The sequence below is a fragment of the Oryzomonas rubra genome (genome assembly GCF_008369015.1).
Lineage (GTDB): Bacteria > Desulfobacterota > Desulfuromonadia > Geobacterales > Pseudopelobacteraceae > Oryzomonas > Oryzomonas japonica.
The window spans coordinates 115,344-173,014 of sequence record NZ_SRSD01000006.1 but is presented as its reverse complement, the minus strand read 5'-3'; the positions used below and the strand labels follow the sequence as shown (position 1 = coordinate 173,014).

General features: G+C 59.9%; 45 protein-coding genes and 1 tRNA gene (2 of these 46 cut by a window edge). 40 read left to right on the top strand and 6 right to left on the bottom strand.

Features of this window, described 5'->3' with window-relative positions:
* The 20 genes from ET418_RS11305 to ET418_RS11210 form a co-directional block, all read left to right on the top strand.
* Positions 1-925, top strand: partial view of a GAF domain-containing sensor histidine kinase gene (locus ET418_RS11305; protein ID WP_149307727.1) — the 3' portion only. 449 nt of this gene lie to the left of the window's left edge; the window shows 925 of its 1,374 coding nt (coding positions 450-1,374); the start codon falls outside the window, past its left edge; the stop codon is at positions 923-925.
* A gap of 13 nt (positions 926-938) precedes the next feature.
* Positions 939-1,014 (top strand) — tRNA-Ala (locus ET418_RS11300).
* A gap of 250 nt (positions 1,015-1,264) precedes the next feature.
* Entirely contained in the window at positions 1,265-3,037 is a 1,773-nt protein-coding gene (locus ET418_RS11295) for a transporter substrate-binding domain-containing protein (RefSeq protein ID WP_149307726.1), read from the top strand.
* Complete coding sequence (locus ET418_RS11290) at positions 3,034-4,449, top strand: sigma-54-dependent transcriptional regulator (RefSeq protein ID WP_149307725.1); 1,416 nt, start codon at positions 3,034-3,036, stop codon at positions 4,447-4,449. Before ET418_RS11295 ends, ET418_RS11290 begins: the two co-directional genes overlap by 4 nt.
* 304 nt (positions 4,450-4,753) lie before the next feature.
* Positions 4,754-6,178: an FAD-dependent oxidoreductase gene (locus ET418_RS11285; protein WP_149307724.1), complete on the top strand. Its 1,425-nt coding sequence runs from the start codon at positions 4,754-4,756 to the stop codon at positions 6,176-6,178.
* 160 nt (positions 6,179-6,338) lie between these two features.
* Entirely contained in the window at positions 6,339-6,671 is a 333-nt protein-coding gene (locus ET418_RS11280; protein WP_149307723.1) for a cytochrome c3 family protein, read from the top strand.
* Positions 6,672-6,734: 63 nt separating this feature from the next.
* On the top strand, positions 6,735-8,225 hold the full coding sequence (locus ET418_RS11275; RefSeq protein WP_149307722.1) for a hypothetical protein: 1,491 nt from the start codon (positions 6,735-6,737) through the stop codon (positions 8,223-8,225).
* A gap of 132 nt (positions 8,226-8,357) precedes the next feature.
* Complete coding sequence (locus tag ET418_RS11270) at positions 8,358-8,786, top strand: hemerythrin domain-containing protein (RefSeq protein ID WP_149307721.1); 429 nt, start codon at positions 8,358-8,360, stop codon at positions 8,784-8,786.
* 10 nt (positions 8,787-8,796) lie between these two features.
* Positions 8,797-9,990 (top strand): MFS transporter, encoded by a 1,194-nt coding sequence (locus tag ET418_RS11265; protein ID WP_149307720.1) that lies wholly within the window; start codon positions 8,797-8,799, stop codon positions 9,988-9,990.
* Positions 9,991-10,632: 642 nt separating this feature from the next.
* Positions 10,633-11,793, top strand: coding sequence for an acetoin utilization protein AcuC (locus ET418_RS11260; protein WP_149307719.1), 1,161 nt, complete (start codon positions 10,633-10,635; stop codon positions 11,791-11,793).
* A complete protein-coding gene (locus ET418_RS11255; protein ID WP_149307718.1) occupies positions 11,771-12,613 on the top strand; it encodes a hypothetical protein in 843 nt (280 codons plus the stop codon). The genes ET418_RS11260 and ET418_RS11255 overlap by 23 nt, the downstream gene beginning before the upstream one ends.
* Positions 12,610-13,518, top strand: coding sequence for a tetratricopeptide repeat protein (locus ET418_RS11250; protein WP_149307717.1), 909 nt, complete (start codon positions 12,610-12,612; stop codon positions 13,516-13,518). Before ET418_RS11255 ends, ET418_RS11250 begins: the two co-directional genes overlap by 4 nt.
* Positions 13,519-13,657: 139 nt before the next feature.
* Entirely contained in the window at positions 13,658-14,104 is a 447-nt protein-coding gene (locus ET418_RS11245) for a hypothetical protein (protein WP_149307716.1), read from the top strand.
* 46 nt (positions 14,105-14,150) lie between these two features.
* Entirely contained in the window at positions 14,151-14,906 is a 756-nt protein-coding gene (locus tag ET418_RS11240; RefSeq protein WP_149307715.1) for an ABC transporter ATP-binding protein, read from the top strand.
* A gap of 30 nt (positions 14,907-14,936) precedes the next feature.
* Positions 14,937-15,953, top strand: a complete 1,017-nt coding sequence (locus tag ET418_RS11235) for a DmsE family decaheme c-type cytochrome (RefSeq protein ID WP_149307714.1) — start codon at positions 14,937-14,939, stop codon at positions 15,951-15,953.
* Between the two features lie 3 nt (positions 15,954-15,956).
* Positions 15,957-18,011, top strand: a complete 2,055-nt coding sequence (locus ET418_RS11230; protein ID WP_149307713.1) for a porin family protein — start codon at positions 15,957-15,959, stop codon at positions 18,009-18,011.
* A gap of 8 nt (positions 18,012-18,019) precedes the next feature.
* On the top strand, positions 18,020-18,970 hold the full coding sequence (locus ET418_RS11225) for an ABC transporter substrate-binding protein (protein ID WP_149307712.1): 951 nt from the start codon (positions 18,020-18,022) through the stop codon (positions 18,968-18,970).
* A 64-nt stretch (positions 18,971-19,034) separates the two neighbouring features.
* Positions 19,035-19,421 (top strand): response regulator, encoded by a 387-nt coding sequence (locus tag ET418_RS11220; protein ID WP_149307711.1) that lies wholly within the window; start codon positions 19,035-19,037, stop codon positions 19,419-19,421.
* A gap of 142 nt (positions 19,422-19,563) precedes the next feature.
* Positions 19,564-20,415 carry an OmpA/MotB family protein gene (locus tag ET418_RS11215; protein WP_149307710.1) on the top strand — a complete coding sequence of 284 codons (852 nt, stop codon included), beginning with the start codon at positions 19,564-19,566 and terminating at the stop codon, positions 20,413-20,415.
* On the top strand, positions 20,415-21,275 hold the full coding sequence (locus tag ET418_RS11210; RefSeq protein ID WP_246153030.1) for a Smr/MutS family protein: 861 nt from the start codon (positions 20,415-20,417) through the stop codon (positions 21,273-21,275). The genes ET418_RS11215 and ET418_RS11210 overlap by 1 nt, the downstream gene beginning before the upstream one ends.
* A 123-nt stretch (positions 21,276-21,398) precedes the next feature.
* On the opposite strand, the gene ET418_RS11205 is transcribed toward ET418_RS11210, so the two are convergent.
* Positions 21,399-22,100, bottom strand: coding sequence for a cytidylate kinase-like family protein (locus tag ET418_RS11205; protein ID WP_149307709.1), 702 nt, complete (start codon positions 22,098-22,100; stop codon positions 21,399-21,401).
* 179 nt (positions 22,101-22,279) lie between these two features.
* Between ET418_RS11205 and ET418_RS11200 the strand changes: the two genes are divergently transcribed.
* From ET418_RS11200 to ET418_RS11185, 4 genes are all read left to right on the top strand, one after another.
* A complete protein-coding gene (locus tag ET418_RS11200) occupies positions 22,280-22,570 on the top strand; it encodes a Dabb family protein (protein WP_149307708.1) in 291 nt (96 codons plus the stop codon).
* 261 nt (positions 22,571-22,831) lie between these two features.
* Complete coding sequence (locus ET418_RS11195) at positions 22,832-24,427, top strand: acetyl-CoA hydrolase/transferase C-terminal domain-containing protein (RefSeq protein WP_149307707.1); 1,596 nt, start codon at positions 22,832-22,834, stop codon at positions 24,425-24,427.
* A 164-nt stretch (positions 24,428-24,591) separates the two neighbouring features.
* On the top strand, positions 24,592-25,296 hold the full coding sequence (locus tag ET418_RS11190; RefSeq protein WP_149307706.1) for a DUF4388 domain-containing protein: 705 nt from the start codon (positions 24,592-24,594) through the stop codon (positions 25,294-25,296).
* Positions 25,297-25,308: 12 nt separating this feature from the next.
* Entirely contained in the window at positions 25,309-26,004 is a 696-nt protein-coding gene (locus tag ET418_RS11185) for a roadblock/LC7 domain-containing protein (protein ID WP_149307705.1), read from the top strand.
* A gap of 154 nt (positions 26,005-26,158) precedes the next feature.
* Here the strand turns inward: ET418_RS11185 and xerC are convergent, their stop codons facing one another.
* From xerC to ET418_RS11170, 3 genes are read right to left on the bottom strand one after another with little or no spacing between them, the layout of a single operon-like run.
* The gene (xerC, locus tag ET418_RS11180) at positions 26,159-27,058 is read right to left on the bottom strand and encodes a tyrosine recombinase XerC (protein ID WP_149307704.1); all 900 of its coding nucleotides are present in this window, start codon (positions 27,056-27,058) and stop codon (positions 26,159-26,161) included.
* A 33-nt stretch (positions 27,059-27,091) separates the two neighbouring features.
* Entirely contained in the window at positions 27,092-27,514 is a 423-nt protein-coding gene (locus ET418_RS11175; RefSeq protein WP_149307703.1) for a hypothetical protein, read from the bottom strand.
* Entirely contained in the window at positions 27,511-29,343 is a 1,833-nt protein-coding gene (locus ET418_RS11170) for a bifunctional homocysteine S-methyltransferase/methylenetetrahydrofolate reductase (protein ID WP_149307702.1), read from the bottom strand. The genes ET418_RS11175 and ET418_RS11170 overlap by 4 nt, the downstream gene beginning before the upstream one ends.
* A gap of 106 nt (positions 29,344-29,449) precedes the next feature.
* Between ET418_RS11170 and ET418_RS11165 the strand changes: the two genes are divergently transcribed.
* The 16 genes from ET418_RS11165 (at position 29,450) to ET418_RS11090 (ending at position 55,923) form a co-directional block, all read left to right on the top strand.
* A complete protein-coding gene (locus ET418_RS11165; protein ID WP_149307701.1) occupies positions 29,450-30,058 on the top strand; it encodes a DedA family protein in 609 nt (202 codons plus the stop codon).
* A 100-nt stretch (positions 30,059-30,158) separates the two neighbouring features.
* Entirely contained in the window at positions 30,159-30,959 is an 801-nt protein-coding gene (gene pgeF / locus ET418_RS11160) for a peptidoglycan editing factor PgeF (RefSeq protein WP_149307700.1), read from the top strand.
* Positions 30,960-31,123: 164 nt separating this feature from the next.
* Positions 31,124-32,653, top strand: coding sequence for a YifB family Mg chelatase-like AAA ATPase (locus tag ET418_RS11155; RefSeq protein WP_149307699.1), 1,530 nt, complete (start codon positions 31,124-31,126; stop codon positions 32,651-32,653).
* Between the two features lie 322 nt (positions 32,654-32,975).
* Complete coding sequence (locus ET418_RS11150) at positions 32,976-34,193, top strand: cytochrome c3 family protein (RefSeq protein WP_246153029.1); 1,218 nt, start codon at positions 32,976-32,978, stop codon at positions 34,191-34,193.
* Positions 34,194-34,326: 133 nt separating this feature from the next.
* Positions 34,327-36,030 (top strand): Lcl C-terminal domain-containing protein, encoded by a 1,704-nt coding sequence (locus ET418_RS11145; protein WP_149307697.1) that lies wholly within the window; start codon positions 34,327-34,329, stop codon positions 36,028-36,030.
* Positions 36,031-36,090: 60 nt separating this feature from the next.
* On the top strand, positions 36,091-38,151 hold the full coding sequence (locus ET418_RS11140) for a beta strand repeat-containing protein (protein ID WP_149307696.1): 2,061 nt from the start codon (positions 36,091-36,093) through the stop codon (positions 38,149-38,151).
* 138 nt (positions 38,152-38,289) lie between these two features.
* Positions 38,290-39,441: an NHL repeat-containing protein gene (locus tag ET418_RS11135; RefSeq protein ID WP_149307695.1), complete on the top strand. Its 1,152-nt coding sequence runs from the start codon at positions 38,290-38,292 to the stop codon at positions 39,439-39,441.
* Between the two features lie 63 nt (positions 39,442-39,504).
* The gene (locus ET418_RS11130; protein ID WP_149307694.1) at positions 39,505-40,077 is read left to right on the top strand and encodes a cytochrome c3 family protein; all 573 of its coding nucleotides are present in this window, start codon (positions 39,505-39,507) and stop codon (positions 40,075-40,077) included.
* 40 nt (positions 40,078-40,117) lie between these two features.
* Positions 40,118-42,091: a hypothetical protein gene (locus ET418_RS11125; RefSeq protein WP_149307693.1), complete on the top strand. Its 1,974-nt coding sequence runs from the start codon at positions 40,118-40,120 to the stop codon at positions 42,089-42,091.
* 1 nt (position 42,092) lies between these two features.
* Positions 42,093-43,226, top strand: coding sequence for an NHL repeat-containing protein (locus ET418_RS11120; RefSeq protein ID WP_149307692.1), 1,134 nt, complete (start codon positions 42,093-42,095; stop codon positions 43,224-43,226).
* Positions 43,227-43,268: 42 nt separating this feature from the next.
* On the top strand, positions 43,269-45,032 hold the full coding sequence (locus tag ET418_RS11115; RefSeq protein WP_188055488.1) for a cytochrome c3 family protein: 1,764 nt from the start codon (positions 43,269-43,271) through the stop codon (positions 45,030-45,032).
* A 674-nt stretch (positions 45,033-45,706) separates the two neighbouring features.
* On the top strand, positions 45,707-46,489 hold the full coding sequence (locus ET418_RS11110; protein ID WP_149307690.1) for a cytochrome C: 783 nt from the start codon (positions 45,707-45,709) through the stop codon (positions 46,487-46,489).
* Positions 46,490-46,514: 25 nt separating this feature from the next.
* A complete protein-coding gene (locus tag ET418_RS11105) occupies positions 46,515-51,251 on the top strand; it encodes a PKD domain-containing protein (protein ID WP_149307689.1) in 4,737 nt (1,578 codons plus the stop codon).
* Between the two features lie 207 nt (positions 51,252-51,458).
* On the top strand, positions 51,459-53,552 hold the full coding sequence (locus ET418_RS11100; RefSeq protein WP_149307688.1) for a fused MFS/spermidine synthase: 2,094 nt from the start codon (positions 51,459-51,461) through the stop codon (positions 53,550-53,552).
* A 91-nt stretch (positions 53,553-53,643) separates the two neighbouring features.
* Positions 53,644-53,952 (top strand): hypothetical protein, encoded by a 309-nt coding sequence (locus ET418_RS11095; RefSeq protein WP_149307687.1) that lies wholly within the window; start codon positions 53,644-53,646, stop codon positions 53,950-53,952.
* A 36-nt stretch (positions 53,953-53,988) separates the two neighbouring features.
* Positions 53,989-55,923, top strand: coding sequence for a tetratricopeptide repeat protein (locus tag ET418_RS11090; protein ID WP_149307686.1), 1,935 nt, complete (start codon positions 53,989-53,991; stop codon positions 55,921-55,923).
* 17 nt (positions 55,924-55,940) lie between these two features.
* On the opposite strand, the gene ET418_RS11085 is transcribed toward ET418_RS11090, so the two are convergent.
* Both ET418_RS11085 and ET418_RS11080 read right to left on the bottom strand, forming a co-directional pair.
* Positions 55,941-56,687: a glycosyltransferase family 2 protein gene (locus ET418_RS11085; protein WP_149307685.1), complete on the bottom strand. Its 747-nt coding sequence runs from the start codon at positions 56,685-56,687 to the stop codon at positions 55,941-55,943.
* Positions 56,688-56,798: 111 nt separating this feature from the next.
* A protein-coding gene (locus ET418_RS11080; RefSeq protein WP_149307684.1) for a hypothetical protein crosses the window boundary here: on the bottom strand, positions 56,799-57,671 show its 3' portion. The gene runs 390 nt beyond the window's last position; the window shows 873 of its 1,263 coding nt (coding positions 391-1,263); its start codon lies off the right edge, out of view; its stop codon occupies positions 56,799-56,801.

The following is a 57,671-nucleotide window of genomic DNA, read 5'->3' as shown; positions in this document are numbered from 1 at the left end:
AAGCTGCGATTTCGTCCGCCGTCTCGGCATCGCGGCCTTTGCCGTCGCCCCCCTCATTGCCCGGGACAAAGCCCTGGGGATCATCGTCGTGGACAACCCCTCTTCGAACAAGGAGATCGGCCGCGACGACCTGCATTTTCTGCAACTCATCGCCAACCAGGCCGGCATGGCGGTTGAGAATTCCATGCTCTATAACCGCATCGAGGAGGCCCACTCCAACCTGCGTGATGCCCGGGAACGGCTCGTCCACGGCGAACGCCTGGCAGCCATCGGCGAGATGGCGGCCAACCTGGCCCACGAACTCAAAAATCCGCTCATAACCATCGGCGGCTTTGCCGGGCGGCTGGTCAAGGGGCTTCCCGGCACTTCCCGCGAACATCACTACGCCGACACCATCGTGAAGGAGATCGGCCGGCTGGAGCGGATGCTGGCCGACATCCTGGCTTTCTCCCGCAAACCGACCATCTGCTACAGCGCCTGCGATGCGGGCGATATCCTGAGGGATTGTTTTGCCAGCTGCACTACGACCCTTGAGGACCATTGCGTCTCGCTCGCCACCTCCTTTGAAGACGGCCCCTGGCCGATCCTTGGTGATGCGCATCAACTCAAGCAGGTTTTTCTGAATCTCATGCTGAACGCCTGCGAAGCGATGCCTGACGGAGGCTCGCTCCATGTGACGCTCAAAAAAGTATCCCTTGACAAAAAATGCATATTGGTTAGCATACAGGACTCGGGTGGAGGCATGCCGGCCGACATGCTGCCGAAGATTTTCACTCCGTTTTTTACCACCAAACCCCATGGCACGGGCTTGGGACTTGCCATCGTCAACCGCATCCTGCAGAATCACGGCGGTAGTATCAAAGCGAGAAACGAAGGCAGGGGCGCGGTGTTCACCGTCACCCTGCCACAGGTGGAAGCACAATAAATTCATGCAATCTGGGGCTGTAGCTCAGTTGGGAGAGCGATGCGTTCGCAACGCATAGGTCGACGGTTCGATCCCGTTCAGCTCCACCAGATATACCGAGGGCATACGATATGGTTCGTAGGCCCTCGCGTTTTTCAGGCCGTTTCCCCATTCACGCCCGAGACAAATCATCCTGCTCCTCAAAGCTGCCCACTCCACATATCGACTGCTCATTACCGATGCAATGAGAGCGCTTGCCTTTTAGAGACGATTATTCCAAAATAATTGGATGCTGTTGATTGCCGGGCTATGTCGTTACCGGTCGGGCGCAGTCCAAATCTCTCGTTGAGAAAACCCTCTATGATGCGACATTCCGAAGGACATCATGAACGCCGCAACCGCCGTATGCCGACCCTGATCCGGTTGTGGGCGCTCTTTGCCATTGCGGGGGCGATCCTTGCCATCGGTGTTCCCTTTTCCGCCGGTGCCGATACCGGTAAACGGATGGCCTCCGTCATTATCGTCGGCGGCGGGTGGGACCTGCCCCCGTACGAATTCATCGATAAGGACGGCAAGCCGGCGGGCTATAACGTGGAACTCACGAAGGCGGTGGCCGAGGTCATGGGGCTCAAGGTCGAGTTCCGCATGGGCAACTGGCCGGAGATGCGGGACAAGCTGCAAACCGGGGAGATCGACCTGCTCCAGGGGATGTTCTATACCGATGACCGGGCGAAATCCGTCGATTTTTCAAACCCGCACAATAACGTCAACCACGCCATCTTCGCCCGGCGCGGGATGCCTTCCCTGCAATCGCTGGACGGCCTGCGCGGCAAGGAGGTCATTGTCGCCCGCGGCAGCCTGATGCACGATTTTCTGGCCCGGCAAGGGATTGTCGGCAAGCTCATCCTCACCGACACCCCGGCCGACGCATTGCGGCTTTTGGCCTCCGGCGAGCATGACTACGCCGGGGTAGGGCTTTTGGGGGGAATCTACCTGACCCGGGAACTGAAGCTCACGAATATTGTCCCCGTGGTGCGGAGCGTGGTCTCGTACAAGTACTGTTTCGCGGTGAAAAAGGGCAACACGGAACTGCTGGCCGACCTCAACGAAGGCCTGGCCATCCTTAAGAAAACCGGGCAGTATCAGGCAATTCACGAAAAGTGGCTCGGTATCCAGGAATCGCCGCGCATCACCTGGAAAGAGATCGCCAAATACGTGGTGATCGCCGTCATCCCGCTCCACCTTGTTCTGCTGGGCATTATGCTCTGGTCACGCTCCCTGAAGCGGCTGGTTGCCCAGAGGACCGAATCCCTCACCACGGCGCTGCACGAATTGCAGATCAACCAGAAACAGCTTGTCCAGGCCGACAAGATGGCCGCCCTCGGCACCCTGGTGTCGGGCGTCGCCCATGAAATCAACAACCCCAACGGCCTGATCCTACTCAGTATCCCGACCCTCGTGAAGGCGCACAAGGACACGGCCTCTATCCTCGAGGAGTATTACCGCGACCATGGTGACTTTACCGTGGCAGGGCTGCCCTACTCCCGCATGAAGGCCGAAATCCCCCGCATACTTGCGGAGATGCAGGATGGCGCCCAGCGTATCAAGCGGATCGTCTATGATCTGAAGGATTTTGCCCGGCGCGACGATGCCGCCGGCAAAGAGCTCATTGATTTCAATACGACGGTGCAGACGGCGGTGCGTCTTGCCGACCCTTCGATACGAAAGGCAACGAACTCCTTCTCGGCCGATTACGGGGAGGGGCTTCCGAAGGTGTGGGGCAATGCCCAGCGGATCGAGCAGGTCATCATCAATCTGATCCTCAACGCCTGCCAGGCCCTGCCTGACACCGGCCGGGGCATTCGTCTCTCCACCGCGTACCGGAGGGCGACAACCGCCGTGGTACTCACCCTGCGGGACGAGGGGGTAGGGATCAGCCCCGAGTATATGTCCCGGTTGACGGATCCCTTCTTTACCACCAAGCGGGAGAGCGGGGGGACCGGCCTCGGATTGTCGGTTTCCGCCAAGATCGTCAGGGACCATGACGGCACCCTGACGTTCGACTCGCTGCCCGGCGAGGGGACGACCGTGACCCTTTCGTTCCCCGTTGCCCAAGAGGAGCAGACCACATGAACCAAAATCCGTATCCCAGCTTCGGGATTCTGCTGGTGGACGACGAACCGGCCTGGCTCAACATGCTTTCGATCACCCTGGAGGGGTGTGCCGGCATCACCAACATCGTTACCTGCTCGGACAGCCGGGAAGTCCTGCCGCTTCTCGACAAGGGGGGGATCGGCCTGGTGCTCCTCGACCTGACCATGCCCCACCTGACCGGCGAAGAACTCCTCAAGAGGATCGGCGAGAGCCATCCCGAGATCACCGCCATCGTGGTGAGCGGCATGAACCAGATTGCGACCGCGGTGCGCTGCATAAAGCTGGGCGCTTTCGACTATTTCATCAAGACCGACGAAGAGGACCGGATTGTGGGCGGGGTGCTCCGGGCGGTCCGCATGCTGGAGATGCAGCGGGAATACGATGAGATGTCGAGCCGGGTCGTGTCCGGGGAGTTGCGTCATCCCGAGGCGTTCACCCCTATCGTGACCGGCGACCGCTCCATGCTGGCGCTGTTCACCTATGTGGAGGCGGTGGCCAAGAGCCCCCAGCCGTTGCTCATCACCGGTGAGAGCGGCACCGGCAAGGAGTTGCTCGCCCAGGCCGCCCACAGCCTCAGCGGTTGCCGGGGGAGGCTGGTCACGGTCAATGTGGCGGGCCTCGATGACGCCGTCTTTTCCGATACGCTCTTCGGGCATGTGCGCGGCGCATTTACCGGCGCCGATTCCGTGAGGCGCGGCATGATCGAGGAAGCCGAAAACGGGACCCTCTTCCTTGACGAGATCGGCGATCTCAGCATCGCCTCCCAAGTCAAGCTGCTGCGCCTTCTCCAGGAGGGGGAGTACTTTCCCCTCGGCAGTGACCGGCCCAAGCGCCTCAAGGCGCGCATTATCGTCGCCACCCACCAGAACCTTCCGGCAAAGGAGGCCGAAGGCTCTTTCCGCCGGGACCTGTACTACCGCCTCCGTACCCACCAGGTCCGTATCCCGCCGCTCCGGGAGCGCAAGGGCGATATCCCCCTTCTGTTGAACCACTTTCTGACCGAAGCGGCCAGCGCCCTGGGCAAGAAAAGGCCAACCCCGACCCAGGGCTTGGCCCAGTACCTCACCACCTACGGATTCCCCGGAAATATCCGCGAACTCAAGGCCATGGTCTATGATGCCGTCAGCGTACACAACGACCGGATGCTCACCATGGAACCGTTCGTCAGTGCCATTGAGCGCGCCCAGGAAGACACCGGGCCGGCCGGCGTCACTGCGGCCAAACAGAACCCCTTTGCCGGGTTCGAAGAACTTCCCACCTTTGGCGATGCCGCCGGATTCCTCGTGATGGAGGCCATGAACCGCGCCGGCGGCAACCAGACCCTGGCGGCGCGCCTTCTCGGCATCTCCCAGCCGGCCCTCAACAAACGCCTCAAGCTGCTGCGCGGCTGAAGCGGCTATAACCCCAGGTTATTTTTATAACCATTGCTCATGCCCATGCCCGGGGGTTATGGGCGCCTCTTCAGCTTTTCCCATGTTAATATCCTGAAATTACTCGAATTAATTACGTATCCACCCCATCCGCCATAGCCTCAGGTTATGCCCCTGAATCGTGCGTCAGACGCACTATCCTTAAAAAATTATTTAATTTCATATAGTTGCAACTAGTGGGCTATCTGGCATCCTCCGTGCTCTTACTCGTGCAGATAGATATCGGCATACCCGGTACCACACAACACGAGACAGGAGGAAGCAAATGAAGCTCAACAGCATGTGGAGGATTGTAGTCGCGGTCGCCGTGATCTGCGCCAGCGGCACAACGGCATTCGCCGCGGGGCGGGTGTTCACGAGCGATGTGGTCATCATCGGAGCCGGCGGGGCCGGCATGGCCGCGGCGGTCAGCGCGGCACAGTCCGGCGCCAAGGTCACGGTGCTGGAAAAACTGCCGGTCATCGGCGGTCACACCATCATCTCCGGCGGTTCCGTCAACGCCCCCGACCCGGAGCGGCAGGCCAAGGCCGGCATCAAGGACTCCCCCGATCTGTTTTTCGAGCAGACCCTGAAAGCCGGCGATTACCGCAACGACCCCGCCGTGGTACGGGTACTGGCGGATAACGCCACCAACATGCTCAAGTGGTTCGAATCCCTCGGCCTCAAATGGGATGACCGGGTATTCGAGGCGTGGGGCGGCCTTTATCCGCGCAGCCACAACTCCGGCGCAGCCGCGGCCGGCAAGGACTACATCAGGGTGCTCAACGACAACGCCAAGAAATTGGGCGTCACCATCAAAACCAATACGAAGGTTGTCGATCTGCTCAGGGACGGCAACGAAGGTCGCGTGTACGGCGTAAAGGCGCAGAACAAGTCCGGCGGCACCGATACCTACCTGGCAAAGGCCGTCATCATCGCCAGCGGCGGGTTTACGGCAAATATCCCCATGCGCATGAAATACAACCCCCGCCTCAATGAAAAATTCCGCACCACCGCCAACCCCCAAGGCAAGGCCCTGGACGGCAGCACCGGCGACGGCATCATCATGGCCAAAAAGATCGGTGCCGACGATGTGGGCATGGATTACATCCAGTTGATCCCCTTCTCCGGCGGCCGGGTTATCGATTACGTGGGCGGTGACATCTTCGTGAACTTCGACGGCAAGCGTTTTGTCAACGAAGGGGGCCGGCGTGACGCCATTGCCGATGCGATCCTGAGCCAGCGTGGCCAGAAGATGTGGGTCATCACCGACGACCAATCCATCAAGGGTGCCAGCCTCAAGACGAAACTGGAAAAGGGGATCGTTTTCAAGGCAGACACCGTAGAAGAGATGGCCCGGAAGATGGAGGTGAATCCTGCGGTCCTGCAACAGACGCTCGACCGTTACAACCAGTACGCCAAGGACAAAAAGGACCCCGACTTCGGCAAGACCACGTTCACCCAGACCGTCGACAAGGCCCCCTACTATTTCGGCATTGAAACCGCCGACGTCCACTTTACCTGCGGCGGCCTGCGCATCAGCCCGAAAACGGAAGTGATCGACCTGGACGGCAAGGCCATCCCGGGCCTCTTTGCAGCCGGCGAGGTCACCGGCGGCATTCATGGCACCAACCGGGCCGGCGGCAACTCCCTGGCCGCCATCTTCGTCTTCGGCCGTATCGCAGGTGTGAATGCGGCTCAACTGAAGTAATTACGCTCTTCCCTGCACGAAAACTCTTGCAGGCAACGAGTAAAGCGGCAACCGGCAAAGGTTCCCTCGGCGTGTATGCCGAGGGAACCGTCAATAGCCCCTGATCTTACGATAGTGCATCGGATGGCCCCGTTCTGCACGAAGCAAAAGGAGAAACGATATGAAAAGCAAAACCATAATGATACTTGCCGCGGTCTGTGCGGTGTGCTTTGCGGGTATTCCGGCATTTTCCGGGGACTTCCTGGCCGACAAGCACAAGGCGGCAGGGCTTGACTGCAAGGACTGCCACGGCGACAAGGACAAAAGTGATGGCGTCGATATGGACAAATGCCTGAGCTGCCACGACTCGTACGCAAAGCTCAAGTTGTCCCCCAGGACGATGAAACTGCATCCCAACCCGCATGACGGACATTATCCTGACCTAGACTGCAACAACTGCCACCATGGCCATAAAGCCTTAGAGATTTACTGCGATCAGTGCCACAAAAAATAATCACGGCAAAACGTCGCAAATCAACAATCTAATCGCTTCTGAATGGTGAAAGGAGACCGGCACGTGAGACGTAAAAATAAGATCATGGCGGCGTTATTGGCCTGTGCCCTGACGGCTGCGGGCACCACCTCGGCGCTGGCGCTGGAAAACGAGTTCCACGGCATGTATCGCCTGGCCGCCGTCGATAGCAACTACCTGGGGTCCCAAGCGGCCAGTTACTATACCTACAACGGCTCCAACATGTTCGCCCAGGACCCGAAGACCGCAAATATCAGGGAACAGCACCCGGCAACGGCAAATTTTCTCGATCAGCGTCTCCGCCTCATGTATATCGCGCGGGTCGATGAAGAGTTGAAGCTGGTAACGAATTTTGAGATCAACTCCCGCTGGGGCGACAACAACTACGGCGCCGGCATTTCCGGCGGTGGGGCCGTGGGGGCCGATTACGTCAATCTCCGCACCAAGTCGGCCTACCTCGACTACACCTTCAACCTCGTCGGCGTGCCGGTCAACAGTAGGCTCGGTATCCAGCCGGTGGCCGACAGCTACAAAGGGATCATCCTCGATAACGATGCCGCCGCAGCCATCCTCTCCTCCAAAATCGGCGCAACGACCCTGACCGTGGGCTTCTCCCGCTTTGCCGACAACGGCAACCTGAACAGCTATTCCGCCACCACCGACTATACCGGCAACGGGGAGCCCACGCCGAACACCAACGGCAATCTGTTCGGCGGAGGACTGGCGGTAACAAATACCAATGGGGCAAACGGCGCTGCCTACGGCGATGTGTCCGCCGATTTCTGGACACTGGATGCCAAATACGACATCAATAACAACGTCACGGTGGGTGCCAGCTATTACCTGCTGTACAGCGACATTGCCAAAAAACTCTCCAGCACCAACGCCACGGCCAAATATCGTGAAAATGTGCACATGCTGGGGGTAAATGCAAAAGGCAAGTTCGGCCCTGCCCAGATCGACGGTTTCTTCGTCTATCAGATCGGCAGGACCACCGACCGGGATATCTATGCCTTTGCCGGCAACCTGGGGGCCAAGGTCAAGGCGGGCCCCGGCACCGTCAAGTCGGAATTTCTCTACATGAGTGGCGACAGCGGCACTTCTTCGGGCCGGACCAGTTCCTTTGCCGTCATCGGCGGCGAAGCCGGCTACACCTGCAGCGGCTTGCAGATTCTGAGCCGCGATTCTCTGGTCATGAGCAGGAACAATGCCTTCTTCTATGACAATAATGCCGGTATGGGGGTCGTTTTGGGCGTCATCGGCTACGAACTGCCCTTGACCAGTCGGCTGACGGCGAACGTCAACGCCGGTTTCGGGGCCGTGGAAAGCGTCAACTCGAAGATTGTTGCCGCATCGGGCGAGTATCTGGGCACGGAAGCCAATGTGTCCCTGCCGTTCAGGGCCAAGGAAAATCTGACGATCACACCGCGCTTTGCCTACGTGTTCCTCGGGGATTTTTACAAGAACCTGGCGGCCAACGGCAAAACGCCGGACAACCCGTACTTGGCGAGCCTGCTGGTGAATTTCAAGTTCTAGCGAGAGTCAATACTGTGTTTCAAGCCCGGGTCGGGGCCGCCGAACCCCGGCCGGGGTAGCGGGAGCCCGTGGAGTTCTCCCTCCTTCCTCCACGGGCCTTCTTTCTACCCTTGCAACAAAAGGATACGAAGTATGGAACTGCATACCTACGGACAATGCACCACCCTTGGGCACGACATGTTGATCGTCCCGCACGAGTTTACCGAGAGAAGACTCGCCTGCGACAGCCGCTACCGGAGCATCATCGGCCAGCTGGACGCCATGATCGCGCTGGTTCGGGAGAAACCGGGCGTCGACCTCACCCGGGCGTTGGACCGGCTCCAGGAGGTCATGATGGAGCACATCGGCTCGGAGAACAGCTACATGGAACTGGTGGGCTTCCCCCAGACCACCCGGCATCGCCTGCACCACCAGTTTCTCTGTGGCAACACCGCCGAGTTGGCCCGCCGCTACGGCAAGGGCCTGGAGGTGCTGCCCGGCGAGTTGGCGGATATCCGTCTGCTCTGGCTGGAGCATATCCATGTCCATGACCGGGCCTTCGAGGCATACCTGGCTGCCTAAGGGAGAAACCATGGAGACCCGCACCCTGTTCCGGGGGCTGTTCCTGATCAACTTCGCCATCACCCTGGGCTTCGGCATCGCCGACGCCTTCTTCTCCCTCTACGTCTTCAGCCTGGGGGCCAGGGGGCTGCTCCTGGGCCTGCCGCTCATCTTCTACTCCCTCTCCAAGATCATCCTCAGCCCCTTCATGGGCGCCTGGGCCGACCGCATCGGCCGCAGGAGGATCGCCGCCATTAGTCTCGGCCTCTACCTGTTCGTCTCGGTCTGCTACCTCTTCACCACCAGCCTTACCCTCATCATCCTCCTGCGCCTGCTCCAGGGGATCGGCTGCGCCATGTTCCGCCCGGTGGTGGTCTCCCTGGTGAGCGAATGCACCACGGACCACAAGCGGGCCACGGTCATGGGTACCTTCGACATCTCCTTCTACGGCGCCCTGAGCGCTGGCCCCATCGTGGGGGGCATGCTCAAGGACCTGTGGGGCTTCCGGGGGATCTTCGCCACCCTCACCCTCCTGTGCATCATCGCCCTTGTCGTGGCCCTCGTCTCCATCCCCGGCAACAAGAGCACTCCCCGGCAAACGGAACAACACGAAGGCGAACGCCTCAGGGACATCCTGAACGTCACCCGCCACAGCTCCCTGCGGGGGCTTCTGGCCTTCATCTTCGGTCGTGCCTGCAGCATCTCCCTCCTGGGCGCCTTCCTGCCGATCATGCTCACGGGCAAACTTGGACTGAACGGCAGCCGTGCCGGACTGGTCATGGCCTCCTCCACCCTGGTGATGACCCTGCTGCTGCGTCCCATGGGGATGCTCTCGGATCGTGCGCCGCGCAGATCCCTGGTGGTTGCCGGGGGCACCATCGTTTCGCTCCTCTACTTCCTGATCCCCGTGGCGGTGGGGTTCTCCCAGATCATGGCCCTGGGTTTGGGTATCGGCCTGTTCAGCGTCCTATCCCAGCCGGCCAGTACGGCGCTCTTGGTGGAGGAGGGGAGCCGCCACGGCATGGGGGTAACGGTGGGCACCTTCAACGCGGTGCTGAACCTGGGCTTCATCTCCGGGCCGCTGCTGGGCGCGGGGTTGCAGACCACCCTGGGGCTGACGGCGGTGTTCTACGCCGCCGGGGCCATGGGGCTGGGGGCGGTGGGGCTGTTTATGGTCAACGTACGGACATGGTCCGGCGGTACGGTGGACAGCACTGCCGGATAACAACGCCCCTGTTCTCATAAGCACCAGACCCGCTGAAGGCCTCCTTTCATGGCCGATATGGCTCGATATGCGAAGTTTCTGGATGAAGGCACAGTAAAATTAGTGCTATTTTTTACTATATTACGTGCTTGACACACGGTTTTGATTGGTGACATAATTTAAGCCACCATGGCGTTCACAGAGGAACACTGCAGCCATTGCGGAAGTACCGTCAAAGCGGACGGCAATGGCATTTATTCCGTCAGGGTAGACAGCAAAGGCTATCTGATGGAGATAATGGACGGAGAAATCCTCCCCGATGCACTCCTCTATTGCTCTCCAACCTGCATGTTCAAGCGCGAGCGCGGCGTGGTCCCCAAAACCAAGATCACATTTCACTTCTAGGCGTCCGGCAGCGCAACCCGCCGGGTTGCCGGCAGCGCACAATCTCTACAGCCATTACGAGCCGCCATTCTTGTGCGGCTTTTTTTGTGATTCCTTCGCCGCTAGGTGCGCGAGGCTTTTGGGCTGACGCGCGTCAACGGGGCCGCGTTGCAGAGGTATCCAGATTGAGCCGGATTTATTCGGCTTTCCCCATAGACGAATGCTAAAAAATAGGGCATTATACCGGGGTCTTGCGTGTCATGTCGCAGAGGAGACGCCGTGTCGGCCACCCGCACCGCCCTGATATACTCGCCGCTGTTCGGAAACTTCAGCTACGGGGATGACCATCCGTTCAAGTTGCAGCGCTATCGTGTCGTACGGGACCTGATGGAATCTTACGGTCTGCTGAAACTGCCGGGCATGGAAATTCGCGGCTGCGGGCCGATCGACGATGAACTGGCGTTGAGCTTCCACACCCCCGAATACCTGGCGCGGCTCAAGGAGTTCAGCACCTCCGACGAACCGCGGGCCGATTTCCGCTTCGGCCTGGGCGATGCCGACTGTCCTGTCTTCAAGGGGCTGTACGATTGCGCGGCATTGGGGGCCGGTGCGACCTTCGAGGCGGCCCGCCTGGTGGAGGAAGAGGGGTTCGACATCGCCTTCAACCTGGCCGGCGGCTGGCACCACGCCCATCGGGCCAAGGCCTCGGGCTTCTCCTACGTAAACGATGCCGTGCTCGCCATCAACTGGCTGGTGGCCCGGGGGCGGCGGGTTGTCTATCTGGATATCGACGCCCACCACGGCGACGGGGTGCAGGAAGGGTTCTACGACAGCGACCGGGTCCTTACCATCTCGCTGCACGAGAGCGGCATCTATTTCTTTCCCGGGACCGGCTTCGAGAATGAAACCGGTACCGGCCGGGGGCGGGGCTATTCGGTGAACGTACCGTTGCTTGCCCACACCGACGATGCCCTCTACATGAAGGCCTTCGATGAAGTGGCCTATCCGCTGATGGCCGCCTATGACCCGGATGTCATCGTCACCCAGATCGGCGCCGACGCGTTTCGCACCGATCCGCTGACCCAGCTTGAGATCACGACCCACAGCTACGGCTATATCATGCGCAAGCTCAAGGCGCTCAGGATCCCCTGGGTTGCACTGGGCGGAGGCGGCTACGACCTGATGAACACGGCCCGGGCCTGGACCATCGCCTGGGCGGTTATGAACGGCGTCGAGCTCAACCCCCGCCTGCCGGCGGCCTTTGTGCGAAAGATCGAGCCGCTGGGGTATCCCCACCGGGCCCTGCTGGACGCCATGCACTGGTCCGAGGAGTATGAGCGCAACTTGGCCCTGGATGCGGTGGAAAAGAGTATTGCGCGGATCAGGGCGGCCATCTTTCCTGGTATAATTGGAACCTATGGCAAAACTTCCGGGAAATAGCCAGTTACTGGATACAGCCGGTCGGCCGTTGCGGTCGCTGCTGGCCATCAACCGGCTGGATGACCCGGAAAAAGAGCTGTTGTACGCTTCGCTGTTGCCGCTGCGCCTGCGCGGGCTGTTGGGCTTGGCCGCCGATGGGCTCCATACCACGGCAGGGGAGCGCCTGACCAGCATCATTGCGCCCGCTGGGCTTGCGCTCATGCGTATCGAGGTCCGCGCCCGGCCGGATGATGCGGATACGACATTTTTCCTCGAACTGGCCGATACCCAGTACCACCAGATGGAGCTTTCCTTCTGCATCATCTGCGATCCGGCAGCGCCCCGATACGATGTGGATGTGGACGAAAGCGGCAGGAGGAACTGGTTTGCCTCCCGCGGGCGGAATCTGCCCGAAGAGTTACGCGCCATGGAGGACGGGCTGTTTCCCAACCAGACCCGCCGCGGGCTGCGCCTGTTCGCCGAATTCTTTCCGCTCCTGGAGCGGTTCACCGATGCCCTGGGGATGGAGATGATCGTGGCCGAGCCGCTGAGCTACGACAATGCCATCCGCTATGAAAAATACGGTTTCGACTATCTGCGGGGCACACGCCTGATGTTGGAGATCGACCGGGAGTTTCAGCCCGGCGGCCGCTATCATGCCCGGATGGACGGTTCCACCCCCTTCCGCATGCCGGGCATGGAGCGCACGGTGCGGGGGCGGAGCTGGGCCATCCACGACGGCGTTCTGGACGAGCCGTGGGATGAGGTGCAGATCTACAAGGTGATCGGCGTCGATGCCGGCATAGATACCTTTCCCGGGAGGGAGCGAGGAGTCAGATGAACAGCGCGGAAGTTTCAACAACCACACCCCTCTCGGGCATCAGCTACGTCACACCGCCGGCCGGTTATACGCTCAGGGGACGCGACGGCCGGGTGGCCATTCCTTGGGACGACAAACCCCCTATTCCGCTTCTGGACGAGGATCTTGCATCGGTACAGGAACGGGCGCCCGACTATGACACGGTGGGCCGGGGCATCTACCAGGCGCTGCGACTCGACCCGGAATGCGCCCATGCGGCCGAGTATGCCGCCGTACTGAAGGAGGCTTATCCCCATATCGTTTCCGAGTTGGGGGGGCAGATCGTCATGCTGGACGCCAAGGAGGTCGATACCCCCTATCTGGATCGCAAGATCACGTCCCTCAAGATTCTTGCCCTGCTCGACTCCACCAATGCCGGCCTGCAGGCGGAGATCGCCCGGACCTACGCCGACAAGGGGTCGCGCCTCGCCGCGCTGCGTCAGGCCGTGGATAGTTGGTACGGGGCGGAAAAACATCTGAAGAAGGCCATGGCGCTGGACCCCTCCGACGGCCATATCGCTTATGAATACGGCGAGGCGCTCTACATCCTCGGACGCTACGATCAGGCGGCCGAAGTCTGGGGCGAGGCGCTGGCCGGGTTGGCGGCGACTGAACGGGCGCGGCTTGAGGCGCGTATCGCCGGGATTCTGGCCGGCAAGCTCCCGCTGGTCCCTCCCCTGGATTATCTGACGGCCCTGTCGGCGGCATTGGAGGAGCGCCAAGCCGGGCGCACTGAGGAGGCGGCCGCCATTATTGAAGATGTGCTGGCAGACCCCTCTTTTGTCGAGCAGTTCCCCATGGGCGAGGTCTATTACCTGCTGGGAACCTGTTACCAGGAGATGGGCATGGTGAACGAGGCGGCAGAGGCATTCAGGAGGAGCGCGTAATGTTATTCGGATTCAGTATCGCCGATTGGATTTTCATAGGATTTATCCTGATTGTCATCTTCGTCTGCGTGGTCTTGAGCGACATGCGGCGGAGCAATAAAAAGGACTAGGCGCATAGCGGCAGTTTGCCGAGGTAGTCATGGAAGAGATCGACAACGATAGCGAAGAACGGCGGCCCCTGGGTATTGTCCTCCTGGGGGGGCTGTATCTGTTCTTCTTCATGTTGACCGTATCCACCTTCGGGCAGCCCTTTCCGCTGCTGGGGGCGATCTATCGGGGGCGTGCGGCGGAAGTGCTGGTATTCGCGGACAGCCTGATCTGTCTCTATCTTTTCCTCGGTTTGATGAAGCGGCAGACCCTGACCTGGTACCTGCTGATCGGATACAACACTTTCGAAGTGGTGAATACGCTGATCAATCTGATGGGTATTTCCGCGGGAGAACTGGAAAAGGCGCTCGGCCAACCGGTCGATACACGTGGAGTGGCGGTTGACAACCTGTCGGTCATGGTGGCCATACTACTGCTGACAGCCTTTATTTATAAGCATCGAGGGTATTTTACCAACAGGTCGAAGTACCTGTTCTGATCCGGTGGGCACGTATACTGCATTTAAATTTTTTTGAGAGTCCTCCATGTCCATACACGGCATCGCCGTTCGAATTGAAAAGCTGAATAAGTCCTTTGGCAGCAATCATGTCCTTAAAGATATCGATCTCGATATCGCGCCGGGAGAGACCTTTTCGATTATCGGCCCCTCCGGCACCGGAAAGAGCATCCTGCTGAGGCACATTATACGCCTGGAAACGCCCGACAGCGGCCAAATCTACTTTAACGATCAGCCGGTGTTCGACAATGGCCGGCCGCTGCCCCAGACGTTTCGCAGCAGCATGGTGTTCCAGTCGTCGGCCCTGTTCAACTCGCTGACCGTTGCCGAGAATGTGGGGCTCTGGCTGCGGGAGCACCGTATCTGCCCCGAGGCCCGTATCCGTGAGCTTATTACCGAAAAGCTCGCCATTGTGGGGCTGGAAGGCACGGAAGGGCTGAATACCTCGGAGTTGTCGGGCGGCATGCGGAAGAGGGTCGCCATCGCCCGTTCTCTGGCAATGGAGCCGGATCTGGTCCTCTACGATGAACCGACCGCCGAGCTGGACCCGGTGACGACCGACGAGTTGGCGGAGACGATCCGCTCCCTGAGAAAAAAGACCGGCAATACGACGATTATCGTCACCCATGACCTGAATTTCGCCTTGTACCTGTCCGACCGCATCGCCATGATGCACCGGGGCGAGATCATTGAAATCGGCGTGCCGGACCAGATACGGAACAGCGCTAATCCGATCGTACAGCGTTTCATCCGTACCACCACCAAGGGTATTCAGGGGGGGTGATCGCTGTCCGGAAGTGCGAAGGAGATCATGATGAATAAACGTAGTGGCAGAGCCGTTGTGCGTGCGGGCATTGTCCCGGCTGCCCTGATCCTCGTTGCGTTGCTGGGTGCCGGATGCGCCGAGATGAAGCAGTCACATCCGCTCCTGCCGGTCGCCGAGTATGAGAAGATGATCGTCGGCCGCCTGGATGCCGACTACGTGGGGACGGATAACTGCGTCGCCAAGTGCCACAAGCATGACAAGATTGCCAGCGATTTCAAGCGGAGCGTGCACGGCGAGCAGATCAAGCCTGAAACCGGATTGCCCCTGGTCAACTGCGAGTCGTGTCACGGGCCGGGGAGCCTAGCCATCGCGAATATTGAGGAAACCAAGCGACTCCACGGCGAAAATGGCGACAAATGCGACGTTTCCACCCTGCTCGACCTGAAAAAACTCCCCCCCCAAGCCCAGTCCCTGATCTGCCTGAAATGCCACTCCGCCGCCTCGACCCCGGCCTTGGCCCACTGGCATTCCAGCACCCATGCCCTGAACGATTTGAGTTGTTTCTCCTGCCATCAGTTGCATGAGGGGCCGCAGCAGAAGGTCAGCCACGATAAGATGGCCGAACTCTGCTACGGCTGCCATCCCGACGTGAAGGCCCAATTCAGCCTGTTTTCGCACCACCCGGTGCGGGAAAAGAAGATGGGCTGCTTCGACTGCCACGACCCCCACGGTTCAAGCCAGCCCAAGTTGTTGAAGGGGAGCACGCAGCGCGACCTCTGCACCCGCTGCCACATGGAGAAGAGCGGCCCGTTCGTCTACGAACATGGGGATGTCACCGAGACCTGCACCAACTGCCACGTGCCCCACGGTTCGGTCAATCGCCGGCTGCTCTCGGCGGCCATGCCGTTTCTCTGCATTCAGTGTCACAATCCGGGCCACCGCAGCGTCATGAACGGCGACTCATCCATGAAGTCGCTCTTTTCCAACCGGTGCACCGACTGTCATTCAGCTGTCCACGGCTCCGATACCCCCGACAACCGCGGGTACGGAACATTGAGGAAGTAAGCCATGTCGAGCCGCTCTCGCCAAACGATGCTGTTTGCACCGCTGATTGTCTGTTCGAGCCTGATGTTTCTGACGCTGCCGGCCCTTGCCTCCGATGGCGCCACCCCCGATGCCGGGGGGGGAAATCATGAAACCCTGTCGGAGCAGGAAGCCGAAGCCTATCGTTTCGCCCACCTCCAGGCGGGATACCAGTTTATCACCCCCGACGGCGCAAGCGCCGCGGCGGCCCCCTACACGCGCCTGAAATCGGGGGCAATGGGTGGGTTCTCCGCCGGCACGCTCGGCTCCAGCCTCAAGTTGTCGGGGGAGGGCCTCATGCTCCACGAGGACGATTATCACGCCAACCTGTTTTTCGACTATGGCGGCTATTATCGCCTGCACCTGGAAACCGAGGCCTTCTGGCATAACCTGCTGACGGAACAGCTTCCCCGGTCTGCCACCGGCCAATACGCGACAACCCAGTCGGCACCCCCCGCCGACGGCTATGGTATGCGCACCGGGATCTCCCAGGTGGAAAACCGCATCAAGCTGGGCAACAACCCCATCCACATCAACCTCGGGTACTGGGAGTTGAGCCGCCGGGGGACCGATCAGCTCCGTTTTGCCGACTACTATTTCAGCGATCCGCAGAACAGGATCGTCTCCCTCAATCGGCAGGTCAACCAGGTCACGCGGGAGGGGAGCGTCGGCGCCGACGCCCATCTGGGGTTCTTCGACATAGCCTACGGATTCCGTATCCGGGACTTTTCAAACCAGGCCCCGGACATCCGCTATCCCTTTGCCGTAACCGGCAACGGGACGCTCACGCCGGGCACCCAGGCGACCAACGTTGCCTCCGACAGCCGGGTGACGTCCCATACGGTCAGGGTTTACACCGACATGAGCGGCGGCCTGGTGGGGACGGCCGCCTATGTCCTGACCCAGAGGGAAAGCGATGCCGACCGGGGGGATGCGCGCCCCTCGTCCAAACCGTCCCAAACACTGCATTCGGTGGCGGGAGACCTGACCTATACGCCATTAAAGGAGTTGTCGTTCGCTCTTAAATACCGGCGGCTGCAAAACGACCGGGAATCGCCCTCGACGGTTTCCTACCCCTATTCGACCGCATCGGGGGCGCTGGCGGTGCGCCCCGGCATCGACTCGGTCAAGGATACCGTTACCCTGTCCGGCACATTCCGGCCCAACCAGCAGGTGACGTACCGCCTGGAGTACCGCGCCGTCCTGGAATCACGCGACAACGTGCCCAACAGCGACCTCTCGCCCAGCGACCCGACGGCAATCCACAACGAATACCACCGGACCCATACCGCCCTGGCCACGGCCTCCTGGAGGCCGCTCCCCGGGTTCAGGATGAATGCCACCTATACCTACCGCACGGCGGATAACCCGGAATGGAAGGTCTCTGCGTCGGAAAGCCACAAGGGCGAGTTGTTTGCCACCTATACGAAGAACGGCGCCTGGGGGGCCACCGCCAGCTTCATCACCACGTATGAGCAGAGCGAAAACTCTGCCTCCACCGTCACGCCGGCACCGGTCGCCAGCTATACCCTGCCCCGGGAGAACCGCTCCTATTCGGCGAATACGAGTCTGTGGTTCACCCCTGTGGAGCGCCTGACCATCACCGCCAACTATTCATACTTGGAAGCCGTGACGGACCAGTCCCTGCTGTTTTCCAATATCATTGTGGACCCGGACCCGCTCGTGGCGACCACCTACCGGTCAACGGCACATGTGTACGGCATCGACGCCGTGTATGCCGTGGCGGAGCCGCTGGACCTCTCTGTCGGTGTTCAGCAGGTACGATCGGCGTCCCGATTCGATGTCCCGGTCAGGACATTCACCCTCGCAAACGTGACGGGCAGCTACAATACCGCGAGCATCGGCACCCTGACCCGGCTGGATACGGTTGAAACAGGCGTGACGGCCCGGGCCGACTGGCGTATCAGCAAACATGTCGGCTGCTCGATGAACTACAGTTACCGGAATTACAACTCCGGCGATGCTCTCTACGACGGCTCGGTCCATACGACCATGGTGTCGTTAACTTCACGGTGGTAGCGGACGGTATGCGTCAACGAATTCTCTCCATAACGCTGATGATCCTCTTTCTGTCGTGCTGGTGCTGGCTTCCGGATTGCCACGCCGCCGGCAAGGTCATCGCCGCTATCATGAGCAGCGACCAACCCCGTTATCGCGAGGCGCACCAGGCGTTTATCAAATCCCTGGCCGCTTTGGGCTATACCTCGGCCAACGTGGAGATCATCCTGCAGGTGCCGAACCCCGATCCGCTCTCCTGGTCCAATACGATCAGGAAATTCAATGCCTACCGTCCCGATTTGATCGTAGCGTACGGGGCGCCGGCGGCATTCGTGGCCATGAGGGAATCTGACGGTATTCCGGTGGTTTCCGTCGATATATTCGTCTCCGACGGACCGCATCGGGGGATGTGCGGCGTCAGTTCGCGGGTGCCGCTGGTCACGCTGATAAAGACCCTCAAGGACAGCCGGGAACACATCAAGCCGTACCGGCGGGTAGGCGTCGTCTACAACTCTCGTGAGAACGGTTCGCAAAGGCAGCTTGAGGAAATCAGGAAAATTGCGCCCCAGTACGACATGGTCGTGGCAGAGGCAAACGTTGGCTCATCCGCTGCCTTGGAATCGGCCCTTCCTTCCCTGCTCGAGCATTCCGATGTCATCTTCGCCACGGAAAGCGGCATCGTTTCCCGCCAGTTCAGCAAGATCGTCGCCCGTGCCAGGGCACGCAACATCCCGGTGCTCTCCACCATGCCCGGCGCCGCCGAGAGGGGCGCACTCATCTCCCTGGAAATCCATCCGGAAGAGCAGGGACACTTGGCGGCCGATATCGTCACCCGTATTCTGGAGGGTGCCCGGCAGAGCCATCTTTCCCTGATCTCGCCCCGTCGTATCGAGCTGCTCATCAACATGCGCGCTGCTCAGGATTTGGGGATCAATCTCCCCTTCACGGTCTTGAGCAATGCCACGCGCGTCATCAAGTAGCGTCCTGCGAACCCCGCGTTTTTTTACTTCATGGGCACGGTAAAATCGACTATATTGTAAAACTATGGGTAGAATATTACTGATCGATGACGACCAGGCCTTCACCGAGTTCCTGGCCGGGTACATACATGGCGCCTATCCTCTTTTGCGGGTGGATATCTGCAACAGTCCGGTGACGGCCCTGAACTCCATCAGGGCCGGCGGGTATGACCTGTTGCTGATCGACCTGGAAATGCCGGCCATGGACGGCTTGAAACTGCTTTCGTTCGCCACCCAGGCGGGGATGGACAAAAATCGGGTGGTGATCCTCTCCGGGCGTGATGCCGACTTTCTTCATGATCTCTGCCCCATGGGCACCTGCCTGGCGGTGCTCAACAAGTTCGAGGCCCGGCAGAAAACGGTGCTGGACATGATCTTCAGCTCACTCAGCAAAAAAACCGCCGGCCGGTAGCGCCGATAATCCCTGCATACTCCCGCTCCCTGTGGATCCTCCCCGCAAAATCATAATTGCAAAACCTGCCGAGAAGTATAAAATCGAGAAAAGCGTCGCCCAAAAGATGGGGCGGCGCAGAGACACCCCAAGGAGGTCGCGTGTGCTGAGACGAATCATCTATCTGGCGGTGGCAGGTCTGATGGCCCTGGTGTTGAATGGCTGTGTTTCGCAAGGCACGTATCAACTGAAGGAAAACGAGGCCAAGGGGCTGGCGGGCGAGCTTGGCGACCTGAAACAAAAATACGGGCAGCTCAGTTCGGACAACAGCACGTTGAAGGCCGAGTTCGACAAACTGAAGGCCGAGGCTGCCGGGCTTGCGCAGGAGCGGCAGGCGCTCACCAAAGACAAGCATGAGCTGGAACAGGTGCTCAAAGCCAAATCCGACACCCTTTCCAGGAATATCAGCGACCTGCGCCAGAAAATAGCCGATCTGGAAGGGGAGAACGGGCGGCTCAAGGGCGAGATCGCCACCCTCCAGAAGGCCAAGGAAGAGAAGGTCAAGGAGGTCAGCAGCACCTACGAGCATCTGCTGGAGAACATGAAGAGCGAGATCGCCCAGGGGCAGGTGACCATCTCGGAATTGAAGGGGAAATTGACCGTCAACATGGAGGCCGCCATCCTGTTCGATTCCGGCAGGGCCGATGTCAAGCCGGACGGCATCACCATCCTGCTCAAGATGATCCCGACCCTGAAAGAGGTCAAGGACAAGTCGATCCGCATCGAGGGGCACACCGACAACGTGCCGATCCGGTCGGCCCAGTTTCCCTCGAACTGGGAACTTTCCGCGGCCCGCGCCATCAACGTCGCCAAATACCTGCAGCAGCAGGGCCTCGACCCGGCCAGTCTCTCCGCTGCAGCCTTTTCCGAGTATAAGCCGGTGGCCGACAACGCGACCAGGGAAGGGCGCGCCAAGAACCGTCGCATAGAAATCACCCTGGTGGCGAGGGACTGATGGGTAAGAAGCAGCGCCACGAAAAACCGGCAGCGGCCGCCCAGTTCCGCGCCACCCCGTTCGCTGCCCTGAAAGAGGTGGCTCTCTCCCCGAAGGAGGAGCCGGCCCCTGCTGTGGTGCCTCCTCCCCAGCCGCCCCATCATGAAGCGCAGTCGGCCGAAGAGGCGGACGACCTGTTCCTGCGGGCCATGGCCGATGTGAAGGTTGTGCGCACCCGGGGAGGCGCTCCCGCCAAAGCCGGGGCGGCCCGCGAACGCCCGGTCTCCGCCGGCCCTGCCGACGATGGGGAGGCTGAGTTGTTCCGGCGTGCCATGGCCGGCGTGAAGACGCTGGCCGCGCCGCCGGTGGACGCGGCAAAGGCCACAACGGCCCGGACCGGTGCCCGCACGCAGGTCCCGCCGTCACCACCCCCCACCTCCGGCGCCGACCGGGAAGCAGCCGAACTGTTTTTGCAAGAGATCGGCCGTTTGAAGCTGGAAACGAAGTTTGCCGATTCACTGCCCGCCGATGAAGAGTTGAAGCCGTTATCGGGCAATCGTCTGCGCCAGGTGAAACAAGGGGTTATTGCCGTAACCCATCAACTCGACCTGCACGGGCTGACCCGCGAAGAGGCCCTGGCGGCGCTGCCCCGTTTTTTGAACACGGCGCGCCGCAAGGGGCAGAAGGCCGCCCTGGTCATTACCGGCAAGGGGATCAATTCACCGGGCGAACCGGTGCTTCAGCAGGCGGTCGCATCCTGGCTGCGGGACGCCGGGCGCGAGACGGTTCTTGAATTTGCGCCGGCCCCGCGCGAGATGGGCGGAAGCGGCGCCTTTGTGGTCTTTCTCCGCCCCCTGCCGGAAACTCCCGCCGCGGCGTGACCCGTCCCCCTGGATCGTTCTCCCCGAGGTGGCGTTACTCACAACAACCCGCACATGCGAAGAGGGGTGCTTTCCGGCACCCCTCTTCATTTCTTGCGCCACCCCTCCTCCGCCTTGGTGCCGCTACCGGGCCGCCAGATACTCCGCAATGGTGCGGGCCATGGTTTCCACGTTGTTCTTGTCGTTATTGAACACCAGGTGGTAAAAGCCCAGGTCGTGGGCATCCCGGTCCAGAAAATCGCGGATGAAGTTATCCCGCTGTCTCTGCTGTTTGGCGATGATCTTTTCGGCCTCTTCGGCCTCAACCCCCATCCGGCGCGTTATGGAGCGCACCTTGAACCCCGGGGAGGCGAACAGGCGGAAATGGAAACAGTTCTTCAGCGGCTGGGTAACAATCGAACTGCCCCGGCCGACGATAATCATGTTGCCCTGTTCCGCCAGGGAAAGGACATGGCGGCACAGCACCCGGAAATGGTCCTTCTCGCTTTTCCAGCGTGAAGAGAACGTGGCCAGGATTTCGTCCAGGAAACGGCTCTTCTCTCCCAGGCTGCCCAACACGCTGGCGGACAGGTTATGGTCCCGGGCAACCTCGTCAAGCAGGCCTTTGTCCAGCAACACCCACGGTTCACCCTGTTTCTTTTCCATGATCTCCCGCAGGCGCTCCGCCATGGGGTATGCCTCGCAGCCGAATTCCCGTGAGATGGTAATGGTCTGCCGCACCTTATGCCTGGCGGGGGATGATGCCTCCATGTCACGCTTGCGGTTGAACTCAAGCAAAGAGCCGAGCCTCATTTCCACGGATGGTATCAAGAGTTTTTCCGGCATGGCGACCTCCGTAGCCTCGAAATGGTCTGTCTGGCATCAACTGTAGCACAGCACCGGCGATCCGCAAGTGCGGCACGGATGCGTGCGATGGCGCCATTGACACGGGAAGCGCGGCGCGGTATACGGATAAACATTCCTTCGAGGCCACCACCAGCCATCAGCCAAGGAGCTGCCGAACCATGATCACCCATATCATTTTTTTCAAGCTGTCCGATGCGAGTCCCGAGAATCTTGCCGTTACCCAGGGGAAACTGCTCAGTATGCAGGGCAAAATCCCCCAATTGCGCCATCTGGAGGCCGGCATCGATATCATTCGTTCGGAACGCTCCTATGATATCGCCCTGGTGACGAAGTTTGATTCCCTGGACGACATGCAGGCCTACCAGATCCACCCCTACCATGCCGGAGAAGTGCTCCCCCATATGAGATCGGTGTGCTCCTCCATCGTCGCCGTCGATTACCAGGATTGACCGGTCGCACAACCTCTCGATCTGCGTGCCGTGCCGGGATTGCGCGGCCATTGCGCGGTGGCGTCGGGAAAGCTGTATACATTTTAACTTGACTAAACATTCTTGCAATAGTAAAATCCAGTTCTACTCAGACTAACACCGCTGTTTTTGCTGCAATTGCCTATAATCATTATTTTAATAAGATTACCGCATGACGTTGGTAGTGGTATTTTTTCAGAACGCTATGGGGCTGTAGACACTAAATGCAAACAGGAGGTAAAAATGTCCGAGTACGGTACTTTACAAGATCGCGTGCGTCACAAGTCGCTTCTGAGCAAGGTCATGACGGCCGAAGAGACCATTCAGTTCTTCAAGCCGGGCATGAATCTGGGGTGGTCCGGTTTTACTCCCGCAGGCTACCCGAAGGTGGTCCCCATTGCCGTGGCCGACCATGTGGAAAAGAACAATCTTCAGGGAAAATGGAAATTCAACCTGTTCATCGGCGCCTCGGTAGGGGCTGAAACCGAGGACCGCTGGGCCTCCCTCGACATGATCGATCGCCGCTGGCCGTATCAGACCGGCAAGAACATCGCCGCCGGCATCAACGAGGGGCGCATCCGCATGGGGGACAAACACCTCTCCCTGTTCGCCCAGGACTTGGGGTATGGCTTCTACACCAAGGACACCGAAAGCGGCAGACTCGACCTGGCCATCATCGAGGTCTCGGCCATCACCGAGGACGGCAGCCTGGTTCCCACCTCCTCCTGTGGCGTCATCCCGGAGATCCTGATGATCTGCGACAAGATCATCATCGAGGTCAACACCGGCGAGCCGTCATTCGAAGGGATCCACGACCTGGTTTCCTGCGGCACCCCCCCGAACCGCCAAGTGCTGAACATCACCAAGGCCGGCTCCCGTATCGGCTCCACCTCGATCCCCTGCGATCCGAAGAAGGTCGTGGCCGTGGTGGAATCAAAGCTCCGCGACCAGGGGCGCGCCTTTGCCGAGCAGGACGATACCTCCGAGGCCATCGCCAACCACATCATCGATTTCTTCACCCAAGAGGTCAAGATGGGGCGCCTGCCGGACAACCTGTTGCCGATCCAGTCGGGTGTCGGCTCCATCGCCAACGCCGTAATCGGCGGCTTGGCCAAGGGGCCCTTCTATAACCTGTCCGTCTATACCGAGGTACTCCAGGACACCATGCTCGACCTGTTCGATTCGGGCAAGCTGGACCACGCCTCCTCCTGTTCGCTCTCCCTCTCGGCGACCCCCGGTTTCCCGAAGTTCTTCGAGAACATGGACAAGTATTTCGACAAGATCACCCTGCGGCCGCTCTCCATCTCCAACGCCCCGGAGCCGATCCGGCGCCTGGGGGTCATCGCCATGAACACCCCGGTGGAGATCGACATCTATGCCCATGCCAACTCGACCCTGGTCGGCGGCACCCGCATGATCAACGGCCTGGGCGGCTCCGGCGACTTCCTGCGCAACGGTTTCCTCAAGATGATGCATACCCCGTCGAGCCGTCCAAGCAAGACCGACCCGACCGGCATTTCCTGCGTGGTGCCGCACTGCTCCCACATTGACCATACGGAACATGACCTGGACTGCGTGGTTACCGAACAGGGGCTGGCCGACCTGCGCGGCCTCTGCCCGAGGGACCGGGCCAAAGTCATCATCGACAAGTGCGCCCATCCGGATTACAAGCCGATCCTCACCGAGTACTTCGAAATGGCCAAGGCCGACTGCCTCAGACGCAAAGTCGGGCATGAACCCCAGTTGTGGGATCGCGCCTTCAAGATGCATCTCAACCTGGAGAAGAACGGCACCATGAAAATCAAGAACTGGGACATGAAGGTCGATCTCTGCGAATAGCAGCGACTCCATTCCCGCAAACGACCCCGCCGGCACCGCCGGCGGGGTTTTTTCATGTTTCCCGGCTATTTGCTGCTTGAACTTGTCACGCAGTTATGCTTTAAATAACCCGATTTACCTGCCTGTCACCACTATGTAATAATTTCACTCCCGGGACGGTAGCGATGGCTGATACGATAAACGGTTTCCAGGGCTCCGTGGCGGGTCTTTCCCTCACGGACGTCATCCAGCTCAAGGGGTACAACAAGTACACCGGCTGCATCACGGTCGAATATGGCGAGCAAAAAGGGGCCATCTATTTCGCAGACGGTGAGATCATCCATGCCGAATTGGGTGCGGAGACCGGCGAAGAGGCCATCTACCGGATCATCAAGTGGCCCGGCGGTACCTTCAACATCCGCCCCGAAATGACCTCCAACGTCTGCACGATCCACTACCGCACCGATTTTCTGCTTCTCGAAGCCCTGCGCCGCATGGATGAAGAAAACGCCGGAGCGCCCGAATCGAACGGCGAACCTGCGCCGGCCGTGGCGCCGCGGCGGACCATGAGCAAGGTCGCGGCGCGGCTCCAGGACATTGAGGCGGTGACCTACGCGGTGTTGCTGGATAAAGACGGCAACCCGCTTCAGGACAACAGCATCGAAGCCGTGGCCCTGGCCGCCAAGGGGCTCTTTCTGGCCACCGCCGGCAACCGTTTCGGCGAACTCATGGGGCTGGGAGAGATCAAGGCATCGGCCGTCCAGACGAAACAATATCACCTGCTGATGTACGATTCCAAACAACACTATCTCAGCATCGCCGTCAAACCGGAATCCAACCTGGACAGTGTGGAGAGAGAAATCAAAGCGGTATTGATCCCCGGCAAGTAGGAGATTGGCATCATGCAGGATATTTTGCAGTATATTAACAGCGTCGAAGGTGTTATCGGCAGCGCCGTCTTCAGCAACAGGGGCGAGGTCCTTGCACACGCTTTTCCCTCATTGATCGATGCCGACTCCCTCAAAAAGGCCGGAGCCCTGGCGTTGGAGTGCACCTACGGACTACAGGTCGAGCAGACCCTCGATATCATTGACCTGCGCTACGCCGATGGCCGCATACTGGTGAAGGGCTCCCCGGGTGCCATGCTCTGCCTTTTGTGCGCCAAGAACATCAATCTCCAGGTCCTGCTCATCACCCTCAATCTTGCTGCCAAGAAACTGGAATCGCTCCTGCCGGAGCAGAAGGAGGCCGGGGCGCCGGGGCGGCAGAACGTGGTCCCGGCCGATCAGGGCGCCGCCGCCGATATCCTCAAGCTGCGCGTCAGCCACCTTGCAAACAAGGAGGCCAGCAGCAGTTTCGATTCGTTCGGTATGATCGCCATCAGTCAGCCTACCTCCAAATATATCGGCGATTTCTACAAGGCATCGTTCAAAAAGCTGAAGCTGGTCAATGAGGCTGCAGGCACAAGCGGGACCTTCCCGGTCATGGTCATGAACGACATGGGCCAACAGTACGACGGCACGATCATCGTCGGGCCGGGCATCGAAAAGAAGCTTAAGGTGGGGGAAGGGGACCGGGTTGAGGTGGCGCTCGGCTAACGGTCGCCGGACAGCACCGAAACAGTAACGGGGGGCGGGATTTCGCCCCCCGTTTTTTTGTCTGCAGGTGGCTAAGGGCGTACTGCCGCCAGACGGCTGAATGGGGTGCGGCATATCGGTTGCAACTGCCGCCGCCGTGGGGGCGCAGGTGGGCTTACCCGGGGCTCTTTGCTTTGGGATGGGCCTTGTCGTAGACCTCCATCAGGCGGTCGATGCCGACGTGGGTATATTTCTGGGTGGTGGAGAGGGAGGCGTGGCCCAGAAGTTCCTGGATCGCCCTGAGGTCGGCTCCCCCCTCAAGCATGTGGGTGGCGAAGGTGTGCCGCAGGGTGTGGGGCGAGATGTGTTTGAAGGCGGCCACGCGCAGAACGTGGGTATCGACGATGCGCGTCACGCTGCGGCGGTTGATGCGCTGGCCGCGGGTGTTGAGGAAGATCGCCCCGCTTCCGGCCAGTTCCCCGCGCTGGGCCAGATACTCCCGGATGGCCTGAATGGCGCGGCTCCCCACCGGCACGATGCGCTCCTTGCCCCCCTTGCCCATCACCCGTACCATGCCGCCGGACAGGTCGAGATCGCCGATGTCCAGGCCGGTCAGCTCGGAAACGCGCAACCCGCTGGAATAGAGCAGTTCCAGGATGGCCCGGTCCCGGAGGACGTACTTCTCGTCTGCCGTGGGGGCCTCCATCAGGGCGGTGGCCTGGTCGATATCCAGATGAAACGGCAGGCGCTGTTCCCTCTTGGGCGTGGCGGTCAATTCGGCCGGATTCTTGTCGATCTCCCCCCGGCGCAGCAGGAAGCGGAAAAAGGTCCGCACGGCGGCCAACTTCCGGCCGATGGAGCTCTTCTTGGCCGTTTTGCCGAGCAGGGCCAGATAGCGCCGCAGCAACAGATGGTCCACCTCCCCGGCGGAGACGTCATCGCCCCGTTCCTTGGCCGCAAAGGCCGCCAACTGCTCCAGATCGCGGCGATAGGCGGCCAGGGTATGGGGCGAAACGTTGCGCTCCGTTTCCAGGTAGGCGCAGAAGGCGCTTATTTGTTCGGCAAGACGTCCCATGGCATCCCCGGGTACAACAGTGAAAATCGCCTCTCACTCAAAAGGAGGCAGGCCGCTCTTCACCTTCCAGCTCTTCTGTTCGTTGATAGCGCGGTAGACCCAATCCTGCCGGTAACTCTGGGTCTTGATGCGGTTGGAGGGGAGGATGTAGTAGTCGAACTCGGCCATGACCTCGCCGGTCCCCTTGTCCGGGAGGCATTCGGAGGTCAGGATGCGGAAATCGGTGATGGTGACGTCCCGTTTTTTGATGTCGGCGGCGGCTTTTATGAACTCGTCACGTTGCTCCGGCACCATGTAGATCATGCCGGCCCCCTCGATCTCATGCCAGCGCAGCAACTTGTTGTAAGTCTTCGCGCTCTTGTCGAACTCCTCGCGGATGGTCGAGTTCGGTACGCTGCAGGCCGCTATCATCAGGCAGCACAACAGGAGCAGCCCCGCCTTGAACATTTGTATCATCTCTGTTCCCTTTCCCGTGCGTGAATGTAATCGATCAACTCCAGGGCCAGTTCGCATTTTCCGAAGGGGGGGATCAGGTAGTAGCCTCCGGCGGCGGTGAAGGTGGCGTCGATGAACTCCTTGGCAATGGCCAGCCCTTCCCGTGCGCCGGCCTCCTTCTCCAACCCCTTCATGCGGGCGCGGATCGCGTCCGGGACGGTGATGCCCGGCACCTCGTTGTGCAGATACTCGGCATTGCGTTCGCTGACCAGGGGCATGATCCCCGGCAAGAGCGGGATGCCGCAATCCCGGGTCTGTTCGAGCGCTTCCAGGAACAGGGCCGGGTCATAGACCGGCTGGGTCTGGGCAAAGCGGGCGCCGTTGGCCACCTTCTTGCGCAGCCGTTCGGCCTGAACCGCCATATTCTTCGTATTGGGGTTGAACGCCGCCCCGATGGTGAAACCGGTCCCGCTGCCGATGGGGTTGCCGATGGCGTTCACGCCGCGGTTCATGTCGGAGAGCAGCTTGATCAGGGTGAAGGAGTGCAGGTCGAAGACCGAGGTGGCCCCGGCATGGTCTCCCATGGCGGCCGGATCTCCGGTTACCGCCAGGATCGTGTGCAGCCCCAGCAGACTGGCGCCCATCAGGTCGGACTGCATGCCGATCAGGTTGCGGTCCCGGCCGGTGATGTGGATGATGACCTCGACGCCGACCTCGCGCTGAATGGTGCTCCCCAGGGCGATGTTCCCCATGCGGGGGCGGGCCAGCGGGTTTTCGGCCAGGTTGATGGCATCGACCCCGGCCTCCTTCAGGCGGCGGCTGCTCTCGATGATCCGTCGGCAGTCCATCCCCTTGGGCGGGTCGAGTTCAACGGTGATGACCTTGCGCCTCCCCCACGGGTCCAGGAACGAAGGCTTGTCGGGCCGGAAACCGTGCTGCGCCCCTGCCGCGGCGCGGGATGGCGCGGGGTAGCGCGGGGCGGGGCGCTTCCCTGCCAGGGTGCGGGCGAGGGCGGCGATGTGGTCCGGCGTGGTCCCGCAGCAGCCGCCAATCAGGTTTGCCCCGGCCGCCGCCATCTCGTCCGCCATGGCGGCGAAATAGTCCGGGGTGGCGCGGTAGATGTAGCGCCCTTCGTGGTACTCGGGAAAGCCGCTGTTGGCATAGGCGGAGATCGGTTTGGCGGTCAGGGCGGCCAGGCGGCGTACCACCTTGACCAGTTCCAGGGGGCCGGCGCCGCAGTTGGCACCCAGCATATCGGCCCCGGCCGCCTCCACGGCGGCGCAGAACGCCTCCACCGTCGTGCCGTCGCCACTGCGTCCCCCCTCCAGAAAGGCCATGGAGGCGCAGACCGGCAGACCGGTTTCCCGGGCCGCCCGTACCGCGGCGACCAACTGCTCCAGGGAGCCAAAGGTTTCCAGCAGGAGCAGGTCCACCCCACCCTCGGCCAGGGCGGTGCACTGCGCCCGGAAGTGCCCTGCCATGGCGTCGGGGGTCAGCTCCTGTTCCTCGCCCTTCATGCGCACCAGGGGGCCCACCGAACCGGCGACGAGTATGCCGCCATTCCCGGCCGCCTCACGGGCGATGCGCGCCCCGGCCCGGTTGATCTCGCCAACCTTGTGGCCCAATCCGATGGCCGCCAGCTTGGTATAGTTGGCGCCGAAGGTATTGGTTTCGATCACCTGCGCCCCGGCGGCGGCGTACTCGCGGGCCAGTTCCAGGACCAGGGCCGGGCGTACCAGATTCAAGTGCTCGAAGTTGCTGTCGAGCCCGATCCCCCTGGCGTAGAGCATGGTGCCAACGGCCCCGTCTCCGGTAAGGATCTCTGTGGTGAGTTTGTCGAGTAGAGTCATTGGGTAACCACGTTCTTAGGCTTTGGCGTATCTGCTGTTGCTCGAATCCCCGAGATGGGGTATATAGGATGCTCTCCTATTTCTGCTCCAGGATGGAATACTTACGATGCATGCTCTCATTCAATGGCTCCTCCACACCATCGGCACCATGGGCTACCCCGGCATCTTTCTGTTGATGCTCATGGAGAGTTCGGTGATCCCGGTGCCGAGCGAACTGGTCATGCCGCCGGCCGGCTACCTGGCCTTCCAGGGAAAGATGAATCTGGTCGCCGTTATTTTGTGCGGCACCCTGGGAAGTCTTGTGGGGGCCTATGCCAACTATTTCGCCTCCCGTTATCTGGGGAGGCCGCTGATCATCAGGTATGGCAAATACGTCCTGATCCCGCCGGAGAAGTTTGAACGGGTGGAGCGCTTCTTCCTCCAGCATGGCGAGATATCGACCTTCATCGGCCGGCTGCTGCCGGTGATCAGGCACCTCATTTCCATCCCGGCCGGCCTGTCCGGCATGGGGCACCTCCGGTTTTCGCTCTACACCCTGGCCGGCGCCGGTCTCTGGTGCAGCATCCTGGCCGTCATCGGCTATGCCATCGGCGAGAACCAACAGTTGATCATGCAGTACTCCCACCGGGCCCTTGCCTGGGTCATTGGGTTCAGCAGTATTCTGATTGCCGTCTACGTATGGCGCTATCGCCGGCGCAACGGTATTAAAGCGTAAAGCCGGCGAGAAGGCAAAATAAAAAACGAGAATGGCGAACGTGAATGGTGGAAGGGTAACCCCCTCACTATTCACCATTCACCATTCACAGAGGTTATTCATGCAGATCAAGCGCACGGGGCGCATCCACTACGTTGCCGTTGATTTCGCCGGTTCGCCCGGATCGGTTCAGGGGTTCACCACCCGCCACGAAGGGGTTTCCCGCCCCCCCTACAACTCGCTCAATCTGGGGTTGAACACCCAGGATCAGGCCTTTAACGTTGAAGGCAACCGCAGCATCCTGACCCGCGCGTTCGACGTCAACCAGGAGGCCCTGGTCAGCGTGCGGCAGGTGCACGGCAACGACATCCTGGTAATCGACGAGCCCAACGAGGACTACAGCCACTTCTCCAGCGTGGAGAGCGACGCCATCATAACCAACCAGCCCGGTGTCATGATCGGCATCTGCGTGGCCGACTGCGTGCCGATCCTCCTCTGCGATCCCCGCAACAAGGTGGTCGCTGCGGTCCATGCCGGCTGGCAGGGAACCGCAGCCAAGTTGGTTGCCAAAACAGTGGCCGGAATGGGCTCGCTCTTCGGCAGCGACCCCAACGAGTTGCAGGCCGCCATCGGTCCCAGCATCGGGAAGTGCTGCTATGAGGTCGATGCCCCGGTCAGGCAGGCCTTTCTCCAGAGCGGGATGCCCTGGGATTCCTTCGCCGAGGCCCGTGGCGAGGGCAAGTGGCGCCTCGATATGGCCGCCGCCAACCGGGACCTGCTCCTGTCCGCCGGTGTGCCGGCCGCCGGGATACAGGTCTCCGATATGTGCGTCTGTTGCCGGAAGGACCTGTTCTTCTCCTACCGCAGGGATAGTGGGGATACGGGCAGGCAGATGGGCTTTATCATGCTCACGGCACCATAACCGGGCGTGGGCCCGCAGCCTCTCTGAAAAAACCGTGACATAGTAACATCTCAGCACCGTCGTTCTGGACTCGCCGTCTTTGTTATCATCCGCATTCTGCCATCGTGCCCGTAGAGCTCCCGTCGCTGGGCGATTCCCGGATACCATGGGTTAAGAGGTGAGAGATGCTTGCCAAAGTCCTCAGCAGTGCCCTGATCGGGATCGATGCAATGCTTGTCGATGTGGAGGTGGACCTGGCCGCCGGCCTGCCTGCCTTTGCCACGGTTGGCCTGCCCGACGGCGCCGTCAAGGAGAGCAAGGACCGGGTCAAGGCGGCTCTCAAGAATTCCGGCTACGATTTTCCGGCACGGCGCATCACCGCCAACCTGGCGCCGGCTGACATCAAGAAGGAAGGGGCGGCCTTCGACCTCCCCATCTCCATCGGCATCCTGGCGGCGACCGGCGTGGTGAAAACCACCCGCCTGAGGGAGTACCTGCTTGTGGGGGAGCTCTCGCTGGATGGGGGACTTAAGGCGATCCGCGGCGCGCTCTCCATTGCGGTCGCCGCCAAACGGGCCGGCCTGGCCGGTGTCGTCCTGCCGGTGGAGAACGCGCCGGAAGCCGCGGTGGTGGAGGGGATAGCCATCATCGCCGCCACCACCCTTTCCCAGGTGGTGGAATTCCTCAACGGCCATGACGGGATCGACCCCTTCGCGGTGGACCTCCAATCCCTCTTCACCAGCGGTTGCGAATATGGCGAAGACTTCAGCGAGGTCAAGGGGCAGGAACACGCCAAGCGGGCCCTCGAAGTCGCCGCCAGCGGCGGCCACAACATCTTGATGATCGGACCTCCGGGATCGGGCAAGACCATGCTGGCCCGCCGTATCCCCACCATCCTGCCGCGCATGTCGTTCGACGAAGCCATCGAAACCACCAAGATCTTCAGCGTCAGCGGGATGCTGGAGAACGGCCGGGCGCTTCTGGCGGCGCGGCCGTTTCGTTCCCCGCACCACACCATCTCCGACGTCGGCCTGATCGGCGGCGGCACCACGCCGAAGCCGGGGGAGGTCTCCCTGGCCCACAACGGCGTCCTGTTTCTGGACGAACTGCCCGAATTCAAAAAGAATGTCCTGGAGGTGCTGCGCCAGCCGCTGGAAGACGGCCGCGTCACCATCTCCCGCTCCCTCTTGACCCTGACCTATCCATCCCGGGTGATGCTGGTCGCGGCCATGAACCCCTGCCCGTGCGGCTACCTTGCCGATCCGATCCATCCCTGCGTCTGCACCCCTCTCGCCATCCATCGCTACCGTTCGCGCATCTCCGGCCCGCTCCTGGACCGGATCGATATCCATATCGAGGTGCCGTCCGTCACCTACCGGGACCTGTCCGACCGGGGAGAGGCCGAGAGTTCCCGGGATATCGCCCTGCGGGTGGCGTGCTCCCGAAAACGCCAGGCCGAGCGTTACCAGGGGACCAAGGTCCACTGCAACGCCCAGATGACGCCGCGTTTCATCAAGAGGTTCTGCGAACTGGACAGCGCCGGCAGCCGGATGCTGGAACTTGTTACCGACCGCCTCGGATTTTCCGCCCGGACCTACAACCGGATCATTAAGGTGGCCCGCACCATTGCCGACCTGTCGGACAGCGAGCACATCCGCGAAGAGCATATCGCCGAAGCGATCCAGTACCGCAGCCTGGACCGCAAGGTAACGTAAATAATTCTTCTGTTTAAAAAAATGTATCAATAGTATACATTTTATAAATCAGGCTTTTATATCTGAAACAGGGATGGGCGGGTTTGTCGGCGAGGACAGGCTGGTACGGTACTTGCTCGCAATAATTCCGGCTGGTTATAGATATTCAAGCCTGCCGCTGCTTTTGGGGTCCTTCGGGCTTTTTTGGATGGAGATAATATCGATGAATGTTAGATTTGCGGGCCTCCTCCTAGTGACGGCGATATTTCCGTGCGTCGCCCAGGCTGCCGATGTGTCATGTAAAACCGCAGAGTGCCATACGTCAATTGGCGGAACACAGAATATGCATGAACCGGTCAAGGAGGGGGACTGCTCGGGCTGCCATAAACAGACCAATCCGCTCCACCCGCTCAAAGGCGCCAAGAGTTTTGCCATGACGGCACAGGGGGCCGCCCTCTGCTACCAGTGCCATGATGCCTTCGGGAAGAAAAAGGCCCTCCACCCCCCGGTCAAGGACGGGGAGTGTGCGTACTGCCACAAGCCCCATGGCGGCGCCGGCCGTTTCCTGCTGGAAGGGGGAGACGACCAGACCGCCCTCTGCATGGGATGTCACGATGCCGCCCCCTTCAAACAGAAGGTCAAGCACGGCCCGGTTGCGGTCGGAGCTTGTACCAAATGCCATGATCCGCACGAATCCAATGAAAAGGCCCTTCTCAAGGGCCCGGTATGGGAAAGCTGCCTGAAGTGCCATGCCGATTTTCTGAAATCGCTAAAAGGAGCGGCCTTCATCCATCCTCCGGTCAAAGACGGCCCCTGCACCTCCTGCCACAACCCCCACGGGTCGGCGATACCGCAACTGCTCAAGAAAAAGATGCCTGATGTTTGTCTTGAATGCCACCCCGGGCTGGCCAAGAAACTGACGGCAAAGGTGCCCCACAAGCCGTTGCAGGATGAAGGCGGGTGCGGGAACTGTCATTCCACCCATTTTTCCAAATCAAAAGGACTTCTGGCCGGTGAGGAAAAGGATGTCTGCCTCGGCTGTCACGACACGGACAAGCTCGGCAAGCCGCCACTCAGAAATATCAAAAAGGAGATTGAAGGCAAGAAGTTTCTCCACGGCCCCATTGAGATGGGAGAGTGCAAGGCCTGCCATTCCCCCCACGGCTCGGATTTCTTTCGCCTGCTCAATAAGAGTTATCCCGCCGACCTGTATGCTCCCTACAAGGAAGGACTGTACGATCTCTGCCTGGAGTGCCATGAGAAAAACCTGCTGAAGTTTGCCGAGACGACCATTTATACCAACTTCCGCAACGGCAAACGCAACCTCCACTTTGTTCATGTCGTGGACAAACGCAAGGGGCGGACCTGCCGGGTCTGCCACGAGGCCCATGCCAGCAGTGGAGAAAAGCTGATCAGCAAAGAGGGGGTGCAGTTCGGCGAGTGGAAGATCCCGCTCAACTTCAAGATTACCCCCACCGGGGGAAGCTGCGCTCCCGGCTGTCACCGCGCCTTTAAGTACGACCGCGACAAACCGGAAACGTACGGGGCGGAAACCAAGTAGGCGGAGCCGCCCCGGAGCGTTGAGGCCGTGGCTGGCTTTGTGATGTGTGTATCATGTGAGGTAGTTTTTCCTGTACCACCCTGGGCGTTGCATTTCGTTTCATTGGCAGCAGAACGTTAAAGGAGTAAGAAATATGCTCACAAAGAATGCCCTCGTAGCCCTTTTAGCACTCTTGACCATCCCCGGCCTTGCCCTGGCCGATGCCGTTCAACTCCCGCGCACCGGGCAAACCACCTGTTATACCGCGGACGGCGTCAGCACGGCATGCAGCGGTACTGGTCAGGACGGTGCGCTTCTCGCCGGCATAGCCTGGCCAACCACCCGTTTTGTCGTCAACAGCAACGGGACCGTCACCGACAAGTTGACCGGGCTCATCTGGGTGAAGGACGCCAACCTGATGAACACGCGCGATCCGTCGTTTACCGGCAGCTCATCCGGCCTGGTGGGCTGGCAGGATGCCCTTGCCTACGTTGCCAAGCTAAATACGGATAAATATCTCGGCTATTCCGACTGGCGGCTGCCCAACATCAACGAGCTTAAAAGCCTGGTGAACGCGGAACAGGCGGCCAATGACACCTGGCTTACCGCAACAGTCGGTTTCACCAACGTGCAGGGGCAGTCGTACCAGTGGTACTGGTCGTCCACCTTCCTGAGCGGCACCGGCACGAATTCCACCAGTGGGACGATTTTGGCCGGCGCCTGGGAGGTCAACCTGGGGGATGGGGGGGTCGGCTATGCCGATATGGCAGCGACGACAGCCTATGTCATCGCCGTCCGCACCGGGAGCGAAGGGACCGTCACCCTGCCGCGCACCGGCCAGACCACCTGTTTCGATTTCACCACGAACGCCCCCACCAGCACCTGCACGGGGACCGGACAGGATGGCGAACAGTTGAGCGGGGCCCCCTGGCCGGCGAGCCGCTTCACGGTCAACAGCGATACGACCACCATCACCGACAACCTGACCGCCCTGGTCTGGACAAAGGATGCCGCCGCCTCCGGGCCTATCGCTTGTGGCGGGACCCCTCCCGGGGCCATGAGCTTCGTGCTGGCCCTCGACTACATCGCCTGCCTGAACACCGCCAACTTCCTCGGGCACAACGATTGGCGCCTGCCCAACCGCAACGAACTGGGCAGCCTGCTCAACTACGGTTATACCGGAAGCTCGCCGACGTTCGGCAACATGGCCGCCTGGCTGAATGCCTCGGGATTCACCCTGACCCAGTCGTCCGGGACCACCACGGCGGACCACGCCACGGATTTCACCTACTGGACCTCCACCAGCAAGGCGATCCTCCCGTACACGGCCTGGTCCACCTGGAGCGTGGACGCCCACGGCGTGATGTCCTCTTCCGACAAGAGTTTGACGACCCACAACGTCTGGCCCGTCCGGGCCGGTCAATACGGGAGCTTCGTCACGGTCAAGCTGAAATCGTCCACCACAACTGCCGCAGTCACCCCGGCCGGCGCCCTGACCCTGGCCCCGGGGAGCAATGTCCATGTGGATTTCAGCACCTTTGCCTATGACGTCCTGCTCAACAACGCCTGGCAGCGTCCCGGCAATGGGACGACCACCACTTTCGACCTGACCAACGTCACTTCTGACCAGAATCTGATGGCCGTCTTTGCCGCGCCGAACGGCGATCTGAGCGGAGACGGCAAGATAACGGCAGCCGATGCGCTGCTGGCGCTGCGCGCGGCGGTACTGCTCGATCCAATAACTAACGCCACCCTGGCAAAGGGGGACATGAACAAGAGCGGAACAATGACGGCAGCGGATGCCCTGTTGATCCTGCGCTTGGCGGTCGGTCTCGTCAATCCGGCCATAACTTACTGATTTCAGAATCTGGGGGTATTTCCACATAACCGGTCACACAGCACATTAAGGAGATACGTAATGAAGAAATGGTTACTCGGGATTTTGCTGGCCACGCTGTCGCTTGGCCTGTTCGGCTGCGGAAGCGGTGATTTCGGCGCATCAACAACATCCGTCAGCGGTATGGCATCCAAAGGGCCGATCAACGGGGCCCATGTTGCGATCTTTTCCGTGACTACCTCAGGCCGCATCGACAAACAACTCGCCACGGGGACCACCGCTTCGAGCGGGGCCTTTTCCGCGGATCTTGGGGCCTATACCGGGGCCATATTCGCGACCATGTCCGGCTCGACAGCCACGTACACCGACGAGGCGACGAACACCGCCAAAACGCTGGGGACACAAAAGCTGCACGCAGCCACGGTCGTGACCGGTTCCGGCCCGATCAACCTGGCCATTACGCCGTTTACCGAGGTGGCCTATCGTAAGGCCGCCAGCCTGAGAAAGGCGGATATAGCCAAGGCCGATGCCTTGGTCAGCAATGTCTATCTGTCGGGCACCGACGTCATCAAGACCCTTCCGGCAAATGTGCTGAGCGGCGGCGGTGCGGCAAGTTCCTCGCCCTCCCAGATAAGTTACGGCCTTGCCCTGGCGACGGTTTCCCAGTTGCTTAAGGACCAGTCCGGCGCGACGCTGGAGAGCGTCATCACCCAGATGCAGAATGCCATCACAGGTTCCGACCCCACGACCGCAACCCTGGATACCACCTTCAAGAGCGGCGTGTACGCCACCGCCATCTCGGAGGTCAGGACCAATGCCAATCTGCAATCGGGAATCGTCGACACCCCGCTGAACATAACCCTGGCCGCTTCGCCGACCTCGGTGGTGGCCAATAACACCGATACCATCACCCTTACGGCAACGGTGACCAAGTTCGGTGGTGTGGTGGTGCCGAACACTGCCGTCAAATTCGCCGTCCGCAGCGGTACCGCTACTCTTTCCAGCGCCCAGGGCACCACGGACAGTACCGGCAAGGCGACCATCACCGTCAAGAGCGGCACCATCCAATCGGCGGTGGTCATTACGGCCAGCGTCGCAGCCACGAGCAGCACCGACCTGACCACCTCGACCAATGTCGCCTTTGTCCAGGACCCCAACGACCCGGCCTCGGTTTCGCTCACCGCAAGCAAGGTCGCAGCCACCGCCAACGGGATCGACTCGATCACCCTGACGGCCAAGGTCACCCGGGTCGGCACCGGGCCGGTACCGACCGGTACGACAGTCACCTTTGCCGTTGCCGCAGGTACGGCGACCCTGAGCGCTACCACGGGCACCACGGACAGTAACGGCAATGCCTCGGTCACCCTGACCAGCACCACCGTCGGTTCGGTAACCGTCAGCGCCAGCGCTGCCACGTCAACCGGCGGCAAGGTCACCGGCGCCACCAACGTCGAATTCCAGACAGACCCCAATGCCCCGGCCAGCGTCACGCTCAGCGCCTCGCCGACCACTGCTGCGGCCAACAACACCCCGATCACCATCACCGCCACGGTCGCCAAAACGGGCGGTGGGGCGGTCGCAGACGGGACTCCGGTCACCTTTGCCGTCACCAGCGGTACCGCCTCCCTCAGCGCCACTTCGGCTACCACGGTCAGCGGCACGGCTTCGGTCGCCCTGACGAGTACCACCGTCGGGTCAGTGACCGTGACCGCCACGGTTGCCGGCCCCAAAACAGGGACGTCGACGGTGAGTTTCACCACGCCGCCGGCGCAACCGACCATTGCGACCGTCAAACTGGCCACCACCGGGACGCTCCCGAGCGGTACGACCATCGGTGGCATCGATGCCACCGTGACTTATTCGACTAATAAAGGACTCACCTATTCCAGCACAGTGGTCTCCGGAGTCGGAGGCAGCTCCTTTTTAACCCCGAATGGCACCGTCAACGGCCAAGTGGCACTTAGTCTGATCAACACCAGTGGCATTCAGACCGGAGAATTCGCAACTGTGACATTCAACATAGCATCAGGGAACACCCCGACGGCAAGCGATTTTACGCTCTCTTCCTCAGCCGTTACCGATACGGTAGCCGCCCCGATATCCGGCATTTCGGTCCGTATCCTGAGTGTCAGCATTCAGTAGCGTCCGGCAGCGCGGAAGGGCAACAATTTCGGTTGTCCTTCCGTCGCTGCTCCGGGCGGAGTTGCGCCGTCGGTTGCAACGTCCATGAGCACGATTATCTGCGGTATCCCTATTGCAGCCACGAACAAGGAGTGAAACATGAAAATCATACGGTTTGCAAAATTGAGGAAGAGCATCGGAGTTTCGTTATTCGGCATGGCGTTCGCCTTCTGCCTTGCGGGGTGCGCCGGGAAGGCCGCTCCTCCGGGGACGGTGTTTTTCCCGCCGCCCCCCAATAAACCAAAGGTGCAGTTTTTGACGTCGATTGCCGATTCCACCGATGTGGAAGGAAAACAGGGCGGATTTTCCCTCGTGGTCACCGGCAAGGAAGGCGAACAGAGTATCCGATCGATCAGCAAGGCCTACGGCGTGGCCGTCTCCAAAGGCAAAATCTATGTGTGCGATACGTCGGGCGGGCAGTTGGTCATCATCGACCCGGTCAACAAAAAGTTCGATTACCTGAAGGGGAACTATGGCGACGGCAAACTGAAAAAACCGGTCAATGTCGCCCTTGACGACGACGGAAATATCTATGTAGTCGATACCATGCGCAAGGAAGTGCTGGTATATGATTCTATGGGTAATTATTCGAAATCATTTGGTAAAGAGCTTGAAAAAGCGAAGCCGGTGGACATCGTTGCCTACAAAAACCGCCTGTACCTGCTGGATATCTTCCAGGGGGATATCAAAGTGCTGGACCGCCGGACCGGCCGTCTGCTCACGACCATCGGCAAGGACGAGGGGAGCAGCAAGGGGTTGAGGATGCCGGTCAATTTCACCATAGACAAAGCCGGATTCATGTACGTGACCAATGCCGGCAACGGCAAGGTTATCAAGCTCGACCTCGACGGCCATATCCTCGGCTCATTCGGCAAGCTGGGAGACGGTTTCGGCGACTTTACCCGGCCCAAGGGTGTTGCTGTCGATGATGCGGGGCTCATTTACGTGGCCGATGGCGGGCACCAGAACGTCCAGCTGTTCAGCTTTGTCGACAATAAGAGCCGCCTGCTTATGTTTTTTGGCGACCCCGGCCTGCCGGTCGGGTCCATGAATCTACCGGCAGGTATTGCGGTCAGCAAAGATAACCTGGCCTATTTCCAGAAGTTTGCGGCGCCCGATTTCGAACTGGAGCAGATTATCTACGTGATCAATCAGTATGGCCCGGCAAAATTGGCAATCTATGGCTTGGGCAAGATGAAGGGCGACACGACGGAGATGGTCGCCCCCGCCTTAGCCGACAAAAGCAAGTAGCGGATTTTCGTTTTCGGCAGTGGGGAATAGACCATACTACGCATATTCAGGGGATCGGGCTGGATGGGAAAATTGTTATGCCATATTGTTGTAGCGATATGCTGTGCAGGCATGCTGACCGGCTGCGATCCCCTGGCCCGGCACAAGGTCGTTTCGACCATCTTCGACGGCGTCCCCAGCATGCCGGAGCCCCAACAGTTCTGCCAGGAATATCATGAAGTGAAGCTGGCTGAAGAGCGCGAAGCGGCCGCGGCGCAGCAAAGAAAAAATTCGGCGACCAGCGATTCCCGGCATGAGCCATACGATCAGAAACGTTGTAACGACTGCCATGACAAGACGAAGGAAGGAGGACTGATCCGTCCGCCCAACGAACTGTGCTTCATGTGCCATCCCGATCTGACGAAAGGGGCTTTTACCCATGGTCCGGCTGCAGTCGGCGACTGCCTGGCCTGCCACGTGCCCCACTCCTCCGCGTATGGGCCATTGCTCAAGGTCAAGGCGGAGGATGTGTGCGTCACCTGTCACCGGGAAAAGCGCCAAGCCAAAAGTATGCATGACAATGTCGCGGCAAAGGGGATGATCTGTATTAATTGCCATAACCCGCACTCGGGGAACGCCCCGTATTTCCTCAAGTAACATGGACAACCGGATGCGGGTGGCAGCGTTGTGCATAGTGATGATTCTGCTTCCGCTTTCCAAAGCTTTTGCGGAGCCGCGCGGTTTGCTCCTCCTGGGGGATCTGCAGCAGTCATTGGGCGTGACGTACGATTACCGGGGGCGCCAGAGCAGCGTGAACAGCCAGGGCACCTATACCGCATCCCATCAGCTGGAGGAAAAATACCACTTCGACATCGATTACGGTGTCCTGGACCGTAACTGGCTGAACGGTACCTTCAGCTCGGATGTCAGCCTCGAACAGCGTGAGTTCAACGACAGCGGCAACACCAGTAAGACTGCCAGCACATCAAAGTATCAATACAATCTCACGGGGGTTGTGTTGAACAGGTCCCCCTACCCCATATCGTTTCACAGCCGGCGGGAATTGAGCACCATACATGAGGCATACACCCCGGGATATGACCTTGACACGAACAATAACGGCGTCAGGCTTAACCTCCTCAACAATTTTCTGACAACCAGCATTAGCTATGAGAAGAACAGCACCGAAACCAGCGGTTTGACCCATGACAGCAAAAATACCCAGGATGGCCTCAACCTTCAGGTGGCCAATCAGTTTCGGGATACCAGCACCACCCAGTTGAACGCCAACTATTACAGCGAACGGACCGATTTCAAGGATTCGACGCCGCAGTACACATCCAAGAACTATGACGTGGGGCTTATGAACTCCATCAATTTTGGAGGGAGGCAGAAACATTCCCTGGCGTCAACGTTGCAGTTTTCCGAATCCCGTGCCGCAGGAATCCCGTCCCGACGGTTCGACTGGACGGAAAGCCTGCACCTTGTTCCCGGCAAGGCGCTGAAAATCGACATGACCTATTGGAATTCCAGCTCAAAAACCCTGAATTCCCGGGGGAGCTCGCAGATCGACAAATCCAATACCGGGAATATTGCGGTGACGCATCGGCTGTTCCAGAGCCTGGAGACCCGTTTGTTTGCCCGTTTCAGGCAGAGCGACTTTGCCACCGGCCAGGAAAATGTTTACGCCGGTTCCTTTGGCTTCACGTACTCCAAAATATTGCCGAAAACAAGCACCATGCGGATCGGCTACAGCAGGGAGTACGGCATTACGGACCGTAAAGGCACGGAGTCGTTGAGTACGGTCCGTGACGAAAGCCACACAGTAGCGCTGTACGGCGAGATCATCTCCCTGAATACGAGCGGCGCGGTAGACCCGCTCTCCATCAGCATCCGGAGCGCATCGATCAGCAGCCCGTTTCACACCCTACCTTACAACGAAGGCCCCTTGGCGGATTACACGGTCGACACCCTGGGCCGGGTCACCATAACCCCCGGCAGCCAGATCCGCCCCGGCGACACCGTATTGATATCATACGACGTCCTGCTCAATCCGAACGTGAAATACGCCACCACCAACCAGAATATCTTCAGCAGCCTCTCCCTGTTTTCCAATCGCTACCGCCTGTCCGGGAGCCTTTTTACCGTGGACCAGCAGCTTTTGTCGGGGAATGCCGATTCAGCTTCGCTTGCCAACCAGCGCACCGCGGTTGTCCGTCTTGAAACCGACCGGGGCGACAACACCTTCAGCCTTGAATACGACAGTACGGAGCAGAGCAATATCACGTACTCCTATGTGGAGGGCACCTGGCGTTACAACCATCGTTTCCAGACTTTGACGTTGGGATTGTACGCCCGGGACCGCTATGTCATGCATGACGCGGTGACCACGGCGAGCAGCCATAGCGCAGCCTATGCGGAGAATATTATCGACACGGGAGCGACATACCAGCAACCGCTTTTTCGGGTGGCCATGCTGGGAGTAACGCTCAACTACCTGAAAAGCACCGGGGGCACTTTGGAACGTGACCTGATCTATTTCAAGACGACCCTGCGCGCGCGCTTCAACAAATTGCTGTTCAGCCTTACGTCCCAGGTGAATTGGAACATTACGGGATCAATGTCCACGCGTGACGATATTGTGCGCTTTGAACTGACGAGGTTTTTCTGATATGCGGAAACATCGGGATCTGCCATGGTCGTCTCTCGGCCGTTTCGTGGGGGCGGCTTGTTGCGCCGCCGCGCTCGTCTGCATCATGTCAGCCTGCGCCACGCACGGAACGCTCTATAGCGAACTTCCCCCCAACCCCTTGCAGTGGCCGCAAAAGGCGTACGGCCCGAGGGTCCAGTGGGTGAAGAGCATTGCCAACTACCATGAGGCAGGTATTACAAAAAGTTTCTGGAAAAGGGTTTGGGAGTTGGTGGCCGGCGAGGATACGCGGAGCATCGTCAGGCCGTACGGGATATTTTTCGACGACAAGGAGCGGCTATTCGTCGTGGATGTCGGTTCGGCGACCGTCCATGCCATCGACATCGGCGCAGGGCTCTATACGATCATCGGGGACCAGGACGATTCGCCGTTGCGTTCGCCCATCGGCGTCACGGAGGATGATGGCGGCCACCTGTACATAACCGACTCCGTGGTCCGGCAGGTTTTCGTGTACGACATTGCCAACAAGGTGCTGAAGCCTTTCACGACGAAAAAGTTGGGCCGGCCGACCGGCATTGCCTATAACCGGGTAAACGGGCTGCTCTATGTCTCCGATACGTCGAAGCACCAGATCGTGGTCTATGATTTGAGCGGCGCAGAACGGCAGCGCATCGGCTCTCCCGGCAATGAAGCGGGGCTGCTCAATTACCCGACCGACATCTCCGTTGATGCCAAAGGGCAGGTGTACGTAACCGATGCTTTGAATTACAAGATCAAGATATTTTCCCCCGAGGGGTATCTGGTAAGCCAGTTCGGCACTGCCGGGGACAGCGCGGGCGACCTGAATAAGCCCAAGGGGATCGCGGTGGATAGCGAAGGGCATATCTATGTCTGCGACGCGCTCATGGATGCGGTCCAGGTCTTCGACGACACCGGCCGCCTGCTGCTCGTGTTCGGGGACACCGGCACCCGCAAGGGGGAATTCTGGATGCCGTCCGGCATCTATATAGACCGGCGCAACTACATCTTTGTCGCCGACACCTATAACAGGCGGGTCCAAATCTTCCGCTACATAAAGGACGGCTTTTCGGATCAGGACGATGTGGAGGTCGAGGGTGACCCGTACTCCTCAAAAGAGCGGTTTCGGGAGAAGTGAGAGGTTACGATGCGGCATAACGGTGAAAAACGGAGGGACGGTTTGAGGGGTATCATTGCCGCGGGCATAGTGACATGCCTCTGCCTGGTTTTCTGCAATAGCGACGCCATCGGCAAGGGAAGCGTGGTGAACTCGCCCCACAACCTTTCCACCAGCGGCGGGAGCGGCAAGCACGGCATCAAATCCACCGAGGAAGACCGGATCTGCATCTTCTGCCACACCCCCCACCACGCGTTGACGGCGGAGCCGCTCTGGAGCCGTGAATTGCCGCCCCAGGCGCAATACAAACCGTATGACTCCTCGTCCCTCAAGGCCCAGCCCAGGCCGGACAAGCCGACCGGCTCATCGCGGCTCTGCCTGAGCTGCCATGACGGCACCATTGCCCTTGGCCAATATGCCGGCAAACTGGACACCAGCCTGTCCCAGAAAATGCCGTCCGATGCCGACCCGACCAGGAATTCCAACCTGACGACGGACCTGTCCGACGATCACCCCATATCGTTCGCCTATACCGACAGCCTTGCCCAGCAAAACGGCGAACTGAAGAGCCCGGTGAACCTGCCAGCGGAGATCAGGATCGACCGGGTGCTGAATTTCCAGTGCACCGCCTGCCACGATGCCCACGACAACCAGTACGGGAATTTTCTCGTCATCGACAACAGCCAGCCCGGTTCCCCGCTCTGCACCGCCTGCCACGTCAAAAAAGGGTGGGCGACCCCCAGTCGCTCCAGCCACAACGACACCACCACGATGCCCACGGGGTGCATGAGCTGCCATTATGTCCACAACGCCCCCGGCGCGGTCCGTCTCCTGAAAAGCGCCCGGGAGGAGGACAACTGCTACCTCTCCTGCCACAACTCCACCAGCACCACCTCGTCCAACGTCAAATCCGTTTTCGACTCCACGATCTACAAACATCCGGTTGAGGCGACCACCGGCGTCCATGACGAAACGGAAACCCTGCCCGCCACCTTCTACCATGTGGAGTGCGTGGATTGCCACAACTCCCACCAGGTCAACAGCCAGAATGCGCCCCTTGCCAACCCGCCCGCCATAGACGGCAGGTTGACCGGGGTGAACGGCATAGACAAGAACGGCGCCACGGTCGCCGCAGTACAGTACGAATACGAAGTCTGCCTGAAATGCCACTCCGGCAGCAAGGCCTCCCAGTTCGCCGTAAGCGTCCCCCTGCCGAATCGTGTCATATCCGAACCGGACCAGCGCTTAAGCTTCAATGTCAATAACCCCTCCTTCCACCCTGTCCTGGAGAACCGCCGCAGCCAGGGTGCGAGCCTGAGGGGGACGTACCAGACCGACATGATCAGGATCTACTGTTCCGACTGCCATAACAGCGACCGGAGCACCAAGGCGGGTTACAGCGGCCCGAACGGTCCCCACGGGTCGAGCTACTCCCATATCCTGATCGCCCGCTACGAGGTGGACAGCTATCCTCTCCCCTATTCCGCCGCCAACTATGCCCTCTGTTTCCGTTGCCACGACGACACGTATGTCCTGAGCACCAACTCCGGATTCCCCAATCACAAATCCCACGTCAATCCCGATTCCGTACAGGACCCGCTCCATGTCGGCAAAGAGGTCCCCTGCTCCGTCTGCCACGATCCCCACGGCGTCTCATCCAGCAAGGGGGCGACGGCAACCGGCAACAGCCATCTGATCAACTTCGACCTGCGTTTTACCGGATCGACGCCCACACCTTCCTATACCACCACCACGGCACGCCACGGCAGTTGCACCGTCAGTTGTCACACCAGCGGATCGCCGGACGCCAAGACCCATAGCTATTAATTGTTGCGTTTCGTGGACTCAAAGGCCGTTTTCGGGATACATGGCGTGAAACTTGCTGAATTCCTCACCGGGCTCTTTCCTTAACCATTGCTGGGCCGGCTCGTCAATGCTTCGGCACCCCACTGCCGAAGTGCCATGGACAGGCCAACAACACATGAAAGGGGGCAGAGAGGCCTCCCGGCGCCGTTTCGGCCGGGGTTGATGTCACTGGCTGAAAAAGTACACGATGGGCCTGGGGGTTTCTCCCGGGCCCATTCGTCATTTGGGGCTCCGCGAGCGTAACCGGTTAAAAAACGGAGCCAATCCGTGGAAACGCCAAACCGCCATCCTGATTCAATCACACCTCTCGCTGTCGTCTTCCCGTGATCCGCTGTCGCCATATTCAAAATCGTTGGCCAATATTCATATGATACCGTGATGTTATACACATGGCCCGGCCCGTGTCGTGGGGGGAAGAAAGTGCGCCAAGACACTAAAACTAGGGTTGTTTTTGTGTGGCACCCATATTGCAAATCATGTCCGTGCCATCAGCGCCGTCCTTGTGGGGAAGGGCGAAAATGGTCTTGCCGGGGAGGGAAATCCCGTCCGGCGGGCGGAAAGGAGAGAGCCAGATTATTTCCAACGCACCAGCCCCTCAGGGGGCACAATTCAACCTTCGAAAAGGAGAAAGAAGAATGAAGAAAATCTTGACCGTACTGTGTATCGGCGCCATTGCAGCTCTCGGCGTCAACTCGGCCTTCGGTGGCTTGCTGCCCCAGTCGGGGGTCAACGGTTCGCTGCACGACATGAACTATTATGCAACGGCAAACGGCGGGAACTCCCAGGTTGATAACCAGGACCGGGTATGCGCCTTCTGCCACACCCCTCACCATGCTCTCGAAGATTCTTCAGCCGACTATCTGCCCCTGTGGTCGCACCAGTTGACCAACCAGACCTTCAGCCCCTATCAGAGCGCTACCCTGAACGGCGCCATCATCGATCCCCTTGCCGGCCCCTCGCGCCTCTGCATGAGCTGTCATGACGGCGTTATCGCCGTTGACCAGCACTACCAGTTCGGCGGCACCTACACGATTTCCGGCGACGGCTTCACCCAGAGGGCTGTCGGTACCGGCGGCGACCTGACCAACGACCATCCGGTCGGTTTCAGCTACATCCAGGCACGTACCGATGACAACGGCGCAACCGGCAACAACATCGCCGATCCGTCTTCCCATTTCGCCACCGGCGTAACGGTCAGCACGACCAACAGCTACAACACGATTACCCGCGGCACCACCAACAAAACGATTCAGGACACCCTCTACAACGGGGCAATCATGACCTGCGCCACCTGCCATGACGTCCACAACAAGGACAACGCAGTCAACGCTGTGGCGCATGACGGCAAACAGTACAACTACTTTGTCTATGCCCCGCAGAAGGATTCTGCTCTCTGCCTGTCCTGCCACATTAAATAACGACCGCTGCGAAAGGAGAAGCTAGATGCTTAAAAGATGCATAATCATCTTGACTTTGTTGGTGGCCATGGTGCCGGCGATGGCAAATGCCTCGACGGCCTGGTGGCTGACCACAAAGCTCATTGCTACCGACTCGGCGGCTGGGGCCATGGTCGTTGACGGGACGGCGCTTGCGAAAATCAATACCGCCTACCTCAGCACCTATGCAGACGCCAAGGACGTTGCCGTTACGGTAACGCCTGCCGCTGGATTCGAAATCAAACGTGTATACTTGAACGGTGCGTATGTTAAAGTTCCCAGCGCAGCCGGAAGTACCTTCACGGTTGGTTCGTACTCCTATCCGGGGAACAATAACCAGAGCCTGCAGGTCACCCTCGGCACCAAGGCCTACGCCGTTGTTGCCGCCGGTGGAGCCGGCGGGACCGCCGGCGTCGTCAGCGCCGTGGACGCCTCCAGTGCAACCATCGGACCTTACACCAAGGTTCCCTATGGCGGCACCAAGATTCTGAAATTCGCACCCAACAAAAAAGCCGACGGCACCTACGGCAACGTGACCCTGTCGTATTCGACCGGCTCGCAGCCGACTAACGTCGTCGTGTCGGCCGCCGACGCGAAGAACGCCGTTACCGTCAGTATCAGCCCGGTTAACGCCGATCTGACCGTTACCGGCACTTTCACGTCGGTAACCGCCAACGCCGGCATAGCCCAAACCATCATTGGCCTTAACCAGACGATTACCCTCGACGGCTCCGCCAGCGCGGCCACCACTGGCAGCCTGGCATACACCTGGAGCGTAATTGCCAAGCCAGGCAAACAAGCAATAACGCTGGCCCCGGTTGCTAAACCCACATTCACCGGTTACTCGGCCGGAACCTACAAGTTCCAGCTCTCTGCCAGCAACGGTACGGACACCGCCCTGGCCTACACCACGGTGACGGTCGCCACGACCAAAACCGCTGCCGTGCAGAACCAGTGCGTAAACTGCCACAATGCGCTCTTCCCAGCCCAGAGCCAGGCAATTTACACCTCCTGGAGCGCTTCCAAGCACGCAACCAACCCCTTCAACGACTTTAAAACCGGCCTGTGCGCCACCTGCCACAAAGGCGCCGACACCGGCTCGCACCCCGGTGCAGCCATCAGTGCCACCTTTGATCAGACGATCAACGGTGTTGTCACCAACCTGTGCGATAGCTGCCACAATCCGGCCGGCTCTCCTTACGCTCAGGGCGACCACTCCGGCAACTACAAGGCGTCCAACCACTTCGCCCTCGGCAAAACCGAATTCCTGAACGGTTGCGCCACCTGTCACAAGGACCACGCCTTTGTGGCCACCGAGACGGACGGCAAGAGCGACACCTGCTTTAACTGCCACAAAGACCTGCGCGCCGTACTCGGTTCGTGGGCCAACTTCAGTATCTACACCTCGACTTCCTACACGGTGCTGAGCGCTCCCCACGGCGGCGGCGTTGCCACGCCCACTGCCGGCGGTGCACCCGGTAAAACCCAGTACATCACCCAGGGGCTGATCTGCTCCGATTGCCACGGCCACAACAACGCCATCAACGCCGACTACGCCGCGAGCGGCCACGGCAAGAACACTGATGAAGCAGACGGCAGCCAGCATGCCTGGTCGCACTACGTCTGGAGCGGTAAAACAGCCACTCCTCCGCAGAACGGCGCCAACTGCCAGCGTTGCCACAGCACGTACGGCTTCTTGAAGTTTGCCAACGCAACCACTGGCTTGACCCGCCTGGCCTTCAATGACGGCCCCGGCAAACAGCCCAACGGCGTTCTGGCTTGCATCGCCTGCCACAAAAATACTGAAGGCGCTCTGCGTAGCGATTCCGCTACCTATGCAACAGGCTATGTCGCCCAGTACGTTCCGCGTCCTGTAACCTCCGGCACTTCCAAAGGCCAGGGTTACAACCAGGATATGGCAACCGCCGTTGCAACCACCTACGAAAACTTCGGCGACAAACAGAACTCCAACCTGTGTATCACCTGCCACAGTGGCCGTGCCAACGCCGCACTCATTGCGAATGTGTTTGCCGGCGTGGGCGGGACCAACGCATGGAATGGATATTCCACTGTTCAGACTAACCTCTACCAACACGCAGCCAACCCGGCCCAGACGGTCAAAGGGCGCGGCGCCTATGAATTCAGCAACTACAGCGCCCTCGGCCTGACCAGAAGCCACTGGAACATTGTTGGCGATGGCACCCAGGGGCCCTGCGTAGGCTGCCACTACACGTCACCCAATTCCCATACTCTGGAAGCGGTTGACTTCACCAACGGCAAGATCGTCTCCACGGTCTGCGTAACCTGCCACACCAACACCTCCTTCGGCGACGTCAAGGCTGCCAAGGACGATTACGCCGCCCTGGTGCAGACCCTGACCAACCTGATCACCATCAACAACATGGCTTGGGGTGAAAGGGCTGATGTTAACATGGGCTTCATCCCGAGCAAACTGGGCCGCACCGCAATCGACAGCACCGTAGCACGCGCTCAGAAAAACTACGGCGCATGGTACAACTGGCAGCTCGCCACCGTGTACGACCAAGCTGCCTATGTCCACAACCCGGCCTACATCCGGAAAGTTATCATCGACACCATCGACTACCTGGATGACGGCACCGTCAATGGTTCCGCCACCAACGCCCTGTTCAACAACATGACCAGCAGCCGTTATGCAGCTCCGTTGACGGCTACCCAGGTTGCCCAGGACAACTACTTCCGCGTTGACGGCGGTTGTAACGTATGCCACAGCAAGACGATCGACCCGCTGTCCGGCAAGACCATCCTGCCGGAATACCAGGCCAGCGGCCACGCCAGCAATGGCCATGGCCCGTCCTGCACCGGCTGCCACTTGTCGACCGGCGCGGCAGCTCATCCCGACGGCACCACTGCCGACAACACCATGCAGAAGATGTACACCGATGCCGGCCTGCAATGCATCGGGTGCCACAACGGCAACTACTCGAAACAGTTTGACGGCGTAGTTCACTTCGCCAATGCCACAACGGCAACCTTCAAAAACATCTCTGCCGGCTACGTAGGCTACAAAGGTAAAGGGCTTGTCGTCTGCGCCAACTGCCACTTCGAATTCGATCCCCACGGCATCGGCGCAACCACGACCCAGACCTTCACCGCTTACACCAAGGGCGATACCGGCAACAGCTACGACTATGCTACTGTGCTGGGTGCCTGGGCTGATTCCGGCCACGGCAGCAGATCCGGCGCGGCTTGGGTTCCGACCTTCGGCGCGGGCGGGCACGACTGGAGAAACTCAGGTTCATCTGTGGACTTCTCCGCCAACATTCCGAAGAACGACTGCGTCCGTTGCCACACCGCGGACGGCTTCGAGCAGTTCTTCACCAGCAAGTTCGTGAACGTGAACAACGTAGGAGCGGGTGACGGCGCCCAGAAATTCAACTCGCCGCTGGCCTGCAACGCCTGCCACCAGCCTGACGTTAAAGGGTCCGCAACCTTCGCCCGTTACACCGGCGTAAGCGGCGTATCCACGTTCTACAACGTCAGCTCCGCAGGGATGAAGAGCCGCATCGCCTTCAAAACACCCGATGCCGGCGATTCCAACCTCTGCAGCTCCTGCCACAGCGGTCGCGTAACCGGCCGTAACATCGCAGCCCTTGTCGGCCAGGCTGGCGCCAACTTCGCCAACATGGGCTTCCAGAACTCCCACTACATGGCGGCAGCCGGTCTCATGTACGCCCAGGTCGGTTTCATTAACTTCACCGGTCTGAGCACCCCGAGCACCGCCAGCTACAACACCTTCTACAACGTCAGTTCGGCAAAATGGAGCACGACCACCTGGGCCAAATCGCTGCTGCCGAACAGCGACGGCAAGAACCCGCTTCCTGCCGGTTCCGGCGCCATTGCCGGTGGTCTTACCAGTACGCACCGCAACCTGGGCACCAGCGCCATGCTTGGCGACGGCCACAATCCCTCCTTCTTCGTCGCGGGTAACCTCGACCAGGAAGGTCCGTGCGTGACCTGTCACATGCAGGGCCGTCAGGCCGGTTCCAAGAACACCAGGGACACGGCTGCCGGCCACAGTCTGGAAATCAGCCAGGCTGCCTATAATCAGGTCTGCGTAAACTGCCACACCAGCGAGGGGACCAGCGATCTGACGCTGCCCGGCGCTTACAAAACCAGCTTCCTCGAGCCGCAGAGCGAGGTATTCCAGAATGGCCTGAAACTGGCATTCATCAACCTGAGCACCAACTACCACATCAGCTACAGCTCAGCCTATCCCTACTTCTACGACAACACCCTGGGTGGGCCTGCTGCTGGTAACTCTGCTAAAGTCATTGACTGGACCCGTGGTGCTGCTCTGAGCCAGGTCCAGGCTGCCAGACTGATGGGCGCTGCCTTCAACCTGAACGTCCTCATGCGTGACCCGGGCGCCTATGTCCATGCCCGCAGCTACGCACGCCGCCTGATCTACGACGCCATCGACTTCCTTGATGATGGTATCGTGGGCAATCAGTCGGTCGGCGCAACCGCTCTTGCAGAAAGCGCCAAGCCTGCAAGTGCATTGTATGGCGTATATGGCAAGGGCACTGCTGCCTATGTTGCCGACCAGCCTTCGGGTAAAAACGGCCTCAAACACAGCAGCCTTTCAACACTCGCCACCGGCACAACCGAAAGCATGGTCTACCTGATCGGTTGGAGCCGGACGAGCGGCGAATGGAACAGCAGTACAGGGACAGGTGGCGTATACGCCTCCGAACGTCCGTAGGTTGAACAAATGTAGTTTTTCGATGTAATGCCGTACTATGTGCCCCGCCTCGCAAGAGGCGGGGTTTTTTTTAGTACCTTCGCAAAGCGGATTGATTGCCGGCGGGTTTTGTTGGTATATGTAAATACAATCATATAACCTTGTTGTGCTTTGGAAGAACCCCTTGTTGTGCAAATCCGAATTTTAGGCCAAAGATAAGGTGGCATAATGCCCGTTTACGCCCTGACCATTTTCCTCAGCTCGTTTCTGCTCTTTCAGGTGCAACCGCTGATCGGCAGATATATCCTCCCTTGGTACGGCGGCGGCCCGGCGGTCTGGACCACCTGTATGCTGTTTTTCCAGGTCGTGCTGCTGGCCGGCTACGGCTATGCTCATGTTGCTACCCTGCTGGACCGCTGGAAACAGGGGTGGCTCCACCTGGCCCTGCTGCTCTGCGCCCTCATGTTTCTTCCCATTGCGCCGTCGCCCGATTATTGGAAGCTCCGGCCGGACGACAATCCGGCTCTGAAGATCCTGCTCCTCCTGCTGGCTAATGTGGGGGCGCCATATCTGCTACTTTCTGCGACCGCTCCGCTGGTGCAGCATTGGTTCATACGCTCGTTCCCCGGACGTTCGCCGTATCGCCTCTACGCCCTGTCCAATCTCGGCTCCCTGCTGGCGCTGCTCAGCTATCCCTTTCTGGTAGAGCCGAACCTGACCCTCGCGCATCAGGTATCCGTATGGGGATGGGGTTTCGGCGTTTTTGTCCTGTTTTGCTCCTCGTGCGCCCTGCAGATCGGGCAGGTCCAAGCGGCAGGCGGCGCGGAAGCTGTTTCAAACAGTGGTGCAGGTGCGGCGGCGCATGACGCCCCGTCGGCCGTCCGCCCGTCGATGGCCTCATTTCTGCTCTGGCTGTCGCTGTCGGCCTGTGGTTCGGCCATGCTCCTCGCCACGACCAACATGCTGTGCCAGGACATTGCCGTGGTTCCGTTCCTGTGGGTGATCCCTTTGGCGCTCTATCTGGTAACCTTCATTCTCTGCTTCAACAGCGAAAAGGCCGCGAATCGGCTCGTCTGGGGGACGCTCACGGTGGCTGCCATCATCGCCGCGTGCTATCAGCTCGTTCCGCAGCACAACAACAGTCTCACCACAATGATCGTCGTCTATCTGGCGGCGCTTTTCACCTGCTGCATGTCCTGCCACGGCGAATTGGCCCGCTCCCGGCCCGCCCCCCGGCATCTCACGGCCTATTATCTGGTCATTTCATTGGGGGGGGCGTTGGGGGGCTGTTTCGTCGCCCTTGTCGCCCCGCTGGCGTTCAACGATTTCTGGGAATATCCGCTTTCCCTGGCGGGCACGTTTTTCGTGCTCATCGTCGCCTGGCGTCGGGACGGTGTGTTTACCCGCACATCTCGGTGGGTGCCGGGGGGGCTGGTGACGGCCCAGCTGGCGCTCTGTGTTTTTCTCGCCTATCATGTGGTTATGACCCAAAATGGTTCCGTTACCAGTGTCCGCAACTTCTATGGGGCGCTTAAGGTGTATGCCGACACGGATACGGTCGGGAAAAGGCTGCTCCTCCTGCATGGCCGTGTCAAACACGGATGGCAATACAGCATCGGTGCGCTCAGGAGACTCCCCACCGCCTATTATGGCCCGGAGAGCGGCGTTGGGCTGGCGCTCCGTTTTCATCCCCGTCGCTTTTCTCCCGATATTCGGCAACGGAGTCTCCGCGTGGGGGTTATCGGGCTTGGAGCAGGGACGTTGGCCGCCTACGGTCAGTCGGGGGACCTGTTTCGCTTCTATGAAATCAACCCGGCGGTCATCACCCTGGCAGACCGGTTTTTCAGCTATTGCCGAGACAGCGCGGCGCGAGTTGAGTTCGTTCCGGGCGATGCGCGCATCACGCTTGAAGCGGAATTACAGCACAACAATCCCCAGGGTTTTGACGTGCTTGTCGTGGATGCCTTCAGCGGCGATGCGATTCCGATTCATTTGCTGACGCAGGAGTGCTTTGCCATCTATCGTCGTCACCTGAAGCCGGACGGCCTTCTGGCGGTTCATATCTCGAACAAGTTTCTTGATTTGCTGCCGGCCGTACGCACCCAGGGGAGGTCGATCGGCTATTGGCCCGTTGTTTTCCGGTCGCCCGAGAACGATATGGCAGGGATAGAGGCGGCATTATGGGTGGTCCTTATCCCGGATATCCGTTTTATCAACACCCCGGAAGTGAGTTCGCGCGCTGATTTCGGCTCCGGCACCGATCCTGCCCCGCTTGTCTGGACAGACGATTTTGCCAGCCTGTGGCATATCCTGAAAAGGTGATGGCTCAGGCTATTGAACTGGTTTTGCGGGTGCGTCCATGCAAGGGCAATGATTGGGCATGCGATGCCGACGCAGGAAAAGAGGTGCGCTCATGAAGAGGATAGTTGCGATCTGGTCCCTGATGCTTGGTTGTGCCCAACCGGTCTGGGCTGGACATGGCACCATCCATGAAACGGACACGGAAATCGTCATCGAGTATAGCGGGGATGCCAATGACAAAGCCGGGGACCAGGAGAAAAAGACGCCGCCCGGCAGCACGGAGCAGACCGAGGAACTCCGCACGGGAACCCGGAGGCAGGAGAAATTGGAGAAGCGGCAGGAAAAGGTGCAGGAAAAGGTGCAGGAAAGGCGAAGGACTCCCCGGACTTCCGGTCAGCCTAGTTCCGTGGAGAGTGAATAAAATGAAGTGCCGAATTTCTCAGCGAGGATTACCTGAATGAATGTTGCCACGGAAAAGACAAGCACCGGGCCAGGAAAATTGACTGAAAACCGGTTGTTCGATGCCGTGCTGCTCGGTATGGCGGTTGCGGCGGTCGCTGCGTTTTTGATAAACCAGATCTACGACCTGGATGTGTGGTGGCACCTGGTGATCGGCAAGGACATCCTCGCCCGGCTGGCGGTCCCGGATCGCGACCGCTTTGCCCTGGCTGCGCTCGGCAGGCCGTACCACGACAGCCATTGGCTGTTCCAGGCCGTGCTGGCTGGCGCCCATCGCCTTGGCGGCATGGCCGGCGTACAACTGCTCATGGTGGCGGTCTGGGGCGGGGCTTTATTCGTCTGCCGCCGGGCCATCCTGCGCTGGACCTCGTCCGGCACAGGTTCGATCCTGCTCTTTTTCGCCGCAATGGCCTGCATCGAACGGTTCCTCCCGCGGCCGGAGATCGTGACCTTGCTGATGATCTGCCTGTTCTATCTCCGCTTGCAGGAAGAACGCTTCAGGACAACGGGCGACGTGGCGTTGTTGGGGGTAGCCCAGGTGATCTGGGCCAATTGCCACGGTCTGTTCGTGCTGGGGCCGTTCATGGCGGGATGTTACTGGATTGTTGCGGTCTGGAACAGGCTGCGGGGGGCAAAAAACGATGTGGCTCCGCTTACGCGCCTGACGGCACTGTTGCTGGCGGCTACCCTGGCCACCCCCTTCGGGGTGCGCGGCTGGGAATACGCCGTGCTGCTGTTCCGGGAGGCGGATACGTCCTCTGCCGTCGCCCTCAAGAATGTGGGCGAACTCTCCCCGACCTTGGGCCGGGCGGCCATGTCGGCCCCGGCGTTCTGGTTCTTTGCGTTTCTGCTCGTTGCGGCCTGTGGTGTGGCAATCGCCGCTGCGGTGCGCCGGGGGTGCGCCCCGCAACGAGTGCTCATCGTGGCCGCCATGGGCGTTGCGGCGTTGAGCGGACGGCGAAATATGGCGCTTTTCGCCCTGGTTGCCGCTCCGTTTGTGGCCGAACATCTGCGTTTTGTCCTACCGGCCAGGCCTCGGGAGGGGCTTGCGGTCATCATACGGTCGGCGGCGCTGCTTGCCATGGCGGCAATGGTCTGGTTTTCGCTCTCGGGACAGTATTACCTCAGGATGGAGATCCCCTCCCGTTTCGGCCTGGGGGCGACGCCATCGTTTTTCCCCCATGATCTGCCCCAATTCATACGTAAGTCAGGCTTTCGCGGGCAGGTCTTCAACTCCAATAACCTGGGCGGTTTTTACCTGTACCATTTCTACCCGCAGCAGGTGCCCTTGACCGATGGCCGCTGGGAGATATACGAGCGCACCATTCTGGACGGGATCCAGCGCGCCCCGGCGGACCCCCTGTTGTGGCAGCAGATGGTGCTGGGCTACGGTATCACCGGCATCCTGCTGCAACATACTTCCTCGGAAGCCCAGGCGCTTCTGCCGGTACTTCCCATGGACCCCCGCTGGCGGCTGGTGTATTACGACTATGCCGCCTCGTTCTGGATGCGTACGGATGTTCCAAACCTCCCCCCGCCGGTCGATCTCACCAGCCGTGCGCTTCCGCAATTCCCCGGCCGGGTGGATGATTGTCTGATTCTGGATGCCTTCCTGGAGAGGGTCGGCGCGGCTCCCCCCCGGCTCGAAAACTTGCAGCGGATGCTTTCTTTCGGTTGGAAACAGGACCAGGCTCTGGAACGAATCGGAATGCTTCAGATCAGGATGCGGCTTTGGAGGGAGGCGGAGCGGACGTTCATGCGTTTAAACCGGGAATACCCGGCAAACCTGACGGCATTGAATGAATTGGCCTTTATGGCGTATCGACGCGGCGATGTGAAGTCAGCGGAATATCTTCTTCGAAAAGCTCTTGATCTGAATCCCGATAACCAGGAAATGCGGCAGAACTATCAGCGGATACGGGGCGGCAGGTAGGCGGTGTGTCGCCTGCGTTACCACCTGTGCCGAAACAGGCATGAACGAAATATGCCCCAGGCTTGCAGACGGAACAGGAGTGCGGTCTTCAGGACACCGCAGCCGTACACGACGCTCCGGCGAAAATTGATGGATGACGCATCGGTGAAATATTTGGTGGGACAGCTCACTTCACCGATCCGGTAGCCGAAACGGACAACCTGGGCCAGCATCTGGTTGTCGAAGACAAAGTCGTCGGAATTGCTCTCCAGGGGAAGATTTTCGAGAACACTACGGGAAAAGGCCCGGTAGCCGGTATGATATTCGGAAAGCTTCTGGCCGAGCAGGATGTTTTCCACAAGGGTCAGGAAGCGGTTCGAGACATACTTGTAGAGGGGCATGCCCCCTTTGAGGGCGCCGGTGCCGAGGATGCGCGACGCAAGCACGACGTCGAATTCTCCGTAGGCGATCATGGACGCCATGGCGGGTATCAGCCGGGGCGTGTACTGATAGTCGGGGTGCAGCATGACGATAATATCGGCTCCCCGCTCCAGCGCCGTACGATAGCAGGTTTTCTGGTTGCCGCCGTAGCCGGTGTTGCGTTCGTGCACGATGGTCCTGATGCCGAGCCGGCGCGCCACCTCGGGGGTCTCGTCCCGGCTGGCGTCGTCGACAAGGATTACCTCGTCGACAATGTCGAGCGGAATCTCCCGATAGGTCCTCTCCAGGGTTTTGGTGGCGTTGTAGGCGGGGAGGACCACCGCTATTCTGTTGCCGTTCAGCATGCTCGGTTTCCCGTTGTCCCTTCTCTGGGTTGAAAAAACAAAGACAGAAGAGTCATTCTCCTGTCTTTGTGCGTTCTTCACCTGCTCTTCAAGATGTCCTCTGCTCCCCTGTTAATTCCTCACGACTGAAACAACACTCCACGTTGCAATACTGTCATAGGTGGTTGTCAGCAATGGGCTTTGGGAGGTGACATATGTGTTGGTGACGGTTTGGCCGGCAAGGATAACGCCGGTGGTAAAGGAGTCGCTGGCTACAACCGCGCCGGTGCTGGTGGTCGCCTTCCAGTTCACGGTTACGGTCGCACTGACCGTATCGGTGTTCTTGATGGTGGCGGAAATGCCAAAGTAGGTATTGGGCGGATTCAAGGATGGACTCGGCTGGAAAGTGAGTACCAAAATCTTGCCGCTGGAATCTTTCGGGATACTCTTGGTCACGGTGGTAAAGGTGATGGGCGTGCTGCCCACTGTTACCGTTGTAAGGGTAGAGGTCGCCTCCGCTGCGGAGGACGTCTGCCGGACCCGTAATAACTGGCCGGGATCGACGGTGCTGGCGGCGCTTGCGTACTCGGTCCAGGTGGTGCCGCCATCGGGAGAGGTCGCATATTCGCCGTTGACGATGCTGATGGCCGTAGAGGCGGCAAGATAACTGGGAAGCGTGAAGCTGTCCGATACCAGTTGGGTGCTGAGGTCCACATCATTCTGCGTCGTAAAGCTGAATGTCGTGCCTGTGTGGGTGGTAAAGGTAATGGGGGAAAGGCCGCTTACGGTTACTGTCGTAACAACGTCGGTATTTGTGGCTGCGGATGATGTCTGCCGCACCTTCAATCTTTGCCCGGGTTCAACGGTGCCGGCGGCGCTGGTGTATGAGGACCACGTGGTCCCCCCGTCGGTAGAGATCGCATATTCTCCGTTGCTGATGCTGATGGCGGAAGAGGCGGAAAGAGATGCGGGAAGCTTGAGGGAGTTAGACTCGATCAGCGTCTT

Coding starts and splice junctions, on each gene's coding strand:
- ET418_RS11110 (WP_149307690.1), top strand. CDS start 45,707: ATGAAGAAAATCTTGACCGTACTGTGTATCGGCGCCATTGCAGCTCTC.
- ET418_RS11235 (WP_149307714.1), top strand. CDS start 14,937: ATGAATAAACGTAGTGGCAGAGCCGTTGTGCGTGCGGGCATTGTCCCG.
- ET418_RS11085 (WP_149307685.1), bottom strand. CDS start 56,687: ATGCTGAACGGCAACAGAATAGCGGTGGTCCTCCCCGCCTACAACGCC.
- ET418_RS11285 (WP_149307724.1), top strand. CDS start 4,754: ATGAAGCTCAACAGCATGTGGAGGATTGTAGTCGCGGTCGCCGTGATC.
- ET418_RS11230 (WP_149307713.1), top strand. CDS start 15,957: ATGTCGAGCCGCTCTCGCCAAACGATGCTGTTTGCACCGCTGATTGTC.
- ET418_RS11150 (WP_246153029.1), top strand. CDS start 32,976: ATGCATGAACCGGTCAAGGAGGGGGACTGCTCGGGCTGCCATAAACAG.
- ET418_RS11140 (WP_149307696.1), top strand. CDS start 36,091: ATGAAGAAATGGTTACTCGGGATTTTGCTGGCCACGCTGTCGCTTGGC.
- ET418_RS11125 (WP_149307693.1), top strand. CDS start 40,118: ATGATTCTGCTTCCGCTTTCCAAAGCTTTTGCGGAGCCGCGCGGTTTG.
- ET418_RS11130 (WP_149307694.1), top strand. CDS start 39,505: ATGGGAAAATTGTTATGCCATATTGTTGTAGCGATATGCTGTGCAGGC.
- ET418_RS11145 (WP_149307697.1), top strand. CDS start 34,327: ATGCTCACAAAGAATGCCCTCGTAGCCCTTTTAGCACTCTTGACCATC.
- ET418_RS11090 (WP_149307686.1), top strand. CDS start 53,989: ATGAATGTTGCCACGGAAAAGACAAGCACCGGGCCAGGAAAATTGACT.
- ET418_RS11105 (WP_149307689.1), top strand. CDS start 46,515: ATGCTTAAAAGATGCATAATCATCTTGACTTTGTTGGTGGCCATGGTG.
- ET418_RS11165 (WP_149307701.1), top strand. CDS start 29,450: ATGCATGCTCTCATTCAATGGCTCCTCCACACCATCGGCACCATGGGC.
- ET418_RS11295 (WP_149307726.1), top strand. CDS start 1,265: ATGATGCGACATTCCGAAGGACATCATGAACGCCGCAACCGCCGTATG.
- ET418_RS11190 (WP_149307706.1), top strand. CDS start 24,592: ATGGCTGATACGATAAACGGTTTCCAGGGCTCCGTGGCGGGTCTTTCC.
- ET418_RS11095 (WP_149307687.1), top strand. CDS start 53,644: ATGAAGAGGATAGTTGCGATCTGGTCCCTGATGCTTGGTTGTGCCCAA.
- ET418_RS11270 (WP_149307721.1), top strand. CDS start 8,358: ATGGAACTGCATACCTACGGACAATGCACCACCCTTGGGCACGACATG.
- ET418_RS11175 (WP_149307703.1), bottom strand. CDS start 27,514: ATGATACAAATGTTCAAGGCGGGGCTGCTCCTGTTGTGCTGCCTGATG.
- ET418_RS11255 (WP_149307718.1), top strand. CDS start 11,771: ATGGCAAAACTTCCGGGAAATAGCCAGTTACTGGATACAGCCGGTCGG.
- ET418_RS11120 (WP_149307692.1), top strand. CDS start 42,093: ATGCGGAAACATCGGGATCTGCCATGGTCGTCTCTCGGCCGTTTCGTG.
- ET418_RS11290 (WP_149307725.1), top strand. CDS start 3,034: ATGAACCAAAATCCGTATCCCAGCTTCGGGATTCTGCTGGTGGACGAC.
- ET418_RS11280 (WP_149307723.1), top strand. CDS start 6,339: ATGAAAAGCAAAACCATAATGATACTTGCCGCGGTCTGTGCGGTGTGC.
- ET418_RS11210 (WP_246153030.1), top strand. CDS start 20,415: ATGGGTAAGAAGCAGCGCCACGAAAAACCGGCAGCGGCCGCCCAGTTC.
- ET418_RS11250 (WP_149307717.1), top strand. CDS start 12,610: ATGAACAGCGCGGAAGTTTCAACAACCACACCCCTCTCGGGCATCAGC.
- ET418_RS11170 (WP_149307702.1), bottom strand. CDS start 29,343: ATGACTCTACTCGACAAACTCACCACAGAGATCCTTACCGGAGACGGG.
- ET418_RS11200 (WP_149307708.1), top strand. CDS start 22,280: ATGATCACCCATATCATTTTTTTCAAGCTGTCCGATGCGAGTCCCGAG.
- xerC (WP_149307704.1), bottom strand. CDS start 27,058: ATGGGACGTCTTGCCGAACAAATAAGCGCCTTCTGCGCCTACCTGGAA.
- ET418_RS11205 (WP_149307709.1), bottom strand. CDS start 22,100: ATGCCGGAAAAACTCTTGATACCATCCGTGGAAATGAGGCTCGGCTCT.
- ET418_RS11185 (WP_149307705.1), top strand. CDS start 25,309: ATGCAGGATATTTTGCAGTATATTAACAGCGTCGAAGGTGTTATCGGC.
- ET418_RS11245 (WP_149307716.1), top strand. CDS start 13,658: ATGGAAGAGATCGACAACGATAGCGAAGAACGGCGGCCCCTGGGTATT.
- ET418_RS11220 (WP_149307711.1), top strand. CDS start 19,035: ATGGGTAGAATATTACTGATCGATGACGACCAGGCCTTCACCGAGTTC.
- pgeF (WP_149307700.1), top strand. CDS start 30,159: ATGCAGATCAAGCGCACGGGGCGCATCCACTACGTTGCCGTTGATTTC.
- ET418_RS11100 (WP_149307688.1), top strand. CDS start 51,459: ATGCCCGTTTACGCCCTGACCATTTTCCTCAGCTCGTTTCTGCTCTTT.
- ET418_RS11135 (WP_149307695.1), top strand. CDS start 38,290: ATGAAAATCATACGGTTTGCAAAATTGAGGAAGAGCATCGGAGTTTCG.
- ET418_RS11155 (WP_149307699.1), top strand. CDS start 31,124: ATGCTTGCCAAAGTCCTCAGCAGTGCCCTGATCGGGATCGATGCAATG.
- ET418_RS11265 (WP_149307720.1), top strand. CDS start 8,797: ATGGAGACCCGCACCCTGTTCCGGGGGCTGTTCCTGATCAACTTCGCC.
- ET418_RS11195 (WP_149307707.1), top strand. CDS start 22,832: ATGTCCGAGTACGGTACTTTACAAGATCGCGTGCGTCACAAGTCGCTT.
- ET418_RS11225 (WP_149307712.1), top strand. CDS start 18,020: ATGCGTCAACGAATTCTCTCCATAACGCTGATGATCCTCTTTCTGTCG.
- ET418_RS11240 (WP_149307715.1), top strand. CDS start 14,151: ATGTCCATACACGGCATCGCCGTTCGAATTGAAAAGCTGAATAAGTCC.